Source organism: Micromonospora sp. NPDC004540 (assembly GCF_040610095.1).
Taxonomy (GTDB): domain Bacteria; phylum Actinomycetota; class Actinomycetes; order Mycobacteriales; family Micromonosporaceae; genus Micromonospora.
The window spans coordinates 1-42,580 of record NZ_JBEXLR010000052.1; the positions used below are offsets into that span (position 1 = coordinate 1).

The 42,580-nt window shown below is 72.8% G+C and carries 44 protein-coding genes, 1 tRNA gene and 1 pseudogene; 17 read left to right on the top strand and 29 right to left on the bottom strand.

What is annotated here, in order from left to right; translation table 11 throughout:
- A partial coding sequence (locus ABZV78_RS18395) for a DivIVA domain-containing protein (protein ID WP_355639993.1) occupies window positions 1-426 on the bottom strand: 426 nt, incomplete at its 3' end.
- 118 nt (window positions 427-544) lie between these two features.
- On the opposite strand from ABZV78_RS18395, the gene folP reads away from it, so the two are divergent.
- Window positions 545-1,414 (top strand): dihydropteroate synthase, encoded by an 870-nt coding sequence (gene folP, locus ABZV78_RS18400; protein ID WP_355639995.1) that lies wholly within the window; start codon window positions 545-547, stop codon window positions 1,412-1,414.
- Between the two features lie 6 nt (window positions 1,415-1,420).
- Here the strand turns inward: folP and ndhC are convergent, their stop codons facing one another.
- A complete protein-coding gene (ndhC, locus tag ABZV78_RS18405) occupies window positions 1,421-1,798 on the bottom strand; it encodes an NADH-quinone oxidoreductase subunit A (protein WP_355639997.1) in 378 nt (125 codons plus the stop codon).
- A 129-nt stretch (window positions 1,799-1,927) separates the two neighbouring features.
- Here ndhC and ABZV78_RS18410 point away from each other — a divergent pair, with 129 nt between their 5' ends.
- From ABZV78_RS18410 to ABZV78_RS18420, 3 genes are all read left to right on the top strand, one after another.
- Window positions 1,928-3,361, top strand: coding sequence for a hypothetical protein (locus ABZV78_RS18410; RefSeq protein ID WP_355639999.1), 1,434 nt, complete (start codon window positions 1,928-1,930; stop codon window positions 3,359-3,361).
- Between the two features lie 287 nt (window positions 3,362-3,648).
- Complete coding sequence (locus tag ABZV78_RS18415; protein ID WP_355640001.1) at window positions 3,649-5,496, top strand: 2-oxoacid:acceptor oxidoreductase subunit alpha; 1,848 nt, start codon at window positions 3,649-3,651, stop codon at window positions 5,494-5,496.
- Entirely contained in the window at window positions 5,489-6,523 is a 1,035-nt protein-coding gene (locus ABZV78_RS18420) for a 2-oxoacid:ferredoxin oxidoreductase subunit beta (protein WP_355640003.1), read from the top strand. Before ABZV78_RS18415 ends, ABZV78_RS18420 begins: the two co-directional genes overlap by 8 nt.
- 64 nt (window positions 6,524-6,587) lie before the next feature.
- Here ABZV78_RS18420 and ABZV78_RS18425 read toward each other — a convergent pair whose 3' ends face one another.
- Window positions 6,588-7,235: an NAD(P)H-dependent oxidoreductase gene (locus ABZV78_RS18425; RefSeq protein WP_355640005.1), complete on the bottom strand. Its 648-nt coding sequence runs from the start codon at window positions 7,233-7,235 to the stop codon at window positions 6,588-6,590.
- 84 nt (window positions 7,236-7,319) lie between these two features.
- On the opposite strand from ABZV78_RS18425, the gene ABZV78_RS18430 reads away from it, so the two are divergent.
- Window positions 7,320-7,802, top strand: a complete 483-nt coding sequence (locus ABZV78_RS18430; RefSeq protein ID WP_355640007.1) for a MarR family winged helix-turn-helix transcriptional regulator — start codon at window positions 7,320-7,322, stop codon at window positions 7,800-7,802.
- Between the two features lie 31 nt (window positions 7,803-7,833).
- Here the strand turns inward: ABZV78_RS18430 and ABZV78_RS18435 are convergent, their stop codons facing one another.
- Window positions 7,834-8,847 carry a potassium channel family protein gene (locus ABZV78_RS18435; RefSeq protein WP_355640009.1) on the bottom strand — a complete coding sequence of 338 codons (1,014 nt, stop codon included), beginning with the start codon at window positions 8,845-8,847 and terminating at the stop codon, window positions 7,834-7,836.
- A gap of 163 nt (window positions 8,848-9,010) precedes the next feature.
- On the opposite strand from ABZV78_RS18435, the gene ABZV78_RS18440 reads away from it, so the two are divergent.
- Entirely contained in the window at window positions 9,011-9,583 is a 573-nt protein-coding gene (locus ABZV78_RS18440) for a helix-turn-helix transcriptional regulator (protein WP_355640010.1), read from the top strand.
- Between the two features lie 138 nt (window positions 9,584-9,721).
- Entirely contained in the window at window positions 9,722-10,315 is a 594-nt protein-coding gene (locus ABZV78_RS18445) for an ATP-dependent Clp protease proteolytic subunit (RefSeq protein WP_355640012.1), read from the top strand.
- 69 nt (window positions 10,316-10,384) lie between these two features.
- Here the strand turns inward: ABZV78_RS18445 and ABZV78_RS18450 are convergent, their stop codons facing one another.
- Window positions 10,385-12,178, bottom strand: coding sequence for an adenylyl cyclase (locus tag ABZV78_RS18450; RefSeq protein ID WP_355640014.1), 1,794 nt, complete (start codon window positions 12,176-12,178; stop codon window positions 10,385-10,387).
- A gap of 93 nt (window positions 12,179-12,271) precedes the next feature.
- Complete coding sequence (locus ABZV78_RS18455) at window positions 12,272-12,628, bottom strand: helix-turn-helix domain-containing protein (RefSeq protein WP_355640016.1); 357 nt, start codon at window positions 12,626-12,628, stop codon at window positions 12,272-12,274.
- A 122-nt stretch (window positions 12,629-12,750) separates the two neighbouring features.
- On the opposite strand from ABZV78_RS18455, the gene ABZV78_RS18460 reads away from it, so the two are divergent.
- Window positions 12,751-13,596: an SDR family oxidoreductase gene (locus ABZV78_RS18460; protein WP_355640018.1), complete on the top strand. Its 846-nt coding sequence runs from the start codon at window positions 12,751-12,753 to the stop codon at window positions 13,594-13,596.
- Between the two features lie 40 nt (window positions 13,597-13,636).
- Here ABZV78_RS18460 and ABZV78_RS18465 read toward each other — a convergent pair whose 3' ends face one another.
- Window positions 13,637-14,413: an HAD-IIB family hydrolase gene (locus ABZV78_RS18465; RefSeq protein WP_355640020.1), complete on the bottom strand. Its 777-nt coding sequence runs from the start codon at window positions 14,411-14,413 to the stop codon at window positions 13,637-13,639.
- A gap of 214 nt (window positions 14,414-14,627) precedes the next feature.
- On the opposite strand from ABZV78_RS18465, the gene ABZV78_RS18470 reads away from it, so the two are divergent.
- Window positions 14,628-15,365 carry a class I SAM-dependent methyltransferase gene (locus tag ABZV78_RS18470; protein WP_355640022.1) on the top strand — a complete coding sequence of 246 codons (738 nt, stop codon included), beginning with the start codon at window positions 14,628-14,630 and terminating at the stop codon, window positions 15,363-15,365.
- On the opposite strand, the gene ABZV78_RS18475 is transcribed toward ABZV78_RS18470, so the two are convergent.
- Window positions 15,316-15,816: an SRPBCC family protein gene (locus ABZV78_RS18475; RefSeq protein ID WP_355640024.1), complete on the bottom strand. Its 501-nt coding sequence runs from the start codon at window positions 15,814-15,816 to the stop codon at window positions 15,316-15,318. The genes ABZV78_RS18470 and ABZV78_RS18475 overlap by 50 nt on opposite strands.
- 115 nt (window positions 15,817-15,931) lie before the next feature.
- Here ABZV78_RS18475 and ABZV78_RS18480 point away from each other — a divergent pair, with 115 nt between their 5' ends.
- Window positions 15,932-16,318 (top strand): hypothetical protein, encoded by a 387-nt coding sequence (locus tag ABZV78_RS18480; RefSeq protein WP_355640026.1) that lies wholly within the window; start codon window positions 15,932-15,934, stop codon window positions 16,316-16,318.
- A gap of 47 nt (window positions 16,319-16,365) precedes the next feature.
- On the opposite strand, the gene ABZV78_RS18485 is transcribed toward ABZV78_RS18480, so the two are convergent.
- Window positions 16,366-16,863, bottom strand: a complete 498-nt coding sequence (locus ABZV78_RS18485; protein ID WP_355640028.1) for an N-acetyltransferase family protein — start codon at window positions 16,861-16,863, stop codon at window positions 16,366-16,368.
- Entirely contained in the window at window positions 16,863-17,189 is a 327-nt protein-coding gene (locus ABZV78_RS18490; protein ID WP_355640030.1) for a metalloregulator ArsR/SmtB family transcription factor, read from the bottom strand. Before ABZV78_RS18490 ends, ABZV78_RS18485 begins: the two co-directional genes overlap by 1 nt.
- Window positions 17,190-17,342: 153 nt before the next feature.
- Here ABZV78_RS18490 and ABZV78_RS18495 point away from each other — a divergent pair, with 153 nt between their 5' ends.
- Window positions 17,343-17,873 carry an SRPBCC family protein gene (locus tag ABZV78_RS18495; protein WP_355640032.1) on the top strand — a complete coding sequence of 177 codons (531 nt, stop codon included), beginning with the start codon at window positions 17,343-17,345 and terminating at the stop codon, window positions 17,871-17,873.
- 82 nt (window positions 17,874-17,955) lie between these two features.
- A complete protein-coding gene (locus ABZV78_RS18500; RefSeq protein WP_355640068.1) occupies window positions 17,956-18,639 on the top strand; it encodes an AAA family ATPase in 684 nt (227 codons plus the stop codon).
- Window positions 18,640-18,884: 245 nt separating this feature from the next.
- Here ABZV78_RS18500 and ABZV78_RS18505 read toward each other — a convergent pair.
- The 4 genes from ABZV78_RS18505 to ABZV78_RS18520 form a co-directional block, all read right to left on the bottom strand.
- Window positions 18,885-18,960: transfer RNA gene (locus tag ABZV78_RS18505), tRNA-Arg, on the bottom strand.
- Between the two features lie 123 nt (window positions 18,961-19,083).
- Window positions 19,084-19,767: a hypothetical protein gene (locus ABZV78_RS18510; protein ID WP_355640034.1), complete on the bottom strand. Its 684-nt coding sequence runs from the start codon at window positions 19,765-19,767 to the stop codon at window positions 19,084-19,086.
- Between the two features lie 245 nt (window positions 19,768-20,012).
- The gene (locus ABZV78_RS18515) at window positions 20,013-20,690 is read right to left on the bottom strand and encodes a YoaK family protein (protein WP_355640070.1); all 678 of its coding nucleotides are present in this window, start codon (window positions 20,688-20,690) and stop codon (window positions 20,013-20,015) included.
- A gap of 4 nt (window positions 20,691-20,694) precedes the next feature.
- Window positions 20,695-21,723: a DUF4331 family protein gene (locus tag ABZV78_RS18520; RefSeq protein WP_355640036.1), complete on the bottom strand. Its 1,029-nt coding sequence runs from the start codon at window positions 21,721-21,723 to the stop codon at window positions 20,695-20,697.
- A gap of 278 nt (window positions 21,724-22,001) precedes the next feature.
- On the opposite strand from ABZV78_RS18520, the gene ABZV78_RS18525 reads away from it, so the two are divergent.
- The 3 genes from ABZV78_RS18525 (at window position 22,002) to ABZV78_RS18535 (ending at window position 25,312) form a co-directional block, all read left to right on the top strand.
- Window positions 22,002-23,219: an MFS transporter gene (locus tag ABZV78_RS18525; protein ID WP_355640038.1), complete on the top strand. Its 1,218-nt coding sequence runs from the start codon at window positions 22,002-22,004 to the stop codon at window positions 23,217-23,219.
- The gene (locus ABZV78_RS18530; protein WP_355640040.1) at window positions 23,216-24,388 is read left to right on the top strand and encodes a low temperature requirement protein A; all 1,173 of its coding nucleotides are present in this window, start codon (window positions 23,216-23,218) and stop codon (window positions 24,386-24,388) included. The genes ABZV78_RS18525 and ABZV78_RS18530 overlap by 4 nt, the downstream gene beginning before the upstream one ends.
- 495 nt (window positions 24,389-24,883) lie before the next feature.
- Complete coding sequence (locus tag ABZV78_RS18535; protein WP_355640042.1) at window positions 24,884-25,312, top strand: hypothetical protein; 429 nt, start codon at window positions 24,884-24,886, stop codon at window positions 25,310-25,312.
- Here ABZV78_RS18535 and ABZV78_RS18540 read toward each other — a convergent pair.
- From ABZV78_RS18540 to ABZV78_RS18600, 13 genes and pseudogenes are all read right to left on the bottom strand, one after another.
- On the bottom strand, window positions 25,279-26,391 hold the full coding sequence (locus tag ABZV78_RS18540) for a magnesium and cobalt transport protein CorA (protein ID WP_355640044.1): 1,113 nt from the start codon (window positions 26,389-26,391) through the stop codon (window positions 25,279-25,281). The two genes, ABZV78_RS18535 and ABZV78_RS18540, sit on opposite strands and share 34 nt — an antisense overlap.
- A gap of 116 nt (window positions 26,392-26,507) precedes the next feature.
- Window positions 26,508-27,188, bottom strand: coding sequence for a response regulator (locus tag ABZV78_RS18545; RefSeq protein WP_355640046.1), 681 nt, complete (start codon window positions 27,186-27,188; stop codon window positions 26,508-26,510).
- On the bottom strand, window positions 27,185-29,725 hold the full coding sequence (locus ABZV78_RS18550) for a DUF4118 domain-containing protein (protein WP_355640048.1): 2,541 nt from the start codon (window positions 29,723-29,725) through the stop codon (window positions 27,185-27,187). Before ABZV78_RS18550 ends, ABZV78_RS18545 begins: the two co-directional genes overlap by 4 nt.
- Before the next feature lie 98 nt (window positions 29,726-29,823).
- Window positions 29,824-30,705, bottom strand: a complete 882-nt coding sequence (locus tag ABZV78_RS18555) for a potassium-transporting ATPase subunit C (protein WP_355640049.1) — start codon at window positions 30,703-30,705, stop codon at window positions 29,824-29,826.
- Complete coding sequence (gene kdpB / locus ABZV78_RS18560; protein WP_355640050.1) at window positions 30,705-32,897, bottom strand: potassium-transporting ATPase subunit KdpB; 2,193 nt, start codon at window positions 32,895-32,897, stop codon at window positions 30,705-30,707. Before kdpB ends, ABZV78_RS18555 begins: the two co-directional genes overlap by 1 nt.
- Window positions 32,898-32,917: 20 nt before the next feature.
- Window positions 32,918-34,573, bottom strand: a complete 1,656-nt coding sequence (kdpA, locus tag ABZV78_RS18565) for a potassium-transporting ATPase subunit KdpA (RefSeq protein ID WP_355640052.1) — start codon at window positions 34,571-34,573, stop codon at window positions 32,918-32,920.
- Window positions 34,573-34,662 (bottom strand): K(+)-transporting ATPase subunit F, encoded by a 90-nt coding sequence (kdpF, locus tag ABZV78_RS18570; protein WP_262287437.1) that lies wholly within the window; start codon window positions 34,660-34,662, stop codon window positions 34,573-34,575. Before kdpF ends, kdpA begins: the two co-directional genes overlap by 1 nt.
- Before the next feature lie 214 nt (window positions 34,663-34,876).
- Window positions 34,877-35,215, bottom strand: coding sequence for a hypothetical protein (locus tag ABZV78_RS18575; RefSeq protein WP_355640054.1), 339 nt, complete (start codon window positions 35,213-35,215; stop codon window positions 34,877-34,879).
- Window positions 35,216-35,478: 263 nt separating this feature from the next.
- Window positions 35,479-35,556: pseudogene (locus tag ABZV78_RS18580) on the bottom strand (ABC transporter ATP-binding protein); the annotation flags it as partial.
- A 104-nt stretch (window positions 35,557-35,660) separates the two neighbouring features.
- Window positions 35,661-35,876: a hypothetical protein gene (locus ABZV78_RS18585; RefSeq protein ID WP_355640072.1), complete on the bottom strand. Its 216-nt coding sequence runs from the start codon at window positions 35,874-35,876 to the stop codon at window positions 35,661-35,663.
- A gap of 64 nt (window positions 35,877-35,940) precedes the next feature.
- Entirely contained in the window at window positions 35,941-36,975 is a 1,035-nt protein-coding gene (locus ABZV78_RS18590; RefSeq protein ID WP_355640056.1) for a PHB depolymerase family esterase, read from the bottom strand.
- Window positions 36,976-37,122: 147 nt separating this feature from the next.
- Complete coding sequence (locus tag ABZV78_RS18595) at window positions 37,123-38,667, bottom strand: serine/threonine-protein kinase (protein ID WP_355640058.1); 1,545 nt, start codon at window positions 38,665-38,667, stop codon at window positions 37,123-37,125.
- Window positions 38,668-38,726: 59 nt separating this feature from the next.
- The gene (locus tag ABZV78_RS18600; protein WP_355640060.1) at window positions 38,727-39,335 is read right to left on the bottom strand and encodes a hypothetical protein; all 609 of its coding nucleotides are present in this window, start codon (window positions 39,333-39,335) and stop codon (window positions 38,727-38,729) included.
- Window positions 39,336-39,590: 255 nt separating this feature from the next.
- Between ABZV78_RS18600 and ABZV78_RS18605 the strand changes: the two genes are divergently transcribed.
- Both ABZV78_RS18605 and ABZV78_RS18610 read left to right on the top strand, forming a co-directional pair.
- The gene (locus ABZV78_RS18605) at window positions 39,591-40,346 is read left to right on the top strand and encodes a class I SAM-dependent methyltransferase (RefSeq protein ID WP_355640062.1); all 756 of its coding nucleotides are present in this window, start codon (window positions 39,591-39,593) and stop codon (window positions 40,344-40,346) included.
- An 83-nt stretch (window positions 40,347-40,429) separates the two neighbouring features.
- Entirely contained in the window at window positions 40,430-40,855 is a 426-nt protein-coding gene (locus tag ABZV78_RS18610; RefSeq protein WP_355640064.1) for an ATP-binding protein, read from the top strand.
- A gap of 7 nt (window positions 40,856-40,862) precedes the next feature.
- On the opposite strand, the gene ABZV78_RS18615 is transcribed toward ABZV78_RS18610, so the two are convergent.
- Together ABZV78_RS18615 and ABZV78_RS18620 are read right to left on the bottom strand one after the other, a co-directional pair.
- Window positions 40,863-41,843 carry an aldo/keto reductase gene (locus ABZV78_RS18615; RefSeq protein ID WP_355640066.1) on the bottom strand — a complete coding sequence of 327 codons (981 nt, stop codon included), beginning with the start codon at window positions 41,841-41,843 and terminating at the stop codon, window positions 40,863-40,865.
- Window positions 41,844-41,889: 46 nt separating this feature from the next.
- On the bottom strand, window positions 41,890-42,495 hold the full coding sequence (locus ABZV78_RS18620; protein WP_355640074.1) for a DUF3152 domain-containing protein: 606 nt from the start codon (window positions 42,493-42,495) through the stop codon (window positions 41,890-41,892).
- Window positions 42,496-42,580 lie beyond the last annotated feature (85 nt).

Below are 42,580 nucleotides of genomic sequence, written 5' to 3' on the forward strand. Positions count from 1 at the left end.
GCCGCCGCGTCGCAGCTCTTCGAGCTTGTCGCGCAGTTTCTTGAGCTGGTCCTCGTCCGAACCGGCCGCCGCGGCCTCGGCGCGGACCCGGCGCAGCGCGTCGGCCTCCTCGATCCGGCCCTCGCGGAGCGCGGTGTTCTCGGCCTCCAGCACGCCGATCAGCTCGGTCTTGTAGCCGATGTCGTAGGCGGCCCGGCGCATCGCCGCGTCGACCTGGGCCATCCGGTAGCCGCGCAGCGCGGTGTCGAAGCGCACCTCGGCGACGTCCGCCTCGTCCAGCGGGCGGCTGCCCGGCAGGGGCACGGCCCGCCCGTCCGGCTCGGCCGGCGCCAGGCCCGGATCACGCCCGGAGACCAGCACCGTCACCCCGAACACCACCGCCGCGACGGTCAGCGCCACGACCAAGAGGAGCAGAACCTCACCCATGTGGAGATCGTGGCATGCGGGCGGGGATCGGGCGAGCCCTCCGCCGCCTCCGATCGGAATCGCGGGACCGGATAGCGTCGGGGGCGACCGGTGGAAGATCGGCGACGAGGAGGCGGGCATGACCGGGGCGCTGCGGCTCGGCGGGCGGACCTTCTCCCCCGGCGAACTGGTGGTGATGGCGATCGTCAACCGCACCCCGGACTCGTTCTTCGACAAGGGCGCCACATTCGCCCAGGACAGCGCGCTGCGCGCGGTCGAGCGGGCGGTGACCGAGGGCGCTGAGATCATCGACATCGGCGGGGTGAAGGCCGGGCCGGGCGACGAGGTCGACGTGACCGAGGAGATCCGCCGCACCGTGGACACCATCGCCGCGGTCCGGGCCGCCTTCCCGGACGTGGTCATCTCGATCGACACCTGGCGCGCCGAGGTGGCGGTGGAGGCCGTGGCGGCCGGCGCCGACCTGCTCAACGACACCTGGTCGGGGGCGGATCCCGCGCTGGCCCGGGTCGCCGCGGCGACCGGCGCCGGGCTGGTCTGCTCGCACGCCGGCGGGCTCACCCCACGCACCCGGCCGCACCGGGCCGCGTTCGACGACGTGGTGGCCGACGTGGTGGGCACGGTCACCGGCCTGGCCGAGCGCGCGGCCGGCCTCGGCGTACGCCGGGACGGGATCCTGATCGACCCGGCGCACGACTTCGGCAAGAACACCCGGCACTCGTTGGAGATCACCCGCCGGCTGGGCGAGCTGACCGACACCGGCTGGCCGCTGCTGGTGGCCCTGTCGAACAAGGACTTCATCGGCGAGACGCTGGACCTGCCGGTGCCCGAGCGGCTGGAGGGGACCCTGGCGGCCACCGCCGTCTCGGCCTGGCTCGGCGCCCGGGTGTTCCGCGCCCACCAGGTCCGCGAGACCCGACGGGTGCTGGACATGGTGGCCTCGATCCGGGGGGACCGGCCGCCGGCCCTGACGCGGCGCGGGCTGGCCTGAGCCGGGTCAGGCCCAGCGGAGGATGTTGCGGCGCCAGGCGTAGAGGATGCCGAGCGCCACCACGGCGACGAAGACACCCATCTCCACCACGGTGGTCACGCCGAACCCGGGCCGGTCGAAGACCAGCGCCCAGGGGAAGAGGAAGACCGCCTCCACGGCGAAGAGCACGTAGAGGTAGGCGTAGACGTAGTAGCGGATCTGCATCTGCGCCCAGTCGCCGCCGACCGGGTCGAGCCCGCACTCGTAGGTGGCCCGCTTGCCCCAGGGATCGGCCGGACGGCCAGGACGTAACACCCGATTGGCTGAGAACGCCGTAACGAAGAAGAGCACGGCGGCCAGCAGCAGGAGACCGAGCGTGGCGTACGACCCGAGGTAACCGGTCACGACCGGGAGCCTACCGGTCCGGCCGTCGGGGCACCTCGAACACGTTACGGATTTGTTTCCTCGCGGGACTAGTGCTCGAAGGCAACTGTTGTCAAATAATGAGAACTCACTGAGCGTCACGGAGGACAGATGGCCCGCCCTCGCGTACGGCCTGCTCGACGCACCGCGCGTCGAGGCACCCTCGTGCTGCTCGCGCCCGCGCTGGTCGCCGGGATGGCGGCGGCCCTCGCGGTGGCGCCGGGGTGGGCGACGGCCTCGCCGACCGTGACCGGAGTGGTCCGGGCGGCCGAGGCGGGCGACCCGGGTGAGCCGGGTGGTGAGCCCGGCACCGATCCGACCGAGGCGACGCCCACCGTTGACCCCACGACGACGGAGCCGGCGCCGACCACCCCGCCGCCGACCGAGGAGGCCCCGCCGCCGGCGCCGACCACCACCGCGCCGGCACCGACGACCACGGCGCCGGCACCGGCTCCCACCACCACCGCGCCGACCACCACCGCACCGGCGCCCCCGCCGGTCGTGCCGCCGCCCGTGGGCCCCCCGCCCGGCCAGCCGGGTCAACCCGCCGGCAGCCCGCTCGGCGTGCGGGTCACCACCGAGGACGTCGTGCTGACCCCCGCCTACTGGAACGCGGACAGCACGGTGACCACGCTGCGGGTGACAGTGACCAACACCGGCGGCCGGACGGAGCTGATCCGCCTCGGCTACACCCTGCCGGCCGGGCTGACCGACGCCGGCACTCCCGGCTGCGCGTCCGCCGGCGGCGGCAGCCACCGCTGCGGCGAGTGGACCGCCGCCCCGGGCGCCCGGTTCCGCGCCTCGATCCGGGTCCGGGTCGCCGGCACCGCCTGGCGGTCCATGCCGCTGAGCGGGTCGGTCAAGGTCACCGCCACCGCGCCGGGAGCGGCCGGCGCGGCCGGTGACGACGAGGGCTTCGCGGTCCTCTTCCCGCCCGGGCCGCCGGTGCCCGGCATCTCGCTCCGGGCCGACGAGGTGCTCTTCGACATCAGCGGCGCGCCGAGCACCCTGGCCGTCCGCCTCGGCAACACCGGGAAGGTCGACGCCGCCGGCCGGGTCGACGTGGTCCTCCCCGCGGGGGTGGCCGTCACCGACCCGCCGGCCGGCTGCACTCCGACCGCCCCGGACCGGACCCGGTGCGAGCTGGGCAGCGTCCGGGCCGGCCGCACCGTCACCCTGAGGCTGCCGGTGACCGCCTCCGTGGAGGCTCAGCACCGGGCCCCGCTGGCCGGCGCGGTGGTCGCCCGGCTGGATCCGCGCAGCGGGCGGGACCGGCAGGTGCAGATGAGCTTCCGGATCAGCGCCGCGGCCGCGCTGGCCACCCCGGCGGTCGGGACGCCCGCCCCCACCGGGTCGCAGGGCGTGGTGGCCGTGGCCGGGCCCGCCGGCGACGACGAGGGCACCTCGGTGCACCGGACCGCGATCACCCTGATCGGGGTCTCCGGGCTCCTGGTGGTGCTCGCGCTGGCCCTAGCGACCACGTCGCTGCGCCGCCGCACGGGAGCCACGGCGACGGATCCGATCGCCCGCCCCGCCGAGGAGTGAGTCCCGAATGCGTCCGGCCGGTTGCGGTGATCTGAATTACGGGCTGCGGTACTAAACGCCGCAAAGCCGGGCATACACCGGCCCGATCAGGTCCCATACGTCGGACCTCCACCAAGGTTGCCCTAACGGACCGACGTAGGCTCTGACGTGAGAAATGGAGCGGGCCGGGCCAGCGACGGACGGCCAGCGGCAGCAGCGCGTCTAGGAGGGCACGTGGCCGGGCAAGGCGGGGTCACCATCACGTTCAGCCGCCCGTGCGACGGCGCTCAGCGAAGCGAGGTGCGGGCGTGACCAAGCAGATCCGTCAACTGGACCGGGTGGTCATCCGGTTCGCCGGCGACTCCGGCGACGGCATGCAGCTCACCGGCGACCGGTTCACCTCGGAGACGGCGCAGCTGGGCAACGACATCTCCACGTTGCCCAACTTCCCGGCCGAGATCCGCGCCCCCGCAGGCACCCTGCCGGGCGTGTCGAGCTTCCAGGTGCACTTCGCCGACTACGACATCCTGACCCCCGGCGACGCGCCGAACGTGCTGGTGGCGATGAACCCGGCCGCGCTCAAGGCCAACCTCACCGACCTGCCGCGCGGCGCCGACATCATCGTCAACACCGACGAGTTCACCCGGCGCAACCTGGCCAAGGTGGGCTACACGACCAGCCCGCTCGAGGACGACTCGCTGGCCGGCTACGTGGTGCACCCGGTCGCGCTGACCTCCATGACGATCGGCGCGCTGGCCGAGCACGAGGTGTCCAAGAAGGACGCCGAGCGGGCCAAGAACATGTTCGCGCTCGGCCTGCTGAGCTGGATGTACTCGCGCCCGTACGAGTCGACGCTGCGCTTCCTGGAACGCAAGTTCGCCGCCCGCCCCGAGCTGGTCGCGGCGAACGTGGCCGCCTTCCGGGCCGGCTGGAACTTCGGCGAGACCACCGAGGACTTCTCCATCCGCTACGAGGTCAAGCCGGCGAAGATGCTGCCGGGCACCTACCGGAACATCACCGGCAACGCCGCGCTGTCGCTGGGCCTGGTGGCCGCCGGGGTCCGCTCCGGGCTGCCGGTGTTCCTCGGCGCGTACCCGATCACCCCGGCCTCGGACATCCTGCACGAGCTGAGCAAGCACAAGAAGTTCGGCGTGGTCACCATGCAGGCCGAGGACGAGATCGCCGCGGTCGGCGCCGCGCTGGGCGCCTCGTACGGCGGCTCGCTCGGCATCACCACCACGAGCGGCCCGGGCGTGGCGCTCAAGAGCGAGACCATCTCGCTGGCCGTGGCGCTGGAGCTGCCGCTGGTCATCGTCGACGTGCAGCGGGCCGGGCCGTCCACCGGCATGCCCACCAAGACCGAGCAGGCCGACCTCAACATGGCCCTGTACGGCCGGCACGGCGAGGCCCCGGTCGCGGTGATCGCACCGAAGTCGCCCGCGGACTGCTTCCACGCGGCCCTGGAGGCGGCCCGGATCGCGCTGACCTACCGCACCCCGGTGCTCCTGCTGTCGGACAACTACGTGGCGAACGGCTCCGAGCCGTGGCTGCTGCCCGACGTGGAGAGCCTGCCCGACCTGCGGGTCGAGTTCGCCACCCGGCCCAACGGCGAGGACGGCACCACCTTCCTGCCGTACCTGCGGGACCCGGAGACGCTGGCCCGGCCGTGGGCCATCCCGGGCACCCCCGGGCTGGAGCACCGGATCGGCGGCCTGGAGAAGGCCGACAAGACCGGCGACATCTCGTACGACCCGGCGAACCACGACTTCATGGTGCGCACCCGGGCGGCCCGGATCGAGACCATCCCGGTGCCGGACGTCGAGGTGGAGGACCCGGACGGCGACGCCCGGGTGCTGGTGCTCGGCTGGGGCTCGACGTACGGCCCGATCGGCGCCGCCTGCCGGGGCCTGCGGCAGCGCGGGCTCTCCATCGCCCAGGCGCACCTGCGCCACCTGGCCCCGATGCCGGCCAACCTCGGCGAGGTGCTGCGCGCGTACGACCGGGTGGTCATCCCCGAGATGAACCTCGGCCAGCTCGCCCACGTGATCCGGGCGAAGTACCTGGTCGACGCGATCGGCTACAACCAGGTCCGCGGCCTGCCGTTCACCGCCGCCGAGCTGGAGACGATGCTGGAAGAGGTCCTGAAGAATGTCTGAGCCCGTCGCCCTCAAGCTCACCGCCAAGGACTTCAAGTCCGACCAGGAGGTGCGCTGGTGCCCCGGCTGCGGCGACTACGCCATCCTGGCGGCCGTCCAGGGCTTCATGCCGGAGCTGAACATCCCCCGGGGGAACATCGTCTTCGTCTCGGGCATCGGCTGCTCGTCCCGCTTCCCGTACTACATGAACACCTACGGGATGCACTCGATCCACGGCCGCGCCCCGGCGATCGCCACCGGCCTGTCGGTCACCCGGCCGGACCTGTCGGTCTGGGTGGTCACCGGTGACGGCGACGCCCTCTCCATCGGCGGCAACCACCTGATCCACGCGCTGCGCCGCAACGTCAACCTCAAGATCCTGCTGTTCAACAACCGGATCTACGGCCTGACCAAGGGGCAGTACTCGCCGACCTCCGAGATCGGCAAGGTCACCAAGTCGACGCCGGTCGGCTCGGCGGACGCCCCGTTCAATCCGCTGTCGCTGGCGCTCGGCGCGGAGGCCACCTTCGTGGCGCGGACCATCGACTCCGACCGCAAGCACCTCCAGTCGGTGCTGCGGGCGGCCGCCGAGCACCAGGGCTCCGCGTTCGTGGAGATCTACCAGAACTGCAACATCTTCAACGACGGCGCGTTCGACCCGCTCAAGGAGCCGGCCACCCGCGACGACTTCCTGATCCGGCTGGAGCACGGCCAGCCGATCACCTTCGGCAAGGACGGCCAGTTCTGCGTCGTCCACCCGCCGGGGGGCTTCGGGCTGGAGGTGCGGGAGACGGCGGGCACCCCGGCGGAGGAGATCGTGGTGCACGACGCGGGAGTCGCCGACCCCGCGTACGCCTTCGCGCTGTCCCGGCTGCCCGGGCTGGACCTGCGGAACACCCCGATCGGCGTGTTCCGCTCGGTGACCCGCTCGTCCTACGACAGCGTGGTGCAGGAGCAGGTCGCCGCGGCGAAGGCCGCCGTCGACCAGACCCCCGAGCAGCAGCTCGCCGGCCTGCTGTCCGCGGGCGACACCTGGACGATCCTCTGATCCGTCGCTGACGACCGAAAGGGCGGGCCGTCCCCCGAGGGGACGGCCCGCCCTTGTCGTCGGGTCAGGCCGCGGCGGAGGCCGGCACCCACAGCTCGTCGATGGCCCGCTCGGCCGTCGCGAGGCTCTGCTCGTGCAGCGGGATCAGCTCGGCCATGGCCGGGTTGACCGGGGCCAGGGTCAGCTCGGCCGAGATGAAGCGCGGCTCCAGGCCGGTCATCGACAAGCCGTGCGGGAGCCAGGGCTCGGCGTGGTCCCAGCCCGCGCGCGGGGTGCCCGGGCCGTAGCCGCCGCCCCGGGTGCCCAGCACGATGAACTCGCGACCGCCGAGCAGGCCGGTCCCGGTGGCCGGGTCGTACGCGATGCCGGGCGCGATGAGGTGGTCGACCCAGGTCTTCACGCTGCTCGGCGCGCCGTAGTTGTAGAGCGGGAGGCCAAGCAGGATCGTGTCGGCCCGCTTCACCTCGTCCACCAGCCGCTCGCTCAGCTCCCAGGACGCGCGCTGCGCCGGGGTGTGCTGCTCGGCCGGCACCATCCGCGCGAGGCCACCGGCCTCGTCGAGGTGCGGCAGCGGCTCCCGGCCGAGGTCCCGGTAGGTGACCGTGCCGCCCGGGTGGGCGGCACGCCAGGCGGTCGCGGCGCGGGCGGTGAGCCGCCGGCTGACCGAGTGCTCGCCCCGGATGCTCGAGTCGATGTACAACAGGTGTGCCATTTGGCTAACCCTCCACAGATCGTTTGTGTAGCGCCAACCATTTATAGCAGGCCGATGTTCCGTGCCGTGCGTAAACTGGGTCACATGCCAGCCCTGCCGGTCGAGGAGTCGGAGCACCGCTCCGGGCCGCTGCTCGACCATCTGGCCCGGCGGATGCGGCTGCGCTCCGAGTCGGTGCTGGCGCCGCTCGGCCTGCGCCCCCGGCACCTCGTGGCGCTCACCGTGCTGCGGGAGTCGGGCGGCATCAGCCAGCAGGGGCTGGCCAGCACGCTGCAGATCGACGGCACGAACGTGGTCGGGCTGCTCAACGACCTGGAGGCGGAGGGCCTGGTCGAGCGGCGACGGTCACCCGAGGACCGCCGCCGGCACGTGGTGAGCCTCACCGCGGTGGGCGCGAAGCGGCTCCGCGAGGCCGAGTGCGCCCTCGCCGTGGCCGAGGACGAGGTGCTCGGCGCGCTGGAGCCGGCCGAGCGGGACACGCTCTACGAACTGCTCCGCCGGGCGACCAGCGGCCGCCCGGTGAACTGCGTCGAGGCATCCGGGGACGAGCCGGACGCCACCTGCTGACCGCCGGGCCGGCGGGCGGGGTCGGGAGCGGTCAGACCGTCGCCGCGGACTGCGGCCGGTCGTCACGGACGTGGACCAGCATGTCGCCGGTCTCGATCACCGCGCCGGCCTTGTCGTTGAGCGTGACCACCTTGCCCCGGCGGACCAGGGCGATGACCAGCGACTCCAGCTCGCGGGGCGACCGGCCCACCTCGCTGCGCTCGGCGGAGCGCATGGCGAGCGCCATGCCCTGGCCGGGGGTGAGCAGATCCTCCACCACGTCGATCAGCGGCGGGGCGGAGGTGGAGAGGCCGAGCAGCCGGCCGGCCGTCGCCGAGGAGACGATCACGTGGTGCGCCCCGCTCTGCTTGAGCAGCGGCGCGTTCTCCGCCTCCCGGACCGCCGCGATGATCCGTACCTGGCCGGCGGTGAGCTGCCGGACGGTCAGCGCCACCAGCACCGAGGCGTCGTCGCTGTCGGTCGCGATGATGACCGCCTTGGCGGTGCGGACGTGCGCCTCCTCCAGCACCGAGGAGCGGGTCGCCGAGCCCTCGATGGCGACCAGCCCGGCCGAGGTGGCCTGCCGCAGCGCCGCGCCGCTCCGCTCGACCACCACGATCTTGGACTTGTCCAGACCGTTCTCCAGCAGCGCGGAGACGGCGCTGCGGCCCTTCGTGCCGTAGCCGCAGATGATGACGTGGTCCTTCACGATTCTCCTCCACCGCGCCAGGCGACGGCCGGTCCGGTACTGCTCGGTCAGGACTTCCAGGGTGGTGCCGACCAGGATGATCAGGAAGAGCACCCGGGCGGGCGTGACGAACAGGACGTTCACCAGGCGCGCCGAGGAGGCGGCCGGGGTGATGTCGCCGTAGCCCGTGGTGGAGAGCGAGACCACCGCGTAGTAGAAGCAGTCGAGGAGGGTGAGCCCGTCCTCGTTGACGTCGCGGTAGCCGTCGCGGTCGATCCAGACCGCCGCCACCACGGCGAGGACCAGGCCCAGGGCGGCGAGCAGGCGCAGACTCAGCGCGCTCAGCGGCCCCCGCCGTTGCGCGGGAAAATGGATCACCGTCGGCCCTGCTCCGCCACCGTCGCCTGCACGCCCACAACATAGCGGGTACGCCGGGATCCGGCCTGCCGGGGCGAGGTGCGGGCCCGGCCGGGCCGGTCTCCGTCGCCCGGACGGGGCATGATGGGGACGTCCGGGGGACGACGACCGCGAGGAGGCCCGCATGTCGTTGCTGCGACGGGTGATCGGCGGGGTGCTCCGCCGGGTGCGCCTGCGCCAGGGCCGCACGCTGCGCGAGGTGGCGCTGGCGGCCGGCGTCTCCCTGCCCTACCTCTCCGAGGTGGAACGCGGTCGCAAGGAGGCTTCCTCCGAGGTGCTGGCGGCGATCTGCCGGGCCCTCGGGATCCACCTGTCCGACCTGCTCGAGGAGGCCCGCGACGAGCTGCGCCGGGTCGAGCGGCGGGCGCCGGTGGCCTCCGGGGTGACGCTGGCCCGGCTGGACCGGGTGCCGGCCACCCGGACCGGGCCGCAGCTCCGGGTCGGCGGGCCGCGGCTGCACGCCACCCGGCGGCCGGTCGCCCCGGTCCCGCTGCTCGGCGGGGCACTGCGGCTGCCGGGCACCGCGCCCGCGCCGGTCGGCCCGGAACTGGGGTACGCGTCCCCGACCGCGTTCGGCACCGGCACCCGGATCTGGCTGATCCCCTCCGCGCCGGCCGCCCGCCACCGTCCGCGTACCTCCGTCACTCTGGCCCGGCGGCGGGCCCGGGCGGGCCGGCGGCGGCTGACCGCCGCCTAGGCCCGGCGGGTTCTGCCGACGGCGGATCTGCCGCGGGCAGAAAGCCTGGGCCGCGGAGCGCCGCCCGCCGGAGGCTGGAGACCGCCGGTTGCCGGGCGGTCCCTACGCCCACCGGCGGGCACGGAGGGTGGTCAGGTCATGGGATACGGCATCTGGATGCTGGACGAGGGACAGCCGACCCTCGGCGACCGGGTCTTCGAGCGGCTGCTCAAGGAGCGGATCATCTTCCTCGGCACCGAGGTCACCGACGCCTCGGCCAACCAGATCTGCGCGCAGATCCTGCTGCTGGCCGCCGAGGACCCGGAGCGGGACATCTTCCTCTACATCAACTCGCCCGGCGGCTCGGTCAGCGCCGGCATGGCCGTCTACGACACCATGCGCTACGTCAAGAACGACGTGGCCACGCTGGCCCTCGGGATGGCCGGCTCGATGGGGCAGTTCCTGCTCTGCGCGGGCGCGGCCGGCAAGCGGTTCGCGCTGCCGCACTCGCGGATCATGATGCACCAGCCGTCCGGCGGGATGGGCGGCACCGCCGCCGACATCACCATCCAGGCGGAGAACATGCTGCACGTGAAGCGGACCATGCAGGAGCTGATCGCCGGGCACAGTGGACACACGCTGGACGAGATCCAGCAGGACTGGGACCGGGACCGCTGGTTCACCGCCGAGCAGGCCCGCAACTACGGCCTCATCGACCAGGTGGTCACCCGGGCGGAGCAGCTTCCCGCCTGAGCGGGGCGGCCGACAACGGGGGCGGCCGGCGGGGTGATCCCCGCCGGCCGCCGGTCGTTCGTCGGCGGATCAGGGGTAGCTGACCACCGGGCTGGTGCCGTACGAGCCGACCACCGGGGTGCCGGCCTCGTTGACGGTGCGCTCGATGCCGCCGCTGCCGTCCAGGAAGACGGTGATCGCGTCGTGGAACCGCACGTTGGCCCGGCGCGGCGCCTCGATGGCCCGGTCGCAGCGGATGTCCACCTTCTGGTTGAAGTACGAGTAGACGCCCAGCCCCCACGCCTCGTGCTCGCGCACGTGGTCGGCGACCTTGTAGGAGGCCCAGCCGTTGCCGGTCGGGCTGCGCCAGGCCGCCTGGCTCGGCGGGTCGTAGGGCAGTTCGCTCTGGTAGAAGACGGTCCGGCCGCGCTCGCCGTTCCAGATGGTCTGCCAGCGCTGGTAGTGCTCGACGAAGAGCCCGTACGCGGTCACGTCGTCGCCGTTGACCACCACGCCGGTGTCGGCGGTGTTGACGGTCCAGCCGATGGTGCCCGGCTTGCCGTGGTCGCCGCGCCAGGCCCAGATGTTGTCGATCAGGGTGTGCCGGCTGTTCACCACCAGGCTGGTCACCGCCCGGCCCGCGTACGGGCCGCCGATGCGGAAGAAGACGTCCTGGAGCGAGATCGGGTCGGTGGCGTGCGACCGGTGGCTGTGCCGCTTGCCGACCTCGACGAGCACCTCCGACTCGACCGGTCCGGCGTCGACCAGCACGCCGGCGATCCGGACGCCGTCCACGTCCTCGATCCGCAGGGCGGCGTCGCCCGTGGTCGGGGCGAGGCTGGGCATGCCGAGGCCGAGCACGACGGTGTCCGGGTGCTTGACCCGCAGCGCCCGGTCCAGGTGGTAGACGCCCGGGGTGAGCAGCAGGTGCCGGCCCCGGGAGAGTTCCTGGTTGATCCGCTTGGCCGAGTCGGTGGGCTTGGCGATGAAGAAGTCGGCCAGCGGCAGCGAGGGCACCGGCGCGGCGCCGGCGCCCCAGGTGGTGCCGGCGGTGGCGCGGCGCAGCCGGGGCACGGCCACCCGCCAGCGGCCCGCGCCGTCCACGAAGAGGTACGGCTTCTCCCGGGTCACGGGGCTGGTCGGCAGCGTGGTGTAGGGCGGGTTCGGGAAGCCCTGCGCGGGCGCGCCGACGACGCCGGAGAAGACCTGGTTCCAGACCCCGTTGGTCCAGTCGCCGCCGAGTTCGCTGTCCCGGGTCAGCCACTGCTGCTGTGAGCCGTTGATGGTGATGCCGTCCACCTTGGAGTCGGCGATGTAGCCGCCGCTGGAGTAGCCGCCGTTGCCGGGCTCCAGCCAGAGGATGCCCTTGATGTGCACCCGGCGCATCGGCGACGCCTGGGAGACCGCCCACTGGTTCGACCAGTCGGTCGGGCTGACGGCGAGGTTCTCCGCCGAGCGCCAGAAGTTGGTCAGCGCGGAGATGCCGGCCTGCGAGTTCGGGTCGGGCTGGCCGATCACCCGCACCGCGCCGTGGATCTCCACGTCGTCGGGGTGCGCGCCGAGGCCGGCCACGGTCGTGTAGTAGCCGAGCCGGGCGTTCACCTCGTACCGGCCGGGCTTGAACAGCACGGCGTACCGGTCGAAGCCCATCTCGTTGTGCTCCTGGGCGGCAAAGATCCGGTCCAGGTCGGACTGGATCTCCTCGACCGGGGTGGCCGGGTCGTACACGAGGACGTTGGGGCCGAGGTCGGGCTCGCCGGCGGCGTCCTCGCCGGCCGGGGACGCGGCGGCGGGCACGGCCGGGAGCCCGAGGGCGGTGACCGACGCCGCCGAGGCGGCGGTGAGGGCGAGGAAGCGGCGGCGGGAGGGGTCGAGTGGTCTCATCTGCCTGCCTGTTCGGTGATGGGTACGGAGAGCGCTCTCTGCGCGTTCCTACCGCATCGACACCGATACCGCCAGACTCGGCCGGTTCCGGAACTAGCTCCGGGCGTCGTAGCGGGCGCGGGCGGCTTCTACCTCGGTCAGGTGCGTGGTGGCCCACGCCTCCAGGCCGGCGACCAGGTCGAGCAGGCTGCGGCCGAGATCGGTGAGCGCGTAGTCCACCCGGGGCGGGACGCTGGCGTGCACGGTGCGGGTGACGATGCCGTCCCGCTCCAGGCCGCGCAGGGTCTGGGTGAGCATCTTCTGGCTGATCCCGTCGACCCGCTCGGCCAGCTCGCCGTAGCGCTTGTCGCCGTCAGCCAGAGTCAGCACGATCAGCACGCTCCAGCGGTCGCCGATCCGGTCGAGGACCTTCCGGCTGCCGCAGTTCCGGTTGAATGGGTCCGCCTGCACGTCACCACTCTCTTTCAGTGCGTACCGAACTTGAAGGTGCCTACTCTCCAACGGGAAGTAACGGGGAGTTGTTCCCGTTGGCGTGGGAAGACAGTTGATGACGCAACCAACAGGGAGTGCCCATGTCCATCGTCGTCACCGGCGCCACCGGTCCACTCGGCCGGCAGATCATCTCCTCGCTGCTCGACCGAGGAGTACCCGCCGACCAGATCGTGGCGGTCGGCCGGGACATCGGCCGGCTCGCCAGCCTCGCGGAGCTGGGCGTGGTCACCCAGCGGGCCGACTACGACGACCCCGGGTCGCTCCAGGCGGCCTTCGCGGGCGCCGAGAAGCTGATGTTCGTCTCGGGCAGCGAGGTCGGCAAGCGGGTGGTGCAGCACGGCAACGTGGTCACCGCCGCCAAGGAGGCCGGCGTCGGGCTGATCGTCTACACCAGCATCGCCAACGCGGACACCTCCACCCTGGTGCTCGCCGCCGAGCACAAGGCCACCGAGCAGCTGATCCGCGACTCCGGCCTGCCGTACGTGTTCCTGCGCAACAGCTGGTACCTGGAGAACTACACGGCCCAGCTCCCCACGTACCTCCAGCACGGGGTGGCGGGCGCGGCGGGTGACGGGCGGGTCAGCGCCGCCACGCGCGCCGACTACGCCGAGGCCGCGGCCGTGGTGCTCACCACCGAGGGCCAGGCCGGCAAGGTGTACGAGCTGGGCGGCGCGCCGTTCACCCTCACCGAGCTGGCCGCCGAGATCTCCCGGCAGACCGGCACGACGATCTCCTACCTCGACCTGCCGGTGGACAAGTACACCGAGCTGCTGGTCGCGGCCGGCCTGCCCGAGGGGTACGCGGCCGTGCTCGCCGACGGCGACCGGGGCCTCGCCCAGGGCGAGCTGGCGGTCGGCGACGACCTGGCCAGGCTGCTCGGCCGCACCCCGACGACACTCGCCGAGGCGATCCGCGCGGCCCTCTGACGCCCGCTCCTGGCCGCCGCCCCACGTCCCGGGGCGGCGGTCAGGCCGGCTCGGCCCGCAGCTTCACCAGGTCGTCGACGAGGGCCTCCACGTAGTCGGCCGTCTCCTCCCAGCGGGTGACGGCGACGCAGCGGATGCCCATGTCCTTCACCGGGTAGTCGTTGCCGCCCACGTCGAGCCGGTCACCGACGAAGAGCACGTTGTCGATCTTCAGGTCCAGGAACTCGAGTAGCTTCCGCATGCCGTACGCCTTGTCCACGCCCTTGCGGGTGACGTCGATCGAGGTCGAGCCACCGCCCCGGACCTCCAGGTCGGGCAGCTTCGCGGCGACCGCCTCCCGGAGCCGCTTCTTCTTGCTGCCGTCCGGGTCCCAGCCGTACTTCTCGGCCGGCGGCGCGGACTGGCCCAGCGCCGAGAAGGTGATCTGGCTGCCCCGGTCCTCGATGATGTCGCCCCAGGTCTTCGACTCCCAGAGGCCGAGCGCCTGCGCCGACTCGGTGAGCGCGGCGACGACCCGGGCCTTGTCGGCCTCGCTCAGGTCCTCGGCGTAGACCAGCCGCCAGTCGCCGTCCATCCAGCGGTAGTAGCGGGTGCCGCAGGTCGGCATCAGGTGCAGCCGCCGGCACTGCTCCTCGCTCAGGTCGAGGTGGGCCAGCACCTGCGCCTGAAACTGCTCGAACCGGCCACCGGAGATGATCAGCACCTCCACCTCGGTGAGCAGGTGGCCGAGGAGTTCCGCCATCCGACGATCGATCTGGGACTTGGAAACCGCCAGGGTGTCGTCCAGGTCGAACGCCACCACTCGAAGATCGTTCACGAAGTACCACCATGTCGTCGCGGGCAGGCCAGGACTAGCAGGGTACCGACGGAGACCATCCGGCACCCGCGAGCCCCGATCGTCACGCCACGCGGCACCCCGATCGCAGGCTATCGCCTTCTCCCGTGCCGGCCTTCCGGAACCGCCATCGGAGGGCCGCCCGCAGACGGAAACCCGGTGGACAGCGCCGGGATCGACGGCCATCGTGGGCGCCATGCGCCAGGAGGAGATCTGGGACGCCGAGACGGCCCAGCGCTATGACACACCGGGCACCGGGATGTTCGCGCCGGACGTCCTCGGGCCCACCGTGGACCGCCTCGCCGCCCTCGCGGGCGACGGCCGCGCGCTCGAGTTCGCCGTCGGCACCGGCCGGGTGGCCGTGCCGCTCGCGGAACGCGGCGTGCCGGTGACCGGGATCGAGCTGTCCGTACCGATGGTCGAACAGCTCCGGACGAAGGCCGACGGGGCGACGATCCCGGTGGTCGTCGGCGACATGGCGACCGCCACGGCGCCGGGCGACTACACCCTCGTCTACCTGGTCTACAACACCATCTCCAACCTGCTCGACCAGGCGGAACAGGTCGCCTGCTTCCGCAACGCGGCCCGCCACCTCGGGCCGGGCGGGCGGTTCGTGATCGAGCTGTGGGTGCCAGAGCTGCGCAAACTGCCCCCCGGCCAGCAGGCCATGGTGTGGTGCGCCGAGCCCGGCTACATCGGCCTGGACACCTACGACGTGCTGCGCCAGCAGGTCGTGTCGCACCACTTCCGGTTCGGCGAGAGCCGCGAGGCGCGGCTGGGCCGCAGCCCGCACCGCTACATCTGGCCGGCGGAGCTGGACCTCATGGGCCAGCTCGCCGGATTCGAACTGGAGGCCAGGTACGCGGACTGGTCCGGGGCGGAGTTCACGGCCGAGTCCCGGTCCCACGTCTCGGTGTACCGCCTGCCCGGCTGACCAGCGACTCGGCCAGGAAGGCGTTGCGGCGGGTGATCAGCCGGCGCAGGTAGGGCCGCAGGACGGCGCGGGCCACCAGGGCGCCGGCCGGTCCCAGCGGGGCGCTGAACTCGACGACGTCGCGCATGATCGTGGCCGACGGATCCACCGGGTCGGGCGCGCAGAGGTGCTCGTGGCGCCACCGGGCGAACGGGCCACTGACCTGCTCGTCCACGAACCGGTGCGGCCGCTCGTGGTCGGTGATCCGGACGGTCATGCGCCACGGCAGGCCGAAGTGCCGCGCCTGCCAGGTGACGATGTCACCGGCCGCCAGACGGCCGGTCGTGACGCCGCCGGTCGCGCGTTCGCCGCTGGCGCCCATCGACGCGGTGTGCAGGCCGACGTCCAGGCAGGCGTCGAAGACGGCCTCCGGGGCGGCACCGACCCTCGTGGTCAGTTCGATGCGCGGCACGCAGGCCACCCTAGGGCAGCCGCGCCGCCTCTCTCGGAACCAGGCATGTCTTGACCTGGACTGCCATCGTGAACCTCGATCAGGTGGTGTCCGTGTCGCACGCCCGGGAGAGCCGATGAAGATGCTGCCGGCCCTGTTGGTCGGACTCGGTGTCGGTGCGGTGGTGGGCACCCGTCTCGGCGCGACCGCCACCTGGCCCGGGATCGCCGTCGCTGTGCTGGGCGTCGGGCTGGCCGTGTTCGGGTCGCGGGCGGCGGCCGGCGACGAGGCGGCGGCCCGGCCGTCGGGAGAGGGCCCCCCGCTCGCGCAGCTGGGATCTCGGGTCGAACAGATCCTTCGCCTGGCCGAGGAGCAGGCCGAGAACCATCGGGCAGAGGCCGCGCGCGACGCGGAACGCACGCTCGCGGAGGCGCGGTCGGCGGCTCAACTCATCGTGGACCGGGCGCGAGCTGTGGCGACCGGGTTGACCGGCACAGGGCCCGACTGGGAGACGCCCCGGTAAGGAGATGTCGGCAGCAGACGGCACCGGCGACACACGGCTCGGCGCGGTCAGTCGACCGCCGGGCTGCGGCGTTCCAGGAGGATGACGTCACGCCACCGGCCGTGGTGCCGGCCGACCCGCTCGCGCGTGCCGATGACCCGGAAGCCGGCCCGTCGGTGCAGGGCGAGGCTGGCGGTGTTCTCGGGGAAGACACCGGACTGGATGGTCCACACGCCGGCCGCTTCGGTGGAGGCGATCAGCGCGTCCAGGAGCAGCCTGCCCGCGCCCCGTCCCTGAGCCGCGGGGCTGACGTACACGGAGTGCTCCACCACCCCCGCGTACACGGCGCGGGTCGAGGTCGGTGAGACGGCGACCCAGCCGATGACGGTGCCGTCCGCCTCGACGGCGACGAGCCGATGCTCCGCCAGCTTGGCGGCGTCGAACGCCGGCCAGGTGGGAGCCGTGGTCTCGAAGCTGGCGTCGCCGGCGTCGAGACCGGCCTGGTAGATCGCCAGCACCGCGTCGGCGTCCTCCGCCGTCATCGGTCGGACGGTGATGCCGGCCATCAGCAGGCTCCCTGCGGGTTGGGGGCGGGTCGGCCCATGACGACGTCCGCGGCGGAGGGAAAGCAATCGACGCAGGCGTCGTTGATGCGGTAGTGCCGGGCGGTGCCGACCCGTTCCACGAGTACGAACCGCACCTCGGTGAGGATCTTGAGGTGCTGGGAGACCGTGGACTGGGCCAGCCCGACGGCGGCGACGATCTCGCCCACGCTCATCGGCCGGGCTTGGCGGGCCAGGTACTCGACGATCTGCACCCGGGTCGGGTCCGCCAGCGCCCGGAACCAGGACGCATAGGTCTGTGCGGTCACCCGGTCGAGCAGCTCGTCCACTCCCGCCTCCCTCTATCGCTTATCGCCGATTGACGATGAAAGTGTAGCGGGCGCGGGCGCACACTGTCCCGCCAGGTTTGGTGGACGGGCGCTCGGGCAAGCGGCCTGGATCGCAACAGGGGCTGAAATGGGAAGAATCCATCGGAGGCAGCCATGCGCCACACACCGCCCCACCTCCGCGACAACCCGGCCGAGGCGAGCGTGACCATAGAGCGCCGGGTCGCGGACGTCTTCAACTTCTACCGCGACTTCCGGAACCTGCCCCGCTTCCTGGGCGACGTCATGGCCAGTGAACAGATCGGGCCAGCAACGTTCCGATGGACGATTCGGGGACCACTCGGCGTCAGACTGAGGTCCACGGTAAGGCTCACCGAGGAGCGCACGAACCAGTTGCTCCAGTACGAGACCGCTTCCGCGCCCGGAGTGAGGACGCACTGGACGGTCCGGTTCACGCCGGGGTCCGACCCGGGCCGGACCGAGGTCCACGAGGTGCTGAAGACACCCTTCGGAAGACTGGGCCGCATCGCGCTGACCCTGGTCGGGAAGCCGCCCGCCGCCGAGGTAGCGGCGAACCTGCGCAGGCTGAAGCAACTCCTGGAGACGGGAGAGGTCACCGACACCGAGCACGCGGTCGCCGGCAAGTTCGGGCGGAGACCCGTGGACGACCACCGCCACCCCGAGTGACCAGGGCGTCTGCGGGGGCACGTCCGGAGCTTGTCCGCGGGTCTGCCAGGATCGGTGGATGTTGGCGAGGGAACGGCCGTTGGTGATCGCTGTCTGCGGGTGTCCGGGGGCGGGGAAGACCACCATTGCCTCTTTGACGGCTGGCCGCTTCGGCATCCCGTTCCTGACCCGCGACGAGATCAAGACAGGTCTTGGGCTGTCCTCGGCGTCCGTCGCCGAGGACGGGCGGGTCCGGCTCGACGCGGACTTCCACGTTGCCGGCGGTCCGGTCAGCCGCCGGGCCGAGGCCGTGATGGTCGACGCGGTCCGCCTGCTCGCGGCCTCCGGGGTGAGCTTCGTCGTGGAGTCCTCGGTGCTGTCCGACGAACTGCTGGGCGTGCTGCTCGCAGATGGCGCCCGAGTGCTGGCCGTTCACGTCGTCGCCGAGGAGTCGGTCATCGGCCGGCGACTCGGTGCTCGAGCGGCCGAGGGCGGGGCCATCGACCAGCAACTCCTGTCCCTGTTCCAGCAGGGTGAGATGAAGCGGTCGATCTTCGAACCGCCGGAGGGCGTCGACGCCGTCGTCGAGGTCGACATCTCAGAGCAGGGAGCGCCGGCCATCGACACGATCGTGGCGGCAGTCGTCGCCCTGCTTGGGCCGCCCCAAACGGGAGGCGGCCCGGTGCCGATCGAGCCGGCAACAATCCGTCGACCATCGCCCGCAGGTAACCAGCGTCCTGGCCAGTCGGTCGAATCACTCCGTCGGAGTCCCTCAGGTTCCAGCTAGTGGGTACGCCAGTCCAGGGCGTCGAGCAGTGCGCCTGCCAGGGCCGAATACACCCACTTCGAGACCGCCGCGTTGCCAGGAAACTCCGTAAGGTCGACGACCGCCCACGGGGCTTCGGAGATCTCCCCATTTGGGCTGATCTCGTCCGAGGTCGCGTGCAGGCGGACAATCTTCAGGTGGCCCCGCACGCAGCGGGCACGAGAGCCCCGGACGGCGGAACAGTGATCGGTGATCAAGGTGTGACCTGGTGCCCCCGGCAGGATTCGAACCTGCGACACACGGTTTAGGAAACCGATGCTCTATCCCCTGAGCTACGAGGGCGCGAGCGCCCAGTCTAGCGACCTGCGGGACACCCCGCGTCGCCAGGGAGCGACCCCCGTTGACCTTGGCGATCCGCCCGTCGGGGCTGGGGCATCGGCTTCGACAGCCACCGTCGACCACCGCTCAGGAGAGGCCGCCGCCCCGTCCGTACCCACGTAGCCTCCGGGCGAGGCTGAGACCCACGGCGCGGGCGCCGGCCACCGCCCGGGCGAGGTGGGTCCGGTTCTGGTGGACGTACGTGGTGACCAGCGCGACGAGGAAGCCCAGCCCCGTGAGCCAGGCCAGCCACTCCCCGGCCGAGCCCAGGAGCGGAAGGGTCACGAACAGGCAGACGAACCCGGACAGCGGGAAGACCAGTTGCAGCCCGAACTCGTACAGCAGGGAGCGGGAGCCCTTCTGCTGCGCGTAGAAGTCGTCCCAGCGGAACACCCGGTCATCGCCGGAGCACTCGACGGCGACCGGCCGGAGCACGTCGCGGATGTACCGGTTCGCCGCCTCACGGTCCTGCCGGCGCCGGAGGATGGTGATCCCGGAGATCGCCGCCAGCACCGGAACGGCGAGCAGCAGGCGGGGATCGGCCCGGTTCGCGACGACGAACCCGAGGATCACCGCCACCACCGTCAGGTAGGCGCCGACGAGGGCGTGCGACGCCCCGGCCTTCTGCGCCATCGCGGCGCGAATCGCGTTGTACTCGGCGACGAGCAGGTTGGTGCGGTTGTCGATGCGGGCAGCCGCCAGGGGACGGGTCGGGTCCGCGGCTTCGTCGCCCGGTGGAGCACCTCTTTGCCGGACCAGGTCTTCCCACACGCATCGATGATGACAATCTCCCACAACCCGCCGCCCGATCGGCTTCGTCCGCAGCCCGGCGTGGCGGGGCCACCGGAGCCCGGTGGTCCCGCCTGCCGCTACGCGGGGACCACGTCGAGCCGCGGACCGGCGGGTCGCCCGGCTCCGGCCAGGGCCAGGAGCGTCTGCCCGGTGGCGTCGTCGACGACGGCGACCCCTACCGCTTCGGGCTGGTCACCTGAGTCAATAACTCAAACGAAGATTTCCTACCTACGGCGGAGCGCGACGAGGGAAACCAGCAGGACCAGGGCCGCCGCGGGCGCCGGCGCCCACGCCGGCGCGACCTCTAGCAGCACCCCGCCGAGCGCCGCCCCGGCGAGCAGCCCGGCCAGTCGGCCCAGCCCACCCCGCGTGGCGGCGAACCGGTGCGGGCCCGCCAGCACCCGCCGCACCGCGTCGGTCAGCGACCCGGTGAAATACGTGGTCGACGCGCCGGGCACCCCGGCGCTCAGGGTGAGCGCGGTCTGCGTACCGCTGGCGGCCGCGGCGAGGCCGAGCAGGACGAGGCCGGTGCCGTAGCCGGGCCGCGCGCCGGTCGCCAGCCAGCCGGCGGCCACCACGACCAGCAGCGCCGCCTCGGCCGTCGCGACCACGGTGGTACGCCGGTGCCACCCCGGCCCGGCGCGGCGCAACGCCTGGCTGCCGACACCGACCCCGGCCGCGTACCCGCCCAGCGCGACGGCCCCGCCGGCCAGGGCGCGGAGGTCTCCGGCGGCGAGAGCGCGGCCGACCTGCACCAGGTTGCCGGTGATCACGCTGGCGAAGAAGCCGCCGAGCCGGGTCACGCAGACCACGTCCAGCACGCCCGACGCGACGGCCAGCAGCACCAGCAGTCGCGGCACCGCCGGACGCGGGACGGCGGGCGCGGGCCCAGCCTTGCTCAGGAACTCACCGCCCGGCGGGGACCACGTACGGGAAGGACGCGGCCCGGGCGTCCTTGGTGACGTCGGGGGTGAGGCCGGAGGTCATCCCGGTGTTGAGCACCAGGGAGAACATCACCTCGGGCGCGTTGTCGGCCATGGTGCGCCCGTTGCGGGTCGCGAACCCGTAGTTCGCCGGGGTGCCGACCTGGTAGGACAGCACGTCCGGGTAGACCTCGCGGGCCACGCTCCAGCCGTACGCCCCCGGGTCCGGCGCGGTGCCGTTGGCCGCCACCACCCGGGCGACCGTCGAGGCGATCTCCTCCCCGTCGGCCCGCAGGTCCTCACAGGGGTGGCGGGTGTTGGCGGGGTTCGAGAAGTCGGTGTCGGTGGGCCAGAAGATCGGCCACATCATGGGGTGGCCGGCGCGGTTGATCTGTCGCCAGCCACCGGCGTCGGTGGCCAGCTTGGTGGCCGCCCAGACGCCGATCCGGGTGCCCACACGCAGCATCGGCTCGTCCCGGGACACCTCGAGGACGATCGAGTCGACGGTGGTGCCGGCGAAGCTGTTCTTCGCGTTCTCCGGCCGCCATGCGGAGCGGTCCAGCCGGGCGCCGTTCTTGAAGGCGTCGTTGACGGTGGCGAGCTGGTCCAGGTCGATGTAGAAGGGGTCGGTGATCCGCCCGGCCCAGACCCGCAGGTTGCCGCCGGTCACCTCCTCGCCGGTGCGGCCCTGGGCGACCTGCGTGCCGGTGGCGCCGTCGTCGTACGCCTCGGCGCCGGTGAGGGCGTGCACCGCGAGTTCCTGCCCGCCCTGGCCGTCGAGCTCCCCGAAGGCCACCCGGTAGGTCAGCTCCTCCATCTCGCTGCCGTCGACGTGCATCTTGAACTCGTACCGCGCCTCGTGATGGAAGCCGGGCTTGATGTCGGCCCGGGTGACCGAGCTGTTGACGTCCATCACCAGGACGGTCCCGCGCTCGCCGTCGAAGACGTAGAGGTCGTCGAGGTAGAGCTGGCCGCTCTGGGCGGCGAGCGGGGTGTCAAGGTGATGCGACATGGGCTGTCTCCCGGGTCAGCGGCTCGGCACGGCAGGCCCGAGACTATCGGGGCATAACATCCCAAATCCTCCAATCAGCACTTTCCGTCCAGGCGGCCGGTGGGTTACCGTCGGCGGGTGATCCCGGTGGAGGCCGCGGCGGCCGCGTACGCCCAGTGGCTCACCCCTGCCCTGCCGCTCTACGGCAACGACCACGAGCGGGCCGACTTCGCTCCCTGAGGCGCCCCGGCACCGGACGCCTCCTCTTCCCCGTCACGTCGCACCGGGAGCGATGCCCCATGTCCGTCGACAGTTCCGGGATCCGGGTGGTGCTGCGCGCACCCCAGGTCCTCCGGGTCCTCCTCAGCAGCCAGGTCGGCCGGCTGCCCACCGCCAGCGGACCGCTGGCCCTGCTCCTCTTCGCCCGCCAGTCGCTGAGCCTGGCCGCCGCCGGGCTGCTGGTCGCCGCGTACACGGCCGGGATGGCGGTCGGCACGCCGCTGCTCGCCCGGGCCGTGGACCGCTGGCGGCAGCCGCCCGTGCTGTGGGGCGCCGCGATCCTCTCCGGCCTCGGGTTCGGCGCGGTGGCGCTGACCGGCGGGCACGTCACCGGCGCCGTGGTCGGCGCGGCGGTGGCCGGGCTCGGCACGCCGCCGCTGGAGGCCTGCCTGCGTACCCTCTGGCCCGCCCTGCTCCCGCCCACCACGGTGCCCACGGCGTACACGCTGGACATCGCCGTGCAGGAAGTGATCTTCGTGGTCGGCCCGCTGGTCACCCTCCTCGCGGTGACCCTGGCCGGCCCGGCCGCCGGGCTGGTCGCCGCCGGGATCCTCCAGCTCGCCGGCACCGCGGCGTACGCGCTCAGCCCCGCCGTCCGCGCCTGGCGCGGCGTGCCGGCGGCCCGGCACTGGGCCGGTCCGCTGCGCGTACCCCGGTTCACCGGGCTGATGGCCGGCGTGGTCGGCGTCGGCGCGGCGGTCGGCAGCATCGCGGTGGCGGTGACCGGCTACGCCGAGACGGCCGGCGACCGGCGGCTCAGCGGCTGGCTGCTCGCGGCGCAGGCGGCCGGCGCGCTGGCCGGGGGCCTGCTCTACACCCGGGCCCGGCCGGGCGGGCCCGGGCGGCTGCCGCTGCTGGCCGCCGGGCTCACGGCCGGCTTCCTGCCGCTGCTGCTCGCCCCCGGCCCGGCCCCGATGGCCGGCCTGCTCGTGGTCAGCGGGCTGGCGCTGCCGCCGGTGCTGACCGCCATCTTCCTCACCGCCGAGCGGCTCGCCGAGCCGGGCACGGTGGCCGAGGCGTTCGCCTGGGTGAGCACGGCGTTCGTGGTGGGCAGCGCCGCCGGCTCCGCGCTCGCCGGCCCGCTGGTGTCGACCGACCTCCGGTACGGGCTGGCGATCGCACCGGCCGCGGCGCTGCTCGGCACGGTGGTGCTCTGGGCCGTCTCGCGGGCCGACGGTTCGCGGCGGCCGGAGAACGGCCCCGAGCCCGGGGCGGAGGTCTACGCTCGATCCTCATGAGACCCGCGGGACCGGGGCCCGGGAACCCGGCGCCGGCCGACCGGGTGACCGCCGTCGAGGTCTTCTTCGACCTCGTGTTCGTCTTCACGCTGACCCAGCTCACCCGGGTGCTGGAGGAGGACCTGTCGCCGGGCGGGCTGGGCCGGGTGCTGCTGCTCTTCGGCATCCTGTGGTGGATGTTCGACGGGTACGTGTGGCTGGCCAACGAGGTGCCACCCCGGGTGCCCGCGCACAAGCTGCTGCTCTTCGCGGGGATGGTCGGCTTCCTGCTGGCCGCCGTCGCGGTGCCGGACGCCTTCGACGGCAACGGGCTGCTCTTCGGCGTGGGCTACCTCGTGGTGATCACCGTCCACCTGTCGCTGTTCACCCGGGCCGGCATCGGTCCGGCACTGGCCCGGCTCGCCGTCTACAACCTGGGGTCGGCCCTGCTGGTGGTCGTGGGCGGCCTCGTCGACGGCACGGCCCGGTACGCGTGCTGGCTCGCGGCGCTCGCGCTCCAGTCGGTCGTCCCGTACCTGGTGCCCCGGATCTCCTGGGTGCGCGTGCTGCCCGCGTTCCGGCTCCAGCCCGGGCACTTCGTCGAGCGGCACGGGCTCCTGGTGATCATCGCGTTGGGCGAGTCGGTGGTGGCCATCGGGATGGGCGTGGACACCACCCACGTCGGGTTCGGCGTGGCCGCCGTCATCGCCCTGGCGCTGGCGCTGCCGGCGGCGCTGTGGTGGACGTACTTCACCGACACCCCGGGGGCGGAGGAGCGGCTGGCGGAGGCCGGCACGGACCGGTCCCGGCTGGCCCTCCGGGTGGGCTTCGGCCACATCCCGCTGCTGCTCGGCATCGTGGTGGCGGCGGCCGGCATCCACGCCGCGGTGGCGCATCCGGGGCAGCCGGCCGGCTGGCGCTCGGCGCTGGCGCTGGCCGGCGGGGTGGCGCTGTACCTGGCCGGGATCGTGGGCCTGCGCCGCTCGCTGCACGCCGCCCCGGTGCTCAGCCGGCTGGTCGGCGGCGCGGCCACCCTCGCCACCGTCCCGGTCGGGACCCGGCTGAACGCCCGCGCGCAGCTCATCGCGGTGGTGCTGGTGCTGGTCGTCATGCTGCTGGCCGACCGGCGGCGGCACGCGACGGCGACCGGGCGGCCCGCGCCGGCCGGCGGCCCGCGTCAGGGCCGGTAGCGGTAGCCGCCCCTGTAGCGATGGCGTGAAATCAGAGACGCCGGCCGTAGCGAAGGCGTGAAGGTCGTTGCCCAGAGTGCCCCGGGCCCGATGTGCTGTGTGCCGTCGGGTACGGATCCCGACGAGGGTGGGAAGGACAACGGTGGCCAGTTCGGGCCGGCGCATCCCGGCGGGCGTGTACGAGCCCCGCCATGACGGGTGGTCGGCCGGTGCGGTCCAGACAGGGCACGGCCGCCCCCGCATCCGGGCTGCGCACGCCCCTGGCCACGTCCTCGCACCATGTCGCCGCGGCGGGTCGAGTCGGTTCGACCGGCCCGCCGCGTGCCCACTTCAGCGGAGCGAGCGAAGCTGGCCACGACGACACCGACCCCGCCGTCCGGTGGCCCGACCTGCCGGGCCGGCGGGCGTCGAAGCGGCGTGAAGAAAGCCGACCCCGCCGTGAAATCGCCGTCGTCGGAGCAGGATCGCACCGACTACGGCGGGAGCATCGAACACATGAGAACGTGGCTGGTGGACCGGGGCCACCCCGGCGCGGCGGAGACGCCGGCCGGGCCCGCCGGTCCGACCCGGAGACCCGGCGAATCGGCCGGGGCGGGAGACGAACGGATGCACGAGGCGTTGGTGTGCGTACGGCTGCGGGTGTCCACGCCCGGCAGCCGGTTGCTGGACTTCCTGCGAGCGGAGCCGTGCGCGGTCCAGGCCTGGTGGATCGCGGCGGACCTGGACGCCATGGTGCGGTTCGCCGCGCCGAGCCGGCAGCTGCTGCAACGGGCCGTGGGCGACCTGGGCCGGCGGGCCGGCGCCGAGGTGGTCGAGGTGCACAGCGTCCTGCGCCCGCTGGACCTCGCCCCGTCCATGGTGCCGGCCGGACCGGCGCCGGGGGTGGGGGGTCACAGCCAGCCGCGGCGTTTGAAGAGCAGATAGAGGGCACCGCAGACCGCCGCCATCAGCGCGACTGCGAACAGGTAACCGTAACGCCAGCCGAGTTCCGGCATGTGGATGAAGTTCATCCCGTAGACCGTGCCGATCAAGGTCGGGGCGAACAGGATCGCCGCCCACGCGGAGACCCGCTTGATCTCCTCGTTCTGTTCGAAGCTGGCCGCCGTCAGACCGCGCATCTCCTCGTTCTGCGCCTGGGCGACGAGGGTGGCGTTGACGGTCAGGATGTTCTGGAGCAGGTGCCGGAACCCGCCGACCCGCTCGACGACCTGGGTGAGGTGGTCGGCGACGTCCCGCAACCGGCGGCGCAGTTCCTCGTCCGTGCCGTACCGGTCGAAGCCGACGGCGAGGGCGTCGACGACCTTCAACAGCGGACCGGCGGCCCGTTGGAACTGGATGACCTCCCGACTGATTTCGTAGATCCGGCGGCTGGCGTTCGGGTCCCCACCGAACACCTCGGTCTCGATCTCGTCGATGTCGTTCTCCAGCCCTGCCACCACCGGGGCGTAGCCGTCGACCACCCGGTCGAGCACGGCGTACAGCACGGCCTCGGGTCCCAGCGTGAGGACCGATGGATCCGCCTCCAGCCGGCGCCGCACGCCGGCCAGGTCGGGCGTCCCGCCGTGCCGCACGGTGATCACGAATCCGGGGCCGAGGAACAGGTGCAGTTCGGCGAACTCGACCGCGTCCTGCTCGTCGAGGTAGCGGGCGGCGCGGAGCACCACGAACAACGTGTCCCCGTAGCGTTCCAGCTTTGGCCGCTGGTGCGCGTTGATGGCGTCCTCGACGGCCAGCTCGGGTAGCTGGAACTCGTCGGCCAGGGAGTCGACCTGATCCCGGTTCGGCCGGCACAGCCCGATCCAGGCCATCGCCGGGTGAAGTTCCTGGAGGCAGCGGTAGGTGTCGGCGAGCGTTTCCGGGGAGGCTCGCCGCACGCCGTCGACGTAGACGCCGCTGTCGACCAGTCCGGTGGGCGCTCGCTCCGCTTCACCGACGCCGTGCGCGTGCTCGTCGAGGCGGCGGCCGAACCCTCCGGGCGGTGACGTCGACCGATTCTCAGCCATGAACCTCCGCTCCGCGGCCGGGTGCGGCGACCCTGCGGAGTCCCCCGGACCCGGCCGGTCAAACCGGAGCGGCACGGCAGGGGAACCTCGCGGCCCGCGAGGGGCAGGCGCGGAGATCACGGACGGTAGCGGTAGCCCATCCCGGGTTCGGTGATCAGGTGCCGGGGCCGGGCCGGATCGTCCTCCAGCTTGCGCCGGAGCTGGGCCATGTACTGCCGCAGGTAGTTGGTCTCGTGTTGGTATTCCGGACCCCACACGTCGTGCAGCAACTGGCGCTGGCTGACCAGCTTGCCCGGGTTGCGCAGCAGCTTCTCCAGCATGGCCCACTGGGTGGGGGTGAGCTTGACCTCGGCGCCGTCGTCGCGGGTGACGGTCCGGTCGGCCAGGTCGACGGTGTGGCGGCCGATCCGCAGCGCGGGCCCGGCGGGGGCGGCGCCGCCGAGGCGGCGGGTTACCGCCCGGATCCGGGCGAGCAGCTCGTCCACCCCGAACGGCTTGGTGACGTAGTCGTCGGCGCCGGCGTCCAGCGCGGCGACCTTGTCCTCGCTGCCGGCCCGGCCGGAGAGCACGATGATCGGGACGGTGGTCCAGCCGCGGAGGCCCCGGATCACCTCGACGCCGTCCAGGTCGGGCAGGCCGAGGTCGAGTACCACCAGGTCGGGCGGGTGACCGGCGGCGGTCTTCAGCGCCGCCACGCCGGTGTCGGCGACCTGGACGTCGTAGCCGCGGGCGCGCAGGTTGATCCGCAGCGCGCGGAGGATCTGCGGTTCGTCGTCCACGACCAGGATGCGGGTCAACCGTCGCCCCTCTCGTCGGCCGCGGGCAGCCGCACCACCATGGTCAGCCCCCCGCCCGGGGTGGTCTCCGGGGTGATGCTGCCACCCATCGCCTCGGCCAGCCCCCGCGACAGCGCGAGCCCGAGCCCGACGCCGGTCTGGTTGTCCCGGTCCCCGAGCCGCTGGAACGGCAGGAACACGTGCTCCCACTGGTCCTCGGGGATCCCCGGGCCGGTGTCGATGACCCGCAGCTCGACCAGCCCGGCGTGGGCGCTGGCGGTGATGGTGGGCGGATGACCGGGCGGGCTGTGCCGCAGCGCGTTGGCCACGATGTTGACCAGCACCCGCTCCAGCAGGCCCGGATCGGCGGCGGCGGCCGGCAGGTCGGCGGGGATGTCGGTGGTGACGTCGGCCGCCGGGGGGCCCAGCTCGTCCAGGGCCCGGGGTACGGCGTCCTCGAGCCCGATCGCGGTCGCGGAGACGCCGAGCACGCCGGCCTGGAGCCGGCTCATGTCGAGCAGGTTCGCCACCAGCCGGCCGAGCCGGTCCAGCGACTCGTCGGCGGTGGCCAGCAGCTCCTCGCGGTCGTCGGCGTCGAACTCTACGTCCGGACTGCGCAGGCTGCTCACCGCCGCCTTCGCCGAGGCCAACGGCGTACGCAGGTCGTGGCTGACCGCGGCGAGCAGCGCGGTGCGCATCCGGTCGGCCTCGGCGAGCGGGCGGGCGGTGGCGGCCTCCTCGGCGAGCCGCTCCTGACGCAGTGCGACGGCGGCCTGGGCGGCGAACGCCTCGACCACCCGGCGGTCGGCCGCCTCCAGCCGACGGCCGGCGAGGACCACGGTGAGCCGCTCGTCAACGGGCACGGCGGTCTCCCCGGCGCCGGGGCTGCCCGGCGGCGCCTCCCCGACGCTCGCCACCACCCGCCAGGCCGCCGCCTCCCGGGCCCGGCCGGGCCGCCCCTCGGCCTCCGCCACCAGCTCGAGCACGCTGACCGCACGCAGCGCGAAGGTCTCCCGCAGCCGGTCCAGCAGCGCGGGCAGCGGTCGTTCACCGCGCAGCACGCCGCCGGCCACGGTGGCCAGGGTCTGCGCGTCGGCCGAGGCCCGGGCGGCCTCCCGGGTACGCCGGGCGGCCACGTCGACCACCCAGCTCACCGCGATGGCCACCCCGACGAACACCCCGAGGGCGAGGAGGTTGTCCGCCTCGGCGATGGTCAGCGTGTAGAAGGGCGGGGTGAAGAACCAGTTCAGCAGCAGCGAGCCCCCGAGCGCGGCGACCAGCGCCGGCCACCGCCCGCCGACCAGCGCCACCCCGACCACGCCCGCGAGGAAGAGCAGGATGTCGTTGGTCAGGGTGAGGTCGGGCAGCGCCGCGAGCAGCAGGGTCAGCAGCGGCATGCCGAGGACCGCGAGCGCGTACCCGAGCAGCCGGCGCCGCCGGGACAACGCGGCCGGCACCTCGGCCGCCCACCGGCCCCGGCCGGCCTCCGCATGGGTGACCAGGTGCACATCGATTGGCCCGGAGAGCGCGGTGGTGGTGACCCCGACGCCCCGGGAGAGCAGCTGGGCGAAGCGCCCGCGCCGGCTCGCGCCGAGCACCAGTTGGGTGGCGTTGACGCCGCGGGCGAAGTCGAGCAGGGCCGCCGGCACGTTCGTGCCGAGCACCTGGTGGTAGGTCCCGCCCAGGCTCTCCACCAGCACTTGCTGCCGGGCCAGCTGGGCCGGGTCGGCCCCGGCCAGTCCGTCGCTGCGGGCCACGTGCACGGCGAGCAGGTCGGCGCCCTTGCCGCGGGCGGCGATCCGGGCCGCCCGGCGGATCAGCGTCTCGCCCTCCGGCCCGCCCGTCAGGGCGACGACCACCCGCTCCCGCGCCTCCCAGGTCTCGGAGATCCCCTGCTGGGCCCGGTACGCGTCGAGCTGCTCGTCGACCTTGTCGGCCAGCCAGAGCAGGGCCAGCTCGCGCAGCGCGGTGAGGTTGCCGACCCGGAAGTAGTTGCCGAGCGCCGCGTCGATCTTGTCGGGTCGGTAGATGTTGCCGTGGGCCATCCGGCGGCGCAACGCCTCCGGGGTCATGTCGACCAGCTCGACCTGCCCGGCGGCGCGGACCACCTGGTCGGGCAGGGTCTCCCGTTGGACGGTGCCGGTGATCTGCGCGACGACGTCGTTGATCGACTCCAGGTGCTGGATATTCACCGTGGTCAGCACACTGATCCCGGCGTCGAGCAGCTCCTGCACGTCCTGCCAGCGCTTCTCGTTGCGGGAGCCGGGCACGTTGGTGTGCGCCAGCTCGTCCACCACGGCCAGCTCGGGCCGACGGGCCAGGACCGCGTCGAGGTCCATCTCGGTGAAGAGGGTGCCCCGGTAGGTCAGCGTCCGCCGGGGCACCACCTCCAGGTCCCCGATCATCGCCGAGGTGTGCGGGCGACCGTGCGTCTCGACCAGGCCGATCACCACGTCGGTGCCGCGCTCGGCACGCCGCTGGGCCTCCTCCAGCATCGCGTACGTCTTACCGACGCCGGGGGCGGCCCCGAGGTAGATGCGGAGCTCTCCCCTTGGCACGGAAACAATCCTCCCTGATTCCCGGGGCCTCCGGTCATCGGACAATCGAACGTCGCGGGCGGAGCCACCGGGTGGTGGCCCCGCCCGCGGCGGCCCGGTCAGCGGGCGGGGAACTCCTTGTCGAGCGCGAGGTTGAGCTCCAGGACATTGACCGCGGGCTCGCCCATGAAGCCGAGCGCCCGGCCGGTGGTGTACTCCTCCACCAGGCGGCGGACCGCCGCCTGGTCCGCGCCGCGTTCGCGCGCCACGCGGGCCACCTGGATCTCCGCGTACGCCGGACTGATGTGCGGATCAAGGCCGCTGCCGCTGGCGGTGACCGCGTCGGCCGGCACCGCGGGCCTGGCCGGCGCATCGCCACGGATCGGGGTGATGATCCCGCCGTCGGCGACGTAGTCCTGGTCGGATTGGGCCAGCTCGACGGGCACGCCCTGGTAACTGCCGACGAAGGGAGTGGCCGGGGCGACCTGGTTGACGCTGACGACCCGGGTGATCGGGCCGGTCAGTCCGTCGGCACGGAACACGGCCAGCACCGCGCCGACCCCGTCCGGGGTGCAGTAGGGCCGCCGTCCGTCCACACCGTCCAGCTCACCGACGGCCTTGCTCCGTGAGCAGACCTGGGTGAGCAGGCTCTGGGTGGAGTCGTCGGGGTTGGCGGCGATGGTGTCGACCACGCTCTCCGGGCCCAGGTTGCTGGCCGCCGTGGAAGTGGGGTCGTAGCCGTCGCCGGCCGCCGACGGCCGGGACTGGAAGTAGCGCGGGACGGGGTTGCCGTCCGCATCGGTGAAGGACTGGCCGATGAGCGAGCTGCCGACGGTCTTGCCGCTCACGTTCACCAGCGAACCGTCGGCCTTGCCGTCGAGACCGGGGATCCGGCCGACGGCCACCAGGGCCAGCGGGTACGCGAGGCCGAGCAGAACGGTGAACACGAGCAGCGCGCGCAGGGCGGCCAGATGTTGGGCGAGCCAGGTAGGGAGGCGCATCACGAGATCCCCGGAATGAACTGGATGAGCAGGTCGATGAGCTTGATGCCGATGAACGGCACGATGATGCCGCCGAGGCCGTAGAGCCACAGGTTGCGGCTGAGCAGCTTCGACGCGCTTGCCGGCCGGTAGCGCACGCCGCGCAGGGCCAGCGGGATGAGCGCGACGATGATGATCGCGTTGAAGATGACCGCGGACAGGATCGCCGACTCCGGGCTGGCCAGCCGCATCACGTTGAGCGTGTCCAGACTCGGGTAGATGCCGGCGAACATGGCCGGGATGATCGCGAAGTACTTGGCGATGTCGTTGGAGATCGAGAAGGTGGTCAGCGCGCCGCGGGTGATCAGCAACTGCTTGCCGATCTCGACGATCTCGATCAACTTCGTCGGGTCGGAGTCGAGGTCGACCATGTTGCCGGCCTCCTTGGCGGCCGACGTGCCGGTGTTCATGGCCACGCCGACGTCGGCCTGGGCGAGGGCCGGCGCGTCGTTGGTGCCGTCACCGGTCATGGCGACCAGCCGGCCACCCTCCTGCTCCTTCCTGATCAGGGCGAGCTTGTCCTCCGGGGTGGCCTCGGCGAGGAAGTCGTCCACCCCCGCCTCGTCCGCGATCGCCTGGGCGGTACGCGGGTTGTCGCCCGTGATCATGACGGTCCGGATGCCCATCCGGCGCATCTCGTCGAACCGGTCCCGCATGCCCGTCTTGACGATGTCCTTGAGGTGGATGACGCCAAGGGTCCGGGCCGGTTGGCCCTCGATGTGCTCGGCGACGACGAGCGGGGTGCCACCGATGCCGCTGATCTCGTCGACGAGCTGGCCGACCTGCTCGGTGGGGCGGCCGTCGTGCTCGCGTACCCACTTCATCACCGCGGTGGCCGCGCCCTTGCGGATCCGGCGGACGCCGCCGTCGACGCTCTCCGCGCCGAGGTCGACGCCGCTCATCCGGGTCTGCGCGGTGAACGGCACGAAGGTGGCGTGCGGGATGAGTCCCGGCTCGCGCTCGCGCAGCCCGAACTCGTTCTTGGCGAGCACCACGACGGAACGGCCCTCGGGGGTCTCGTCGGCGAGGCTGGACAGTTGCGCGGCGTCGGCGACCTCGGCGGCGGTCACCCCCTCGACCGGCAGGAACTCGGCGGCCTGCCGGTTGCCCAGCGTGATCGTGCCGGTCTTGTCCAGCAGCAGGGTGTTCACGTCGCCGGCCGCCTCGACCGCCCGGCCGCTCAGGGCCAGGACGTTGCGCTGCACCAGGCGGTCCATGCCGGCGATGCCGATCGCCGAGAGCAACGCCCCGATGGTGGTGGGGATCAGGCAGACCAGCAGCGAGACCAGCACCACGCCGCTGACGCCGGCATCGGTGATCGCGCCGGTGTCGGCGGCCGCCGCCTGGTAGCCCTTGGAGAAGATCGCCAGCGGCTGAAGGGTCACCACGGCCAGCAGGAAGATGATCGTGAGCGCGGCGAGCAGGATGTTCAGCGCGATCTCGTTCGGGGTCTTCTGCCGGTTCGCGCCCTCGACGAGGGCGATCATCCGGTCGATGAAGCTTTCGCCCGGCTTCTGGGTGATCTTCACGATGATCCGGTCGGAGAGCACCTTCGTGCCGCCGGTGACCGCGCTGCGGTCGCCGCCGGACTCCCGGATGACGGGCGCGGACTCGCCGGTGATCGCCGACTCGTCGACGCTCGCGATGCCCTCGACCACGTCCCCGTCGCCGGGGATGATGTTGCCGGCCTCGACCAGGACGATGTCGCCCTGCCGGAGCTGCGGCGCGGGAACCGCCTCGTCGCGGTAGGAGTTCGCCGCCGCACCGGGCTGCCAGCCGACGAGGCGGGTGGCGATGGTGTCCTGCTTCGCCTGCCGCAGGGCGGCGGCCTGGGCCTTGCCCCGGCCCTCGGCGACCGCCTCGGCCAGGTTCGCGAAGACCACGGTGAGCCACAGCCAGAGGGTGATCGCCCAGGCGAAGACCGACGGGTCGGCCACCGCCAGGACGGTGGTGAAGACGGCGCCGATCTCGACGATGAGCATCACCGGATTGCGCCAGAGCGTGCGGGGGTCGAGCTTGCGCAGCGCGTCCGGCAGCGACCGGATCAGCTGCTTCGGGTCCAGCAGACCCCCGCCGACCCGGTTGCCGTGGATGGCGGGGGTGCCGGCCACCGGCTCCTCGCCGGGGCCGGTTGTCACGGGTGTGACGGACATGTCTTCTTTCCTCATGGTGGTCACAGCCCCTCAGCGAGGGGGCCGAGCGCGAGCGCGGGCAGGAAGGTGAGCGCCACGAGGACCACCGTGACGCCGACGACCATCCCGACGAAGAGCGGTCGGTGGGTCGGCAGGGTGCCCTCGGACGCGGGGGTGGGCTGCTGTCGGGCCAGCGAACCGGCCAGGGCGAGCACGAAGATGAGCGGCAGGAACCGGCCGAACAGCATGCAGAGCCCGAGAGCCGTGTCCCACCAGGTCGTGTTCACCGTGATGCCGCCGAACGCGGATCCGTTGTTGTTGGCGGCCGAGGTGAAGGCGTACAGCACCTCGGAGAGGCCGTGTGGGCCGACATTGAGCGCGGTGGCGTTGTTGCCGGTGGCGAACGCCGCCGCCGTGCCGACCAGCACCAGCGCCGGGGTGATCAGGAAATACAGCGAGGCCAGCTTGATCTCGCGGGACCCGATCTTCTTGCCGATGTACTCGGGGGTTCGGCCGACCATCAGGCCGGCGACGAACACCGTGATCACCGCCAGGATCAGCAGGCCGTAGAGGCCCGAGCCGACGCCACCGGGCGCGACCTCCCCGAGCATCATGTTGCCCAGCGTCATCATCCCGCCGAGCGATGTGAACGAGTCGTGGAACGAGTTCACCGCGCCGGTCGAGGTGAGGGTGGTGGCGGCGGCGAAGGTCGCCGAGTTCGACACGTCGAACCGGACCTCCTTGCCCTCCAGCGCCGCGCCGACGGCCTGCGGGACGGTGCCGTGCCCGGCCAACTCGAAGACGTTGGTCAGGGTGACGCTGGCCAGCGCGAGGATGGCCATGACTGCGGCGATCGCGTAGCCCTGGCGGTTCTGGCCGACCATCCGGCCGAAGACCCGGGGCAGGCTGAACGGGATGAGCAGGATCAGGAAGATCTGCAGCCAGTTCGTCCAGGTCGTCGGGTTCTCGAATGGGTGGGCGCTGTTGACGTTGTAGAAACCGCCACCGTTGGTGCCCAGCTCCTTGATCACTTCCTGGCTGGCCACCGGGCCGCCGGTGAGGTGCTGCATGCCCCCGGTCAGCGTCGTGACGTCGGTCCCGCCGGAGAGGTTCTGCACCGCGCCGCCGATCATCAGCGCCAGCGCGCCGAGCACGGCGACGGGCAGCAGGATCCGCAGCGTGATCCGGGTCAGGTCGACCCAGAAGTTGCCCAGCTCGCCGGTGCGGCTGCGGGCGAACCCACGAATCAGGGCCACTGCCACGGCGATGCCGACCGCGGCGGAGACGAAGTTCTGCACGGCCAGGCCGGCCATCTGCACGAGGTGGCCCATGGTCGACTCACCCGAGTACGACTGCCAGTTCGTGTTGGTCACGAACGAGACCGCGGTGTTCCAGGCGCCGTGCGGCACCACGGGGTCGAAGCCCAGCGAGAGCCAGAGCTTGTCCTGCACCCGCTGGAACAGGTAGAGGAAGAGGATCGAGATGGCCGAGAAGGCCAGCACACTGCGGGCGTACACGCCCCAGGTCTGCTCGGCGGCCGGATTGACCCCGACCAGTCGGTAGACCCCACGCTCGACCCGGGACTGCCGGGTGCCGGACACCGCCCGGTACATGTAGTCGCCGAACGGCCTGTAGACGGCGACCAGCGCCGCCACCAGGGACAGCAGGAAGATGACGCCGGCTGTTGTCATGGTCATCAGAAGCGCTCCGGAAACAGCAGGGCGACGACCAGGAAAAGGCCCAGGCCGATCGCCAGCACCAGACCGACGGCGTTCACCGCGCTCACAGCTTCTCCACACCCCTCACCACGAGGGCGAGCGCCGCGAACAGCGCCACCGTCACCAGCACGAACACCACGTCAGACACGGCTGACTCCTCTTACCGGACGTTTCCCGCGACCGCCTCCCGGTCGCGCCGGGCAATCACAGCGCTCCTGCCGGCGGATGGACAGGGGCCATAACGGGACCATGACGGCGGCCCGCCGTTTCTTGACGTCCTTTTCACAAGGGCTCCCCTTCCGGGTGAGCGCTGTCACCGCACCGGTGCGCGGCGAGGTGTCGGTAGGCCGTGCCCAGGGCCGCGGCGAAGACGATCACCACCGCGTACGACCAGGCGTCCGGTGGGCCGCTGAGCTGGCCGAACTGGTGCACGAGAAACCCGACGAAGGTGGTCATGGCCAACGCCGTCACCGCCGCCACCGCTCGCAGGTCGGCCACCACGGCCGCGTAGACCGCGACAGCCACCGCCATGAGCAGCACCCGCCCCGGCCGGTCGACCGCCGGGAACATGGCCGCCGCCAGCAACGCCGCCCCGACGACCAGCACGGCACCGACCGCCACGCTGATCCCGGTGGGCGTCGGTTCCCCGTACGTCCTGGTTCCCTGATCGTGATTGACAGCCACGGCGTGCCTCCGGCGACGGCGAGGGCCCCGCTCGGGCCCGTCCTCACGTCATGTCAGTCCCGCCGGGTGCCGACCGTCGACAGCCTTCACACGTCCGGTACGCCGGGCGGCGCTTATTTGACGCGCCGTTGACGCCGCCGCGGCGCACCGGTCGCTGGCCCGGGGCGCGAGCGCTCGCGCTGTCCCGGCTCGGCCGGTCAACCGCCGTCCGCCGGGATCAGCGTGGAAAGGATCTGCACGGTGGTCCTGCCGGCGCCGTTCGGCCCGAGCAGGGCGAAATCGGCCACCTCGACCACCGAGGGGAATGGGGGGTTGTCGTGCTGCCGGCAAGCGTGCCGGCAGCGATCAGCGCGGTTTCACGCCTCGCGAACTGCCGCGAAACTCAGCGGCGAACCTCGCGCCAGCCGGTGCCGCTGCCGCGCCAAGCCCCGGCCAGGATGCTCGCCGAGCCCCGGCTCGGGCACTCCTGGATCTTCGACCGGCCGGCCGCGCCGCCGATCTGGGCCTGCACCTCCCAGCGCTGCCCATCCGTGCGGATGTAGACGTCACGACGCCCACGAGGGGCGGTGACCCCATTCCACCAGTGCTCCTCGACCATCACGTGGTGACGGTATCGCAGCAGCCCACCGGCCCGCACCTGCCGGTGCGGGCCGGATCCCGGCTCAGCCGTCGAGGCGGCGGACCATGTTCATGATCGTCTCGACCTGGGCGCCACCTTTGATCGGATAGTTCGTCGCTCCGAGGTAGCCCCACCAGTCCCAGCAGCCGTTCGGGTTCACCCCGCTGGCGATCGCCTGCGGATAGAGCACGATGAGGCGGTTGGTGTCGGCGTACTGGTTGAGGTTGGCCCGGTCGACGAAGGCGGTGCCGACCTTGGCGTACCCCTGGGCGCAGCCGTGCAGGGCCACCAGCAGTCGGCAGGTGGTGCCGGAGGCGCAGGCGCTCGGCACGTACGCGAAGCCGTTGGCGTCCATGCTCAGCCCGTTGGCCCAGCCGTTGGTGGCGAAGGTGTTCTGACCGAACCTGATCAGGGTGCCGCCCAGCGGGCCGGTGTTCGGCGCGGCGACCGAGCCGAGCAGCTTGCCGAGGAAGGCGCCCTGCGGGTCGGTGCCGCAGTCGGCGAGGAACGGCGAGGCGGTGGCCGTGCAGCCGACCGTGCCGTACGGGGTGACCCAGGAGTGGCCGGCCGCGCCGCCGGAGTCGTAGCGGACGCTCGCCCCGAAGTCCTGGTAGTAGCGGACCAGGTCGTCGGTGACCGATTTCTTCACCGTGCTGTCGTTGCCGCCGTGGTAGACGTACACCGGCTGGCCGGCGAGGTTGCCGGTGCCGTCCACCCAGCCGTAGGACGCCCAGGTGCGGGTGTAGCTCTCCAGGGTGGGGACGTGGGTCGGGTAGAGGTTGTCGCCGCAGCCGTAGAGGGCCTGGGAGACGTTGTTCTGGGCGCAGTAGTAGGGACCGGCCGCGAAGATCGCGGCGCCCCGGATCCGCCCCGAGTACGCGACCTGGAGCTGGGTGGCCATGTACCCCCCGGAGGAGACCCCGGCGACGTACACGGCGGAGATCGGGTAGGTGCGCAGCGAGCCGGCGACCGGGGTTTTGGTGTAGGGCGTGCTCGCGGCCCGGGCGGCGACGCCGCCGGGCAGGACCAGGAGGAGGGCCGCGGCGAGGGTGGCGGCGGCTTTCCACGGTGTCTTCATGGCGTTCTCCCGTCGGAGCGCCGGCGGGGCGGCCGGCGTGCCGGCAGGCTAACGTGACATAGACCACAGCAGATATCCGCGCGGCCGACACCTACGCGGCGGCGACGGTGTGGGCGACCCACGATCGTCCCGGGCCCGGCGATGACGCTAGTCGTCGCCCTCCTCGCCCTTGCCCTTCTTCCCGCCCTCGCCCTTGTTGCCGTCCTCGCCCTTCTTGTCGTCCGCCGGGCGGCTGGTCTGCCCGGCGACCGTGAAGGTGCTGCGGCACGGTGTGTCGTTCAGCCGGAACTGGCCGGGCAGGGAGGTGGCGTCCCGGTAGGTCACCGCCACGGTGGCGGTGAGGGTCCGGCGGGGCGGCAGGTCGCCGATGCGGGCCTGGACGGTGTCTCCGCTCTGCCGCCAGCTGCCCGGTGCGCCCCGTACGAGGCGCTGCCGCTCGGGCAGGCTGAACGCCAGCCGCGCGTCGTCGATCGCCACGGTGCCGGTGTTGGTGACGCTGACCTGGGTCGAGGATCGGCCGTTCACGGCGCGGTCGAGGGCGTAGCGGACGCTGCATTCCGGCCGGCGCTCGCCGATGCCGACGACGGCGGCCGGAGTGCCGGCCTGGGTGGCGGTGCGGTCGGAGGGTTCACCGTCGGACAGCGCGGGGACCGCCACCCCGGCGGCCAGCAGCGCCACGGCGGCGGCCCCGGCGGAGTAGGCCCGCCGAGGGCGCTGGCGCAACCGCGCGAGCGGCGCCGCGACGAGCCGGAACGCCGCGACGCCCGTGGCCACCGGGCGCAGGGAAGGGGCCCAGGCGCGGGTGGGTGCGGGTTCCGTCGGGGACCCGGCGTCGTCCGTGGCGGCGTCGGGGAGCAGCAGGGTCGCCGGCGGCAGCCCGGCCGCGGCGCCCAGAACGGCGGCGGCTTCGGTGGCCGGCGGGCGGTCGCCCGGTTCCTTGGCCAGGCACCGCCGGCACAGGTCACCGATCTCGGCGGGCACCTCGGCGAGGTCCGGCAGGGCGGCGGGTTCCCGGTACCGGTGAGCGGCGAGCATCTGGGTGGTCGTGGAGGCCCGCCACGGCAACCGGCCGGCCAGGGCGCGGTAGAGCAGCAACCCCAGGGCGTACACGTCCGTGGCCGGCCGTACCGCCCCCTGTTCCAGCCGCTCGGGGGCCAGGTACGCCGGTGTGCCGAGCAGCCCTTCGGACAGCCCGTCCGGGTCACCGGAGGCGGCCGAGATGCCGAAGTCCACCAGTTTGACGCCGGTGCCGGCCACCATCACGTTGGCGGGTTTGACGTCCCGGTGCACGATCCCGCGGCGGTGGGCGGCGGCCAGCGCGGCGGCGACCTGGGCGCAGATCAGCACCGCCACCCGCCAGGGCAGCGGACCGCCGGTGAGCAGCTGGGCCAGGGAGCGGCCCTCGACGACCTCCATGACCACGTACGGCACCGGCGGGCCCTCGCCGTCGACCGCCTCGCCGTAGTCGTACACCTCGACGATGTTCGGATGCCGCAGCCGGGCGGCGGAGCGGGCCTCGGCGCGGATCCGGTGCAGCAGCTGGGGGTCGGCCGCCAGGTCCGGGGAGAGCAGCTTCACCGCCACGTCCCGCCCGAGCACCTCGTCGTGGGCACGCCAGACCACCGACATGCCGCCGGTCCCCAGCGGGTCCAGCAGCCGGTAGCGCCCGTCCAGCATCGACCCGACGTCCACGACCAGATCGATGCCCTGGCCGGCGCCCGGGGAAACCTCGGGCGGCCGGCCGCCGGGTCTCAGCGGGCGGGCAGCGCCTGGGCGAGCTGCGTGGCCCCGGCCACGAGGACGTCGTAGCCGCGTGCGCTCAGCTTGTCCTCCCGGCGCAGGTCGACCAGGTCCTCGGCGAACTCGCGCAGGTTCTCCCGCGCCTCCTCCGGCTCGCCGTCGGCGATCTTCTCCTCCACCTCCGACAGCCGTTTCCGCAGCTCCCTGCCATCACGGGGACGAAGCTGCCGCTGCTCCACGAGCCCGTCCACCACGGCACGCAGCCCGGCCGCGAGTTCCGCCGGGTCAGCCGACCGCCGCGGGGCCGGGGACGACGGGGACGGCGAGGCGGTGGGCGTCGGTGAGACCTCGTCGGTCGAAGGTTCGGTGGGTTCGGCGGGGGCGGGCGTGCCGACGGCCACGGTGGGGCCGGTGCCTGGACGGGCATCGTCCTCGCCACCGGCGAGGACCACCGCGAGCAGGGCGACCACGAGTGTGAGGGCAGCTCCCCCCACCGCGAACAACATCAGCCGGCGGCCGTCGTCCGGCGCCCGGTGCCGGCTGCCGGCAGGGCGGACCACCGGCAACACGCCGGTCGGCGGAGCCAGGTCGGGGCTGCTCGGGTCAGGAGGGGCGGACACGCCGGAGATGATGCCACCTGGTGAACCGATCCGGAGCCCGGGAGCCGCCAGCGCTGCGGAGCGCCGCGGTCCGAACGACCTCCCCCGGCCTGGCGGCTTCTGTGCCGCCGGTCAGCCGACCGGCAATTCGGTTGGCGGACGACCGGCGCCCGGCTAGCCTCGCCGCCAACTCACTCCAACTGCCTGAAGAGGGTGTTCTGGTGCCCGTGCCGACCGTTTCCCGTCTCGTTCCGGCTTCCGCACCCTTCCCTTGGAGTGAACACATTGGATCTGCCACGTAGCTTCACCATCCGCGAGGGCGACCTCCGGATCCTCAACCCGTTCGACGACGCCAAGCTCGCCACCCTGGGCCGGGCGATCAAGCTCCGGCCCGGCGCCTCGATCCTCGACCTGTGCAGCGGCAAGGGCGAGCTGCTCTGCACCTGGGCCCGGGACCATGGCGTGACCGGCACCGGGGTGGACCTGAGCACCGCCTTCACCGCCGCCGCCCGGGCGCGCGCCGCCGAGCTGGGCGTCGCCGACCGGGTCCGGTTCGTGCACGGCGACGCCGCGACCCACGTACCGGAGCAGCGCGTCGACCTGGCCGCCTGCGTCGGGGCGACCTGGATCGGCGGGGGCGTCCCCGGCACCCTGGACATCCTGGAGCGCGGCCTGCGCCCCGGCGGGATGGTCCTGGTGGGCGAGCCGTACTGGCGGCTCGACCCGCCCGACGAGGAGACCGTGGCCGGCTGCCACGCCCGCTCGCGGGAGGAGTTCCGGGACCTGCCCGGGCTCGTCGGCCTCTTCGGCGAGTGCGGCTGGGACCTGGTCGAGATGGTCCTCGCCGACCAGGACAGCTGGGACCGGTACGCCGCCGCGCACTGGCTCAACCTGCGCCGCTGGCTGGACGCGAACCCCGACGACGAGCTGGCCGGGGAACTGCGCCGGGAGCTGACCGAGGACCCGGTGCGGCACGTCCGCTACCAGCGGGAGTATCTGGGCTGGGGCGTCTTCGCCCTGCTCCGCCGCTGACCGGCCGGGCCAGCTCCCGCCCCTGCGGTAGGGAGCCGGCCCGGATCGGCTTAGCTGCCGGCTACCCAGGGTAAGTCCGGTTCATGGGACAGCTGCGCACCTCGCCGCCACCGCCGCAGGCCGCCGAGCTGGAGCACTGGGTGCTCGCCACGGCCGAGGAACTGCGTGAGCTGCGGGCCTCGCTGCGCGACGCGCTGACCCGGCACGGCCTGGTCCAGGGCGAGGACCTCGACGAGGTGCCTCACCTCGTGGTGCTCGTCGCCACCGAGCTGGCGACCAACGCGCTGCGGCACGGCCGGCCACCGACGATCGTCACGCTGCTCGCGACCGACGACTGCTTCCTGCTCGACGTGGCGGACCACGACCTCGGCACCGCCCCCGGGCTCGGCGACATCCACCCGCTCGACTCGGGCGGGCGCGGGCTGATGCTGGCCGAATCCGTCGCGCTCGCCGTCGGCTGGTACGCCACCGACGACACCAAGAACATCTGGGCCTCGTTCCCCCGCTGATCCGCCGCTACTGGAACCCGGCGACCGGGTGCGGGACGTAGGGCGCCTCCAGGGCGGCCACCTCCTCGTCGGTCAGCTCCAGCTCCAGCGCGGCCACCGCGTCGGTCAGGTGGTGCGGCTTGGTCGCGCCCACGATCGGCGCGGTCACCGCCGGGTTGCGGGCCACCCAGGCCAGCGCCACCTGTGCCCGGGGCACGCCGCGCTCCCCCGCGATCCGGGCCACCGCGTCGACCACCGCCCGGTCGTTCTCCTCGGTACGCGCGTAGAGCGCCCGGCCGAACTCGTCGGTCTCCGCCCGCGCGGTGCGCTCCCCCCAGTCCCGGGTCAGCCGGCCCCGGGCCAGCGGGCTCCACGGGATCACCGCGACGCCCTGGTCGAGGCAGAGCGGCAGCATCTCCCGCTCCTCCTCGCGATAGAGCAGGTTGTAGTGGTTCTGCATCGAGACGAACCGGGTCCAGCCGTGCCGCTCGGCGGCCCAGAGCGCCTTGGCGAACTGCCAGGCGTACATCGAGGAGGCGCCGAGGTAGCGGACCTTGCCGGCCCGGACCAGGTCGTGCAGCGCCTCCAGGGTCTCCTCGATCGGCGTGGCCGGGTCGAGGCGGTGGATCTGGTAGAGGTCGACGTAGTCGGTGCCCAGCCGGCGCAGGCTCGCGTCGATCTCGCTCATGATGTGCTTGCGGGACAGCCCGCCCCGGTTCGGCCCGGTTCCCATCCGGCCGTGCACCTTGGTGGCGATCACCACCTCGTCGCGGCGGGCGAAGTCCTTCAGCGCCCGGCCCACGATCTCCTCGCTGGTGCCGTCCGAGTAGACGTTGGCGGTGTCGAAGAAGTTGACCCCCAGCTCCAGCGCCTGCTGGATGAAGGGGCGGCTGTCCTGCTCCGGCAGCGACCAGGGGTGGCCGCCGCGGCCCGGCTCGCCGTAGCTCATGCAACCCAGGCAGAGCCGGGACACCTCCAGGCCGGTGGACCCGAACTTCACGTACTCCATACGGTCATCTCACCACCGGTGGGCGCCCGTCGCAGGCCGCCCCGGGTCAGTCCTCCGCCGGGACCGGGTCGTCGTACTGGCCGGACGGGCCACTGTGCGAGGCGCCGTCCACCAGGGGCCAGGCGTTCGGGGTGCAGCCGTGCAGGCCGAGCGTCTGCTGCTCCATCACCGGCGCCGGGCCCCCGGCCCGGGGGCAGAGTTCGTGGCCGCGGCCGAGCCGGTGCCCCACCTCGTGGTTGAGCAGGTACTGCCGGTAGCGGCCGAGGTCGGGGAAGTGCGGCACGCCGTGCACCCAGCGGGCCACGTTGATCACCACCTGGTCGCCGTTGCGGCAGGAGGTGTAGTGGTCGGTGGTGTCGGCGCAGAGCTGGCCCCGGGTCACCGGGGTGGTCAGCAGCACGGTGAAGTCGGCCGGATCGTCACGCCCCACCCGTTGCAGCCGCCACCGGCCGTCGCCGGTCCAGCCGCGCGGATCGGCGAGGGTGACCGCCACCTCCCGGGCGAAGCGCTCCACGTCCACGTTGCGGATGCCGTCCTCCACGGCGACCCGGTAGCGGAGCAGCTCACCGCCGCGGCCGGCCACCGCGCCGACGCCGGTGGCGGTGCGGAAGTCGCCCGTACCCCGGGCCGGGTAGCCGATGCCGGGCGGCACCCGGCCGGCGGCCGGGACCGGTGGCGCGGCGGGTGCAGGTCCTGCGGGTAGACGACGATCCGCTGCCGCAGCAGCCCCCGGTGAC

Coding starts and splice junctions, on each gene's coding strand:
- folP (WP_355639995.1), top strand. CDS start 545: ATGACCGGGGCGCTGCGGCTCGGCGGGCGGACCTTCTCCCCCGGCGAA.
- kdpB (WP_355640050.1), bottom strand. CDS start 32,897: ATGTCCGTCACACCCGTGACAACCGGCCCCGGCGAGGAGCCGGTGGCC.
- ABZV78_RS18480 (WP_355640026.1), top strand. CDS start 15,932: ATGAAGATGCTGCCGGCCCTGTTGGTCGGACTCGGTGTCGGTGCGGTG.
- ABZV78_RS18610 (WP_355640064.1), top strand. CDS start 40,430: ATGGGACAGCTGCGCACCTCGCCGCCACCGCCGCAGGCCGCCGAGCTG.
- kdpA (WP_355640052.1), bottom strand. CDS start 34,573: ATGACCATGACAACAGCCGGCGTCATCTTCCTGCTGTCCCTGGTGGCG.
- ABZV78_RS18450 (WP_355640014.1), bottom strand. CDS start 12,178: ATGAGACCACTCGACCCCTCCCGCCGCCGCTTCCTCGCCCTCACCGCC.
- ABZV78_RS18590 (WP_355640056.1), bottom strand. CDS start 36,975: ATGAAGACACCGTGGAAAGCCGCCGCCACCCTCGCCGCGGCCCTCCTC.
- ABZV78_RS18410 (WP_355639999.1), top strand. CDS start 1,928: ATGGCCCGCCCTCGCGTACGGCCTGCTCGACGCACCGCGCGTCGAGGC.
- ABZV78_RS18615 (WP_355640066.1), bottom strand. CDS start 41,843: ATGGAGTACGTGAAGTTCGGGTCCACCGGCCTGGAGGTGTCCCGGCTC.
- ABZV78_RS18445 (WP_355640012.1), top strand. CDS start 9,722: ATGGGATACGGCATCTGGATGCTGGACGAGGGACAGCCGACCCTCGGC.
- ABZV78_RS18440 (WP_355640010.1), top strand. CDS start 9,011: ATGTCGTTGCTGCGACGGGTGATCGGCGGGGTGCTCCGCCGGGTGCGC.
- ABZV78_RS18485 (WP_355640028.1), bottom strand. CDS start 16,863: ATGGCCGGCATCACCGTCCGACCGATGACGGCGGAGGACGCCGACGCG.
- ABZV78_RS18460 (WP_355640018.1), top strand. CDS start 12,751: ATGTCCATCGTCGTCACCGGCGCCACCGGTCCACTCGGCCGGCAGATC.
- ABZV78_RS18470 (WP_355640022.1), top strand. CDS start 14,628: ATGCGCCAGGAGGAGATCTGGGACGCCGAGACGGCCCAGCGCTATGAC.
- ABZV78_RS18585 (WP_355640072.1), bottom strand. CDS start 35,876: ATGGTCGAGGAGCACTGGTGGAATGGGGTCACCGCCCCTCGTGGGCGT.
- ABZV78_RS18430 (WP_355640007.1), top strand. CDS start 7,320: ATGCCAGCCCTGCCGGTCGAGGAGTCGGAGCACCGCTCCGGGCCGCTG.
- ABZV78_RS18495 (WP_355640032.1), top strand. CDS start 17,343: ATGCGCCACACACCGCCCCACCTCCGCGACAACCCGGCCGAGGCGAGC.
- ABZV78_RS18420 (WP_355640003.1), top strand. CDS start 5,489: ATGTCTGAGCCCGTCGCCCTCAAGCTCACCGCCAAGGACTTCAAGTCC.
- ABZV78_RS18425 (WP_355640005.1), bottom strand. CDS start 7,235: ATGGCACACCTGTTGTACATCGACTCGAGCATCCGGGGCGAGCACTCG.
- ABZV78_RS18555 (WP_355640049.1), bottom strand. CDS start 30,705: ATGCGCCTCCCTACCTGGCTCGCCCAACATCTGGCCGCCCTGCGCGCG.
- ABZV78_RS18520 (WP_355640036.1), bottom strand. CDS start 21,723: ATGTCGCATCACCTTGACACCCCGCTCGCCGCCCAGAGCGGCCAGCTC.
- ABZV78_RS18535 (WP_355640042.1), top strand. CDS start 24,884: ATGAGAACGTGGCTGGTGGACCGGGGCCACCCCGGCGCGGCGGAGACG.
- ABZV78_RS18540 (WP_355640044.1), bottom strand. CDS start 26,391: ATGGCTGAGAATCGGTCGACGTCACCGCCCGGAGGGTTCGGCCGCCGC.
- ABZV78_RS18530 (WP_355640040.1), top strand. CDS start 23,216: ATGAGACCCGCGGGACCGGGGCCCGGGAACCCGGCGCCGGCCGACCGG.
- ABZV78_RS18525 (WP_355640038.1), top strand. CDS start 22,002: ATGTCCGTCGACAGTTCCGGGATCCGGGTGGTGCTGCGCGCACCCCAG.